Source organism: Pseudomonas sp. H3_E04, from assembly GCF_054668915.1.
Genome location: NZ_CP162797.1, coordinates 1 through 55867, shown reverse-complemented (window position 1 = coordinate 55867; position 55867 = coordinate 1). Strand labels below are relative to the sequence as shown.

The 55867-nt window shown below is 60.2% G+C and carries 56 protein-coding genes (1 of these 56 cut by a window edge); 22 read left to right on the top strand and 34 right to left on the bottom strand.

The window, feature by feature from the left end:
• From AB4N53_RS00280 to AB4N53_RS00265, 4 genes are all read left to right on the top strand, one after another.
• Window positions 1-589, top strand: partial view of a LysR family transcriptional regulator gene (locus tag AB4N53_RS00280; RefSeq protein WP_016771199.1) — the 3' portion only. The gene continues 335 nt to the left of window position 1, outside the view; the window shows 589 of its 924 coding nt (coding positions 336-924); the start codon falls outside the window, past its left edge; its stop codon occupies window positions 587-589.
• Window positions 590-603: 14 nt separating this feature from the next.
• A complete protein-coding gene (locus AB4N53_RS00275; RefSeq protein ID WP_460125058.1) occupies window positions 604-1407 on the top strand; it encodes an alpha/beta fold hydrolase in 804 nt (267 codons plus the stop codon).
• A gap of 3 nt (window positions 1408-1410) precedes the next feature.
• Complete coding sequence (locus tag AB4N53_RS00270; RefSeq protein WP_129998979.1) at window positions 1411-1974, top strand: peptidylprolyl isomerase; 564 nt, start codon at window positions 1411-1413, stop codon at window positions 1972-1974.
• 88 nt (window positions 1975-2062) lie between these two features.
• A complete protein-coding gene (locus AB4N53_RS00265; protein ID WP_460125054.1) occupies window positions 2063-3895 on the top strand; it encodes an ABC transporter ATP-binding protein in 1833 nt (610 codons plus the stop codon).
• Between the two features lie 124 nt (window positions 3896-4019).
• Here the strand turns inward: AB4N53_RS00265 and AB4N53_RS00260 are convergent, their stop codons facing one another.
• Window positions 4020-5144, bottom strand: a complete 1125-nt coding sequence (locus tag AB4N53_RS00260) for a GNAT family N-acetyltransferase (RefSeq protein WP_460125051.1) — start codon at window positions 5142-5144, stop codon at window positions 4020-4022.
• Window positions 5145-5424: 280 nt separating this feature from the next.
• Here AB4N53_RS00260 and AB4N53_RS00255 point away from each other — a divergent pair, with 280 nt between their 5' ends.
• The gene (locus AB4N53_RS00255; protein ID WP_016771204.1) at window positions 5425-6747 is read left to right on the top strand and encodes a putative porin; all 1323 of its coding nucleotides are present in this window, start codon (window positions 5425-5427) and stop codon (window positions 6745-6747) included.
• 178 nt (window positions 6748-6925) lie between these two features.
• Here AB4N53_RS00255 and AB4N53_RS00250 read toward each other — a convergent pair whose 3' ends face one another.
• From AB4N53_RS00250 to aceK, 5 genes are all read right to left on the bottom strand, one after another.
• Window positions 6926-7165 (bottom strand): anti-sigma factor family protein, encoded by a 240-nt coding sequence (locus AB4N53_RS00250; protein ID WP_460125047.1) that lies wholly within the window; start codon window positions 7163-7165, stop codon window positions 6926-6928.
• On the bottom strand, window positions 7159-7770 hold the full coding sequence (locus tag AB4N53_RS00245) for an RNA polymerase sigma factor (protein ID WP_460125042.1): 612 nt from the start codon (window positions 7768-7770) through the stop codon (window positions 7159-7161). Before AB4N53_RS00245 ends, AB4N53_RS00250 begins: the two co-directional genes overlap by 7 nt.
• A 135-nt stretch (window positions 7771-7905) precedes the next feature.
• Window positions 7906-9027, bottom strand: coding sequence for a beta-ketoacyl-ACP synthase III (locus AB4N53_RS00240; RefSeq protein ID WP_460125039.1), 1122 nt, complete (start codon window positions 9025-9027; stop codon window positions 7906-7908).
• 332 nt (window positions 9028-9359) lie between these two features.
• Window positions 9360-13271, bottom strand: a complete 3912-nt coding sequence (gene hrpA / locus AB4N53_RS00235) for an ATP-dependent RNA helicase HrpA (protein WP_460125035.1) — start codon at window positions 13269-13271, stop codon at window positions 9360-9362.
• Between the two features lie 169 nt (window positions 13272-13440).
• A complete protein-coding gene (gene aceK / locus AB4N53_RS00230; protein WP_460125032.1) occupies window positions 13441-15162 on the bottom strand; it encodes a bifunctional isocitrate dehydrogenase kinase/phosphatase in 1722 nt (573 codons plus the stop codon).
• Window positions 15163-15376: 214 nt separating this feature from the next.
• Between aceK and AB4N53_RS00225 the strand changes: the two genes are divergently transcribed.
• Window positions 15377-16285, top strand: a complete 909-nt coding sequence (locus AB4N53_RS00225; RefSeq protein WP_460125029.1) for a DMT family transporter — start codon at window positions 15377-15379, stop codon at window positions 16283-16285.
• Window positions 16286-16398: 113 nt separating this feature from the next.
• Here the strand turns inward: AB4N53_RS00225 and AB4N53_RS00220 are convergent, their stop codons facing one another.
• Complete coding sequence (locus AB4N53_RS00220; RefSeq protein ID WP_460125026.1) at window positions 16399-17262, bottom strand: DMT family transporter; 864 nt, start codon at window positions 17260-17262, stop codon at window positions 16399-16401.
• Window positions 17263-17844: 582 nt separating this feature from the next.
• Here AB4N53_RS00220 and AB4N53_RS00215 point away from each other — a divergent pair.
• Entirely contained in the window at window positions 17845-18006 is a 162-nt protein-coding gene (locus tag AB4N53_RS00215; protein WP_434768083.1) for a hypothetical protein, read from the top strand.
• A gap of 52 nt (window positions 18007-18058) precedes the next feature.
• Here AB4N53_RS00215 and AB4N53_RS00210 read toward each other — a convergent pair whose 3' ends face one another.
• The gene (locus tag AB4N53_RS00210; RefSeq protein ID WP_460125022.1) at window positions 18059-18997 is read right to left on the bottom strand and encodes an aspartyl/asparaginyl beta-hydroxylase domain-containing protein; all 939 of its coding nucleotides are present in this window, start codon (window positions 18995-18997) and stop codon (window positions 18059-18061) included.
• Between the two features lie 184 nt (window positions 18998-19181).
• Window positions 19182-20156: a cysteine synthase A gene (cysK, locus tag AB4N53_RS00205; protein WP_460125019.1), complete on the bottom strand. Its 975-nt coding sequence runs from the start codon at window positions 20154-20156 to the stop codon at window positions 19182-19184.
• A gap of 141 nt (window positions 20157-20297) precedes the next feature.
• Here cysK and AB4N53_RS00200 point away from each other — a divergent pair, with 141 nt between their 5' ends.
• The gene (locus tag AB4N53_RS00200) at window positions 20298-21374 is read left to right on the top strand and encodes a DUF748 domain-containing protein (protein ID WP_460125016.1); all 1077 of its coding nucleotides are present in this window, start codon (window positions 20298-20300) and stop codon (window positions 21372-21374) included.
• On the opposite strand, the gene AB4N53_RS00195 is transcribed toward AB4N53_RS00200, so the two are convergent.
• Window positions 21371-21868, bottom strand: coding sequence for a helix-turn-helix domain-containing protein (locus tag AB4N53_RS00195; RefSeq protein ID WP_460125013.1), 498 nt, complete (start codon window positions 21866-21868; stop codon window positions 21371-21373). The two genes, AB4N53_RS00200 and AB4N53_RS00195, sit on opposite strands and share 4 nt — an antisense overlap.
• A complete protein-coding gene (locus AB4N53_RS00190) occupies window positions 21856-22086 on the bottom strand; it encodes a DUF4160 domain-containing protein (RefSeq protein WP_460125010.1) in 231 nt (76 codons plus the stop codon). Before AB4N53_RS00190 ends, AB4N53_RS00195 begins: the two co-directional genes overlap by 13 nt.
• A 199-nt stretch (window positions 22087-22285) precedes the next feature.
• Between AB4N53_RS00190 and AB4N53_RS00185 the strand changes: the two genes are divergently transcribed.
• Window positions 22286-23131 carry an AAA family ATPase gene (locus AB4N53_RS00185; RefSeq protein ID WP_007911294.1) on the top strand — a complete coding sequence of 282 codons (846 nt, stop codon included), beginning with the start codon at window positions 22286-22288 and terminating at the stop codon, window positions 23129-23131.
• Between the two features lie 12 nt (window positions 23132-23143).
• The gene (locus AB4N53_RS00180) at window positions 23144-24322 is read left to right on the top strand and encodes a vWA domain-containing protein (RefSeq protein WP_016771218.1); all 1179 of its coding nucleotides are present in this window, start codon (window positions 23144-23146) and stop codon (window positions 24320-24322) included.
• Window positions 24323-24408: 86 nt separating this feature from the next.
• On the opposite strand, the gene AB4N53_RS00175 is transcribed toward AB4N53_RS00180, so the two are convergent.
• From AB4N53_RS00175 to AB4N53_RS00160, 4 genes are all read right to left on the bottom strand, one after another.
• Window positions 24409-25326 (bottom strand): 5-oxoprolinase subunit C family protein, encoded by a 918-nt coding sequence (locus AB4N53_RS00175; RefSeq protein WP_460125007.1) that lies wholly within the window; start codon window positions 25324-25326, stop codon window positions 24409-24411.
• Entirely contained in the window at window positions 25323-26027 is a 705-nt protein-coding gene (pxpB, locus tag AB4N53_RS00170; protein WP_460125004.1) for a 5-oxoprolinase subunit PxpB, read from the bottom strand. Before pxpB ends, AB4N53_RS00175 begins: the two co-directional genes overlap by 4 nt.
• Window positions 26024-26776, bottom strand: coding sequence for a 5-oxoprolinase subunit PxpA (locus AB4N53_RS00165; protein ID WP_460125001.1), 753 nt, complete (start codon window positions 26774-26776; stop codon window positions 26024-26026). The genes pxpB and AB4N53_RS00165 overlap by 4 nt, the downstream gene beginning before the upstream one ends.
• Before the next feature lie 62 nt (window positions 26777-26838).
• Window positions 26839-28125: an MFS transporter gene (locus AB4N53_RS00160; RefSeq protein ID WP_460124998.1), complete on the bottom strand. Its 1287-nt coding sequence runs from the start codon at window positions 28123-28125 to the stop codon at window positions 26839-26841.
• A gap of 159 nt (window positions 28126-28284) precedes the next feature.
• On the opposite strand from AB4N53_RS00160, the gene AB4N53_RS00155 reads away from it, so the two are divergent.
• A complete protein-coding gene (locus AB4N53_RS00155) occupies window positions 28285-29199 on the top strand; it encodes a LysR family transcriptional regulator (protein WP_460124994.1) in 915 nt (304 codons plus the stop codon).
• An 83-nt stretch (window positions 29200-29282) separates the two neighbouring features.
• On the opposite strand, the gene AB4N53_RS00150 is transcribed toward AB4N53_RS00155, so the two are convergent.
• The 3 genes from AB4N53_RS00150 to AB4N53_RS00140 are packed head-to-tail and all read right to left on the bottom strand — an operon-like array spanning window position 29283 to window position 31127.
• Window positions 29283-29825, bottom strand: a complete 543-nt coding sequence (locus tag AB4N53_RS00150) for a DUF2937 family protein (protein ID WP_024012023.1) — start codon at window positions 29823-29825, stop codon at window positions 29283-29285.
• Between the two features lie 12 nt (window positions 29826-29837).
• Window positions 29838-30614: a class II glutamine amidotransferase gene (locus AB4N53_RS00145; protein ID WP_024012022.1), complete on the bottom strand. Its 777-nt coding sequence runs from the start codon at window positions 30612-30614 to the stop codon at window positions 29838-29840.
• 15 nt (window positions 30615-30629) lie between these two features.
• Window positions 30630-31127 (bottom strand): MFS transporter, encoded by a 498-nt coding sequence (locus AB4N53_RS00140; protein WP_460124989.1) that lies wholly within the window; start codon window positions 31125-31127, stop codon window positions 30630-30632.
• Window positions 31128-31363: 236 nt separating this feature from the next.
• Between AB4N53_RS00140 and AB4N53_RS00135 the strand changes: the two genes are divergently transcribed.
• Window positions 31364-33418 (top strand): S9 family peptidase, encoded by a 2055-nt coding sequence (locus tag AB4N53_RS00135; RefSeq protein ID WP_460124985.1) that lies wholly within the window; start codon window positions 31364-31366, stop codon window positions 33416-33418.
• 195 nt (window positions 33419-33613) lie between these two features.
• Window positions 33614-34087, top strand: coding sequence for a cyclic nucleotide-binding domain-containing protein (locus tag AB4N53_RS00130; RefSeq protein WP_016771227.1), 474 nt, complete (start codon window positions 33614-33616; stop codon window positions 34085-34087).
• Here the strand turns inward: AB4N53_RS00130 and AB4N53_RS00125 are convergent.
• Window positions 34084-34368 (bottom strand): hypothetical protein, encoded by a 285-nt coding sequence (locus AB4N53_RS00125; protein WP_016771228.1) that lies wholly within the window; start codon window positions 34366-34368, stop codon window positions 34084-34086. The genes AB4N53_RS00130 and AB4N53_RS00125 overlap by 4 nt on opposite strands.
• A gap of 80 nt (window positions 34369-34448) precedes the next feature.
• Between AB4N53_RS00125 and AB4N53_RS00120 the strand changes: the two genes are divergently transcribed.
• From AB4N53_RS00120 to AB4N53_RS00105, 4 genes are all read left to right on the top strand, one after another.
• Window positions 34449-35135, top strand: coding sequence for a spermidine synthase (locus AB4N53_RS00120; protein WP_016771229.1), 687 nt, complete (start codon window positions 34449-34451; stop codon window positions 35133-35135).
• Window positions 35136-35184: 49 nt separating this feature from the next.
• Window positions 35185-35556, top strand: coding sequence for a YajD family HNH nuclease (locus AB4N53_RS00115; RefSeq protein ID WP_166222644.1), 372 nt, complete (start codon window positions 35185-35187; stop codon window positions 35554-35556).
• Between the two features lie 132 nt (window positions 35557-35688).
• Window positions 35689-36159 (top strand): RNA methyltransferase, encoded by a 471-nt coding sequence (locus tag AB4N53_RS00110; protein ID WP_007911337.1) that lies wholly within the window; start codon window positions 35689-35691, stop codon window positions 36157-36159.
• A gap of 81 nt (window positions 36160-36240) precedes the next feature.
• Window positions 36241-36618: a YgaP family membrane protein gene (locus AB4N53_RS00105; protein ID WP_101158542.1), complete on the top strand. Its 378-nt coding sequence runs from the start codon at window positions 36241-36243 to the stop codon at window positions 36616-36618.
• Window positions 36619-36739: 121 nt separating this feature from the next.
• Here AB4N53_RS00105 and AB4N53_RS00100 read toward each other — a convergent pair whose 3' ends face one another.
• A complete protein-coding gene (locus AB4N53_RS00100) occupies window positions 36740-37189 on the bottom strand; it encodes a YcgN family cysteine cluster protein (protein WP_460124979.1) in 450 nt (149 codons plus the stop codon).
• A 165-nt stretch (window positions 37190-37354) separates the two neighbouring features.
• On the opposite strand from AB4N53_RS00100, the gene AB4N53_RS00095 reads away from it, so the two are divergent.
• A complete protein-coding gene (locus AB4N53_RS00095) occupies window positions 37355-37948 on the top strand; it encodes a nitroreductase family protein (protein ID WP_460124976.1) in 594 nt (197 codons plus the stop codon).
• 123 nt (window positions 37949-38071) lie between these two features.
• On the opposite strand, the gene AB4N53_RS00090 is transcribed toward AB4N53_RS00095, so the two are convergent.
• From AB4N53_RS00090 to AB4N53_RS00075, 4 genes are all read right to left on the bottom strand, one after another.
• Entirely contained in the window at window positions 38072-39004 is a 933-nt protein-coding gene (locus AB4N53_RS00090) for a D-2-hydroxyacid dehydrogenase (protein ID WP_460124973.1), read from the bottom strand.
• 105 nt (window positions 39005-39109) lie between these two features.
• Window positions 39110-39403: a YcgL domain-containing protein gene (locus AB4N53_RS00085; RefSeq protein ID WP_016771234.1), complete on the bottom strand. Its 294-nt coding sequence runs from the start codon at window positions 39401-39403 to the stop codon at window positions 39110-39112.
• Window positions 39400-40533: a ribonuclease D gene (gene rnd / locus AB4N53_RS00080; RefSeq protein WP_460124969.1), complete on the bottom strand. Its 1134-nt coding sequence runs from the start codon at window positions 40531-40533 to the stop codon at window positions 39400-39402. Before rnd ends, AB4N53_RS00085 begins: the two co-directional genes overlap by 4 nt.
• Window positions 40534-40696: 163 nt before the next feature.
• Window positions 40697-42346, bottom strand: coding sequence for a phosphoethanolamine transferase (locus tag AB4N53_RS00075; protein WP_460124966.1), 1650 nt, complete (start codon window positions 42344-42346; stop codon window positions 40697-40699).
• Between the two features lie 403 nt (window positions 42347-42749).
• Here AB4N53_RS00075 and AB4N53_RS00070 point away from each other — a divergent pair, with 403 nt between their 5' ends.
• Complete coding sequence (locus AB4N53_RS00070; RefSeq protein ID WP_460124963.1) at window positions 42750-43922, top strand: cyanate transporter; 1173 nt, start codon at window positions 42750-42752, stop codon at window positions 43920-43922.
• A 176-nt stretch (window positions 43923-44098) separates the two neighbouring features.
• Window positions 44099-45034, top strand: a complete 936-nt coding sequence (locus tag AB4N53_RS00065; RefSeq protein WP_024012014.1) for a LysR family transcriptional regulator — start codon at window positions 44099-44101, stop codon at window positions 45032-45034.
• Window positions 45035-45037: 3 nt separating this feature from the next.
• On the opposite strand, the gene AB4N53_RS00060 is transcribed toward AB4N53_RS00065, so the two are convergent.
• The 6 genes from AB4N53_RS00060 to AB4N53_RS00035 form a co-directional block, all read right to left on the bottom strand.
• Entirely contained in the window at window positions 45038-45403 is a 366-nt protein-coding gene (locus tag AB4N53_RS00060) for a 5-carboxymethyl-2-hydroxymuconate Delta-isomerase (protein ID WP_041478855.1), read from the bottom strand.
• Between the two features lie 153 nt (window positions 45404-45556).
• Entirely contained in the window at window positions 45557-46486 is a 930-nt protein-coding gene (locus AB4N53_RS00055) for a LysR substrate-binding domain-containing protein (RefSeq protein ID WP_460124959.1), read from the bottom strand.
• Window positions 46487-46576: 90 nt separating this feature from the next.
• Window positions 46577-48682, bottom strand: a complete 2106-nt coding sequence (locus tag AB4N53_RS00050) for a DUF6311 domain-containing protein (protein WP_460124956.1) — start codon at window positions 48680-48682, stop codon at window positions 46577-46579.
• Window positions 48679-49065 (bottom strand): GtrA family protein, encoded by a 387-nt coding sequence (locus tag AB4N53_RS00045; protein ID WP_460124953.1) that lies wholly within the window; start codon window positions 49063-49065, stop codon window positions 48679-48681. Before AB4N53_RS00045 ends, AB4N53_RS00050 begins: the two co-directional genes overlap by 4 nt.
• Window positions 49062-49772: a class I SAM-dependent methyltransferase gene (locus AB4N53_RS00040; RefSeq protein WP_460124950.1), complete on the bottom strand. Its 711-nt coding sequence runs from the start codon at window positions 49770-49772 to the stop codon at window positions 49062-49064. Before AB4N53_RS00040 ends, AB4N53_RS00045 begins: the two co-directional genes overlap by 4 nt.
• 3 nt (window positions 49773-49775) lie before the next feature.
• Window positions 49776-50741 carry a glycosyltransferase family 2 protein gene (locus AB4N53_RS00035; protein WP_460124947.1) on the bottom strand — a complete coding sequence of 322 codons (966 nt, stop codon included), beginning with the start codon at window positions 50739-50741 and terminating at the stop codon, window positions 49776-49778.
• 274 nt (window positions 50742-51015) lie between these two features.
• Between AB4N53_RS00035 and AB4N53_RS00030 the strand changes: the two genes are divergently transcribed.
• Window positions 51016-51207, top strand: a complete 192-nt coding sequence (locus AB4N53_RS00030) for a YegP family protein (RefSeq protein WP_016771242.1) — start codon at window positions 51016-51018, stop codon at window positions 51205-51207.
• A 115-nt stretch (window positions 51208-51322) separates the two neighbouring features.
• Here AB4N53_RS00030 and AB4N53_RS00025 read toward each other — a convergent pair whose 3' ends face one another.
• The 3 genes from AB4N53_RS00025 to AB4N53_RS00015 all read right to left on the bottom strand — a co-directional run bounded on the left by AB4N53_RS00025 (window position 51323) and on the right by AB4N53_RS00015 (window position 54219).
• Complete coding sequence (locus AB4N53_RS00025; protein ID WP_460124944.1) at window positions 51323-52300, bottom strand: SDR family oxidoreductase; 978 nt, start codon at window positions 52298-52300, stop codon at window positions 51323-51325.
• Window positions 52301-52319: 19 nt separating this feature from the next.
• Window positions 52320-52550, bottom strand: coding sequence for a hypothetical protein (locus AB4N53_RS00020; RefSeq protein ID WP_460124941.1), 231 nt, complete (start codon window positions 52548-52550; stop codon window positions 52320-52322).
• Between the two features lie 91 nt (window positions 52551-52641).
• Window positions 52642-54219 (bottom strand): histidine kinase famiy protein, encoded by a 1578-nt coding sequence (locus tag AB4N53_RS00015; RefSeq protein ID WP_460124938.1) that lies wholly within the window; start codon window positions 54217-54219, stop codon window positions 52642-52644.
• Window positions 54220-54436: 217 nt separating this feature from the next.
• Here AB4N53_RS00015 and AB4N53_RS00010 point away from each other — a divergent pair, with 217 nt between their 5' ends.
• Window positions 54437-55408, top strand: a complete 972-nt coding sequence (locus tag AB4N53_RS00010) for a ribonuclease Z (RefSeq protein WP_460124935.1) — start codon at window positions 54437-54439, stop codon at window positions 55406-55408.
• Here AB4N53_RS00010 and AB4N53_RS00005 read toward each other — a convergent pair.
• The coding region (locus AB4N53_RS00005; RefSeq protein ID WP_460145084.1) for a chromate transporter at window positions 55405-55867 on the bottom strand (463 nt) is incomplete at its 5' end. The genes AB4N53_RS00010 and AB4N53_RS00005 overlap by 4 nt on opposite strands.

Genomic DNA, 55867 nt, shown 5'->3' with positions numbered 1-55867 from the left:
CCGCGCCCTGACCGCATTCATGCCGCAGAGTCGCGGCTGCCGCGTGCGTCTGCGCGAGGAAGTGTTGTCGGGGGTCGAGGAAGTGCTGCTCGAAGGCGTGGCGGACTTGGCAATCACCGGCCTGAGCATTCCCGGCTACCTGGGTGCGGAGTTGAGCGATGTCGAGTTCGTCGCCGTCGCCCATCCTGATCATCCGCTTCATCGGCTCAACCGCGAGCTGAGCTTTCAGGATCTGGAAACCCAGATGCAAGTGGTGATCCGCGACTCCGGCCGCCAGCAGCCACGCGATGTCGGCTGGCTCGGCGCCGAACAGCGCTGGACCGTCGGCAGCCTCGCCACCGCCGCGACTTTTGTCAGCAGCGGCCTGGGTTTTGCCTGGCTGCCGCGGCACATGATCGACCGGGAACTCAAGGATGGTTCGCTCAAGCTGCTACCGTTGGATCGGGGTGGCAGTCGCAATTCGAGCTTCTATCTGTATTCGAACAAGGACAAACCCCTGGGCCCGGCCACACAAATCCTCATCGAGCTGTTGCGCACCTTCGACACCTTGCCGCTGGACGCACCGTTCGCCGCCCCCGAACAAGCCTGACACGGAGTTCACCGATGGCGTATTTCGAGCACGAAGGTTGCAACCTGCACTACGAGGAATATGGCCACGGTGCGCCGTTGCTGCTGGTCCACGGGCTCGGCTCGAGCACACTGGACTGGGAAATGCAGATCCCCGCGCTGGCCGCGCACTACCGGGTGATCGTCCCGGACATTCGCGGCCACGGGCGCTCGGACAAACCCCGCGAGCGCTACAGCATCGCCGCATTCAGCGCCGACCTGCTGGCCTTGATCGAACACCTGAGCCTCGGTCCGGTGCACTACGTCGGGCTGTCGATGGGCGGGATGATCGGCTTTCAGCTGGCCGTCGATCAGCCGCAAGCGCTCAAGAGCCTGACAATCGTCAACAGCGCACCACAGGTCAAATTGCGCACACGTGACGACTACTGGCAGTGGTTCAAACGCTGGAGCCTGATGCGCCTGCTCAGCCTGGAAACCATCGGCAAAGCCCTCGGCAGCAAACTTTTTCCCAAGCCGGAACAGGCCGATCTGCGACGGAAAATGGCCGAACGCTGGGCAAAAAACGACAAACGTGCTTATCTCGCCAGCTTTGATGCGATTGTCGGCTGGGGCGTTCAGGAACGACTTTCCCGGGTGTCCTGTCCAACGCTCGTCATCAGCGCCGACCGTGACTACACCCCGGTGGCGTTAAAGGAAACCTATGTAAAACTGCTACCGGATGCGCGGCTGGTGGTCATCGACGATTCGCGCCATGCCACCCCGCTCGATCAACCCGAACGCTTCAATCAAACGCTGCTGGATTTTCTCGCCACAGCCGACCTTCACTCTCAGGATCACTGACCCATGCTGAAAAAACTCGCCCTCGCCGCCGGCTCCGTACTGTTTGCCGCCAACCTGATGGCTGCCACCCCGGCCAAGGCGCCCCACGTGCTGCTGGACACCACCAACGGCCAGATCGAAATCGAACTGGACCCGGTCAAGGCGCCGATCAGCACGAAGAACTTCCTTGAATACGTCGACAGCGGCTTCTACAACAACACCATTTTCCACCGCGTGATCCCGGGCTTCATGGCTCAGGGCGGCGGCTTCACCCAGCAGATGCAACAAAAAGAAACCAAGGCGCCGATCAAGAACGAAGCCAGCAATGGCCTGCACAACGTTCGTGGCACCCTGTCGATGGCGCGCACTTCCAACCCTGATTCGGCCACCAGTCAGTTCTTCATCAACGTTGCCGACAACGCCTTCCTCGATCCGGGCCGTGACGCCGGTTACGCGGTGTTCGCCAAAGTGGTCAAGGGCATGGATGTCGTCGACATCATCGTCAACTCGCCGACCACCACCAAACAAGGCATGCAAAACGTGCCTGTCGACCCTGTGATCATCAAGTCGGCCAAGCGCATCGACTGAGTTTCGCCGGGCATATCGAGCGGCGTGAGGCTGAGCCTGCGCCGCTCGCACTGATAAAAGGAGAGCCCGGATTCCGGGCGGTTATCTGATGCTCTATCGCCGTTTCGAACAACTGATCGATATCTTCCGCGACGCCCCGACGGCGTCCCCTCCAGACCGCGTCTGGCCCTTCTATATCTATTACCTGAAGCAGGTCTGGCCGAGTTTCGCCGCCCTGCTCGTCATCGGCTTGTTTGCGTCCCTGATCGAAGTGGCGCTGTTCAGTTACCTGAGCCGCATCATCGATCTGGCGCAGGGCACACCCAACCCGAATTTCTTCAGCGACCACGCCCTTGAATTGACCTGGATGCTGGTGGTCGCCCTGGTGCTGCGACCGATCTTCTTCGCCCTGCACGACTTGCTGGTGCACCAGACATTGAGCCCCGGCATGACCAGCATGATCCGCTGGCAGAACCACAGCTACGTGCTCAAGCAGAGCCTGAACTTCTTCCAGAACGACTTCGCCGGGCGCATCGCCCAGCGCATCATGCAGACCGGCAACTCGCTGCGTGACTCTGCCGTGCAAGCAGTCGATGCGCTGTGGCACGTGGTGATCTATGCGATCAGTTCGCTGGTGCTGTTCGCCGAAGCCGACTGGCGCCTGATGATCCCGCTGCTGACCTGGATCGTCGCTTACATCGGCGCGCTGTATTACTTCGTGCCGCGCGTGAAAGAGCGCTCGGTGGAAGCCTCCGACGCGCGCTCGAAACTGATGGGACGCATCGTCGATGGCTACACCAACATCGCCACGCTGAAACTGTTTGCCCACACCAATTTCGAACAGCACTACGCCAAGGAAGCGATCGAAGAACAGACCGTCAAAGCGCAAATGGCCGGTCGCGTGGTGACCAGCATGGACGTGGCGATCACCACCATGAACGGCCTGTTGATCGTCGGTACCACCGCGCTGGCGCTGTGGTTGTGGACGCAGTCGCTGATCACCGTCGGCGCGATTGCCCTGGCCACCGGCCTGGTGATCCGCATCGTCAACATGTCCGGCTGGATCATGTGGGTGGTCACCGGGATCTTCGAAAACATCGGCATGGTTCAGGACGGTCTGCGGACGATTTCGCAACCGGTCAGCGTCACCGATCACGAGCAGGCCAAACCCCTGCAAGTGGCCCGTGGCGAAGTACGTTTCGAGCACGTGGATTTTCACTACGGCAAGAAGCGCGGGATCATCGGCGACCTCAACCTGCACATCAAACCGGGGGAAAAAATCGGTTTGATCGGCCCGTCCGGCGCCGGCAAATCAACCTTGGTCAACCTGTTGCTGCGCCTGTACGACGTCGAGGGCGGGCGCATCCTGATCGATGGACAGAACATCGCCGAAGTCGGCCAGGAAAGCCTGCGCGCGCGGATCGGCATGATCACTCAGGACACCTCGCTGCTGCACCGCTCGATCCGCGACAACTTGCTTTACGGCAAGCCCGACGCCAGCGACGCCGAACTGTGGGAGGCGGTGCACAAGGCTCGCGCCGATGAGTTCATTCCGCTGCTGTCCGACGCTGAAGGCCGCACCGGCTTCGATGCGCATGTCGGTGAGCGCGGGGTGAAACTGTCGGGTGGTCAGCGCCAGCGCATCGCGATCGCGCGGGTGCTGCTCAAGGACGCGCCGATCCTGATCATGGACGAAGCCACCTCGGCGCTGGATTCGGAAGTCGAAGCAGCGATTCAGGAAAGCCTCGAGACCTTGATGCAGGGCAAAACCGTGATCGCCATCGCCCACCGCCTCTCGACCATCGCGCGCATGGACCGCCTGGTAGTACTGGAGAACGGCAAGATCGCCGAAAGCGGCACCCACGCCGAACTGCTCGCCCATCGCGGCCTGTATGCGCGCTTGTGGGCGCACCAGACCGGAGGATTTGTCGGCATCGATTGATGCCTGGCGGTCCAGTGAAAAACCTGTGGGAGCGAGCCTGCTCGCGAATGCGGTGGATCAGCGACAAATTCGTCACTGACCCGACGCTTTCGCGAGCAGGCTCGCTCCCACAGAGGATCTGGAACTAGGTTTGGCGATAGGGCAACGCCGTTCTCGCCTCTTCGGCATACGCCAGAACCCCGGCGCGTTCCTGCTGGAGGAAATCCTTGACCGCCGCTTTCAAACCCGGATGCCGCAGGTAGTGCCAGGAATGGGTGATCACCGGTTCAAACCCGCGAATCAACTTGTGCTCGCCCTGCGCCCCGGCATCGAAACGCTGGATGCCATGGGCGATCGCGTAATCCATACCCTGATAAAAACACGTCTCGAAATGCAGCCGATCAAACTCAGCCAGGCAGCCCCAATAACGTCCATAAAAGCTGTCGCCACCGACCAGACTGAACGCCATTGCCACCGGCCGTGAGCCCTGTTTGGCCAGGACCACGCGAATCATTTCGGGCATGCGTTCAGCCAGCAGACTGAAGAACTCGCGCGTCAGGTACGGCGCCTGACGCCGCACCGCGTAGGTGTTGGCATAGCAGGCGTAAACAAAATCCCACTGTGCTTCGTCCAGCTCACGCCCCTCCAGCCACTCGAACTCAAAACCCTGCCCCGCCACCTGCTCACGTTCCTTGCGCATCTGCTTGCGCTTGCGTGAGCTGAGGGCGTCGAGGAAGTCCTGAAAGTCGCGGTACTCACGGTTCTGCCAGTGATATTGACAGCCGATACGCTGCAGCCAGCCCGGCTGCTCGGCCATCGCCGCATCGGTAAACGGATCAGTGAAATTGATGTGCGCGCTGGACAGCTCTTCGATCTGCAAATAGCCCGGAAGGCTTTTCAGCAACTCGAAACCGTCCTGCACTTTTGCCGCCAGCAAGCGCGGGCCGCTGACCGGACTGAAGGGCACGGCGGTCAACAGTTTGGGGTAGTAATCGATGCCGGCACGCGCGCAGGCATCGGCCCAGCCGTGATCGAAGACGTACTCGCCGTACGAATGCCACTTGCGATAACTGGGCAGCGCGGCGATCAGTCGATCACCTTCGATATGCAGTAAATGTTCGGGCTGCCAGCCTGAATGCGGGCCAACACTGCCACTGTCTTCCAGCGCACTGAGAAAGGCGTGGCGCAGAAACGGCTGGTTGTCCGGCACCAGCGCATCCCAAGTGGCCGGGGCGATTTCTGACAGGTCTTGCAGGCGTTGCAACGGCATTCACTGGCACTCCACAGCTTGGCGACAAAGCCCGGCGAGTATCGCTGATCGCGACCCCGTTGCACACGTTCAATCGGCCGACAGCGCTCTAGGTCGATAGTTCACGCCTGATGCGTATCGTCATCAACCTGCCATCACTGTGCCACCGCTCTGTCATAAACCATCGCGATACTGGCGCCTGTTTTTAGAGCGCCGGGTTCTAACCCGGACACAGTTTTCCGGCCTTCAGCCGGTTGTGCCCAGGATGGTTCAGCCATCCCCTTCATCTTCGGAGATTGCTATGCGTCTTGCTTCCACGAAAACTGCAGCGGCCCTGTGCGGCGGCTTGTTGCTGGCCATGAGCGTTCCGGCCAGTGCTGCAGTCGACGCCAAACTGCTCGACATGCTCAAGGCCAACGGGTCGATTTCCCAGGCGCAGTACATCGAGCTGCAAACAGAACTGGCCAAGGATCAGAAGGCTCAGCAAATCGCCCAACAGGCGCAGCAGGAAACCAACGAACAAGTAGCGGCGGTCGCCAAGAAGACCAACGAACAGAGCCTGTTTGACCAGAAACTGGCGTGGGCGGCCAAGACCCAGTTCAAGGGCGACGTACGTATCCGTCAGGAAACCATCAAGATCGACGGCGAGCCGAACAATGGCGGTCGCGACAAGGACCGCCAGCGCATCCGTGCGCGTCTGGGCGCCTACACCGAGATCAACCCGCAAGTCGACACAGGCATCCGTATCGCCACTGGCGGCGGTGACGACGCGCGCTCGACCAACCAGGATCAGGACAACTACTTCGACAAGAAGCAGATCTGGCTCGACCTCGGCTACATCGACTACCACCCGGATCAGATCAAGAACCTGCACGTGATCGGCGGCAAGATGCTGCAACCGTGGGTGAGCATGGGTGACGTGATCTGGGACAGCGACATCAACCCGGAAGGTCTGGCCGTTACCTACAAATACCCACTGGGCGGCAGCGCCGAGCTGTTCGGCAGCCTGGGTAACTACAACCTCAAGGACAACGTTGACGGCGACGGCGTGCAATTCCGTCACGACCTGCGCCTGACCGCTGGCCAGCTGGGCAGCCGTTTCAACATCACTGACAACCTGAAGATGACCGTCGGCGGCAGCGTCTACGCCTACCAGAACGACGATGACAGCCGCTGCACCGGCACCTCGACGCCGTGCGCGCTGGCAGTCAACGGCAACTCGGCCGACAACGAATTCCGTCTGTATGAAGGGTTCAGCCAGATCGACATCGGCGGCCTGCCAATGCCGCTGTCGTTCTACGGTCAGTACGTGAAGAACAACGATGCCGTGACCGATCAGGACACCGCATGGTTGCTCGGCGCGAAGTCGAAAGTCTTCGGCTTCAACCTCGACTACAACTATCGCGACGTGCAGCGCAATGCCGTGGTCGGCGCGTTCACCGACTCCGACTTCGCCAACGGCACCACCGGTTCGCGCGGGCACAAGTTCAAGGTCGGTTACGACATCGACAAGAACTTCGCCGTCGGCGCCACGTACTTCCTGACCAAGGCCGACTTCGCCAGCCGCAGCCAACGCGATGCAGATGCCAACACCCTGCAGCTGGATGCTGAAGCGAAGTTCTAAGAAAAACAGCTACAAGCTGCAAGCTGCAAGCCAAGAGCTGCGAGTGAATGCCTTTACTTGCAGCTTGAGGCTTGAAGCTTGAAGCTGCACCTGTAGGAGCTGCCGAAGGCTGCGATCTTTTGATCTTGATCCTGAAAACAAGATCAAAAGATCGCAGCCTCGTTTCACTCGACAGCTCCTACGGTGAATTATCTTTTCGTCGTTGGTCGGCCAAGCGTTCAGCCAGCGCATCGACATTCTCGTCCGGTTGTTCCGGCAGCGCCTTGAGTGTCGCCTGCATCACGCGCATCTGTCGCATGAAGCGTCGGCAGTTGGGGCAGAACAACAGGTGATGACGCACCATCAGCGTCTCGCGAAAGCTCAGTTGGCCGTCGAGATAATCGCTGGATCGTGCCACTTGCTCCTTGCAGGTCAACATTCTCCTGTCTCCTCAAAATGTTCCACGGTCGCAAAGACCTTCAAGCGTGCCCTGTGCAGCAGCACGCGGACATTGGAGAGCGAAATCTCCAGAAGATTACAGATCTCTTCCAGCTCCAGGCCCTGGCGTTCGCGCAACAGCAACACACTGCTCTGCAACTCGGAAAGACTCAGCAACGTATGTTCGAGACATTCGCGCAGTTCGTCTTCGGTGAGCAGCGCTTCGGGGGTGTCCTGATGCCAGGCGAATGGCGCGACCAGCCAATGACCATCGCTGGATGAGAATCGATCGTCATCGATGGTGCCGTGGGGCGATGGCAGGTCATCGAGCAAAACTTCCCGACGATTGAGTTTGTAGCGACTTTTGGCCGAGTTGGCGGTAATGGTCAGCAACCAGGTCTTGAGGCTGGAGCGGCCTTCGAAGCTGGCCAGATGGCGGACCACCGACAGCCAGGCATCCTGCACCACTTCTTCGACATGACGCTGGCCGACAATCGCATAAGCCACAGCGCGCATGGCGCTCTGATACGTGGTGACCAATTCCTTGAAAGCCTTTTGCTCCCCCGCCAGCAGGCGCGTGAGCAGTTGGGTGTCGTCAGCCGCCATCCATCAATCCCCTTGTCCGGACTTCGAAAATGAACGCGGCAGGTGTCCACCTGCCGCGACGTCCGAAAAATTACAGCGTTTCACTCGCTTCGAATGTAGGAAAGATCGACGCGATTAAGGGGAAATTAACCTGTTTTAGCGTTTGCGCAGCAACACGCTACCAATCGAGTAACCGGCGCCGAACGAACTGAGCACCGCCAGCGAACCCGAGGCCAGATCATCCTGGTATTTGTGGAAGGCGATGACAGAACCGGCCGAGCTGGTGTTGGCGTAGCTGTCGAGAATCACCGGCGCTTCTTCTTCGGTGGCTTCACGGCCGAGCAGCTTGCGCACGATCAGGTGGTTCATGCTCAGGTTGGCCTGATGCAGCCAGAAGCGCTTCACGTCGCCAACGTTGAGCTGGTTCTCTTCAAGATGCTCGCCAATCAGTTCGGCGACCATCGGGCAGACATCCTTGAACACCTTGCGGCCTTCCTGCACGAACAGCTTGTCGCGGGCGCCGATGCCCTGTTCTGCCGCACGGTTGAGGAAGCCGAAGTTGTTGCGGATGTTGTTGGAGAACTTGGTCAGCAGTTTGGTGCTGACCACGTCGAACTGGTACTCAGAGGTCGCCAGATCCGCGCGTTCGATGATCACCGCAGTCGCGGCATCACCGAATATGAAGTGGCTGTCGCGATCACGGAAGTTCAGGTGCCCGGTGCAGACTTCCGGGTTGACCATCAGGATCGCCCGCGCCTGGCCCAGTTGCACGCTATTGGCGGCGGCCTGAATGCCGAAGGTGGCGGAAGAACACGCCACGTTCATGTCGAAACCGAAACCTTCGATGCCGAGCGCTTCCTGGACTTCGATGGCGATGGCCGGGTAGGCACGTTGCAGATTGGAACAGGCAACGATCACACCGTCGATGTCGGCTGCGGTTTTGCCGGCTCGTTGCAGGGCTTGTTCGGCAGCGCCAACGGCCATCTGGCAGAGCACCGACCATTCATCGTTGGAACGCTCGGGCAGGCGCGGGGCCATGCGTTTCGGATCGAGGATGCCGTCCTTGTCCATGACAAAACGGCTCTTGATGCCCGAGGCTTTTTCGATAAACGCAGCGCTGGATTCGGTCAGGGCCTGGACTTCACCGCTGGCAATGGCCTCGGCGTTATCGGCGTTGAACTGGGCGACGTAGGTATTGAAAGACTGCACCAGCTCTTCGTTGGAGATGCTGTTGGCCGGTGTGTACAGGCCGGTGCCGCTGATGACGACGTTATGCATGGTCGTTTCTCTAATCTGTTCAGGCAGAAAGTGCTGGAACCGTCGTACCAACACGCAAAGGGTCTATTCCCATCCGGGGGACGCAAACCTGGCATCGTTTTATTCCGCAGCGCGACACGGCCGAAGGCTCTGGGTCGCGAAACGGCGGGTTATGGTGGCGAAGTTTGCCATAAACCCAGAATTTTGGCGCCTTTCTCCTGCTCACGCGATCCCTGTAGGAGCTGCCGAAGGCAGCGATCTTTTGATTTTGCTTTTTAAAGATCAAGATCAAGATCAAGATCAAGAGATCGCAGCCTTCGGCAGTTCCTACAGGACCGTTGCAAGGCGCGAAGTCAGGGTTCGACCTGACTCCACTGTTTGCTCAGGCGCTTGTCGGAAATCGGCACTTTGGTGCCCAACTGCTGGGCGAACAGCGACACGCGGTATTCCTCCAGCCACCAGCGGTACAACTCCAACTGCGGATCGCGCTTGCCTTCCTGCGCATGCTTGGCCGCGCGACTCTGGTATTGCGCCCACAGGCCAGCGAGTTCGCCGCTCCAGACCCGATCTTTCTGCACCTGCGCGCCGAGTTTCTCGAAACGCTGCTCGACCGCTTTCAGATAACGCGGCAGCTCCTTGAGCCACTGCATCGGCGTCTCGCGGACGAAGCCCGGATAGACCAGATTGCCGATCTGCTGCTTGATGTCGTTCAACGCCACTGCCTGGGCAAGATCGATCTTGCCCTTGAAGCGTTTTTGCAGACCGTGCCAGATCTTGAGGATTTCCAGCGTCAGCCGCGCAACCCGCTCGGCGTGCTCGGTCCAGTTGCCGCGCTTTCGCTCGGCCAATGCCGCCAATCCGGCGCCATCCCGGGGCAACGGGTCTTCGCCTTCGAGAATGCAGCTGTCGAGGCTGGCCAGCAGAATGTCTTCGACCAGCGCATCGACGCGGCCCAGTTCGCGGTACAGCAGGCCCAGCTCAGTCTGCCCGGGCAACTTGCCACGGAGGAATTTTGCCGGCTCGGCCAGTTGCTGCATGAGCAAACGCTGCAAGGCGCGACGGTGCTGGAACTCGGCCTCGGCCGGAGTCGAGAAGCGCCCCTCCTTGACCGTGCCGCCCTCTTCCACCAGCGCCGGGTACACCGTCATCGACAGCCCGGCGATCTTCTGCTGGGTCTTTTCCGCCACCGGCGCAAAGATTTTCGCCTCGACCGGCTGCTGACTTTTCGCACTCTGCGGCACCGCCAGCGCGGCCTGGCTGGCTTCGGCGAAGCGTGCGGTCAGCTCGGCCAGATCGCGACCTTCGCCGAGGAACTTGCCCTGGCCATCGACGATTTCCAGGTTCATGCGCAGATGGCTTTCAACCTGCTGCGCCGCTTCCGCCCACGCCTCATCACTGACCCGCGCGCCAGTCATGCGCAGCAGCTCGCGACCGAGCGCTTGCGGCAGCGAACCTTCGGCGAAAGTCATGCGCTGCAACGCGGCCTTGATGAAGTCCGGCACCGGCACGAAGTTCTTGCGCAGGGCCTTCGGCAAGTTGCGCACGAGGGCAATGCACTTGGCCTCGATCAGCCCCGGTACCAGCCATTCCAGACGCTCCGGCGGCAACATCGGCAGCAACGGCGCCGGCACGCGCAAGGTCACCCCATCACGCGGGTGATTGGGTTCGAAGTGATAGGTCAGCGCCAGTTCCAGATCGCCGATGTGCAGCGTGTCCGGGTAATCACGGTCGGTGACTTCGCTGGCCTCGCGGGCCAGCACGTCTTCCTCGCGCATGATCAGCAGCTGCGGGTCTTTCTGGCTGTTGACCTTGTACCAACTGTCGAAGGTCGCGGTCTGATGGATCTCCGCCGGCAGGCGCGCATCGTAGAAGGCATAGAGGGTTTCTTCGTCGGCGAGAATGTCGCGCCGGCGCGCCTTGGCCTCGAGTTCGTCGAGCTGCTCGAGCAGTTTCTGATTGGCGCTCAGGCACTTGGCCCGCGACTGAATCTCGCCGCGCACCAGGCCTTCGCGGATAAACAGCTCCCGGGATACCACCGGATCGACCGGGCCGTAATGCACCGGGCGGCGACCGACGACGATCAGGCCGAACAGGGTGATCTGCTCGTAGGCGACGACCTGGCCGCGCTTCTTTTCCCAATGCGGCTCGAAGTGGTTCTTCTTGATCAGGTGCCCGGCCAGCGGCTCGATCCAGTCGGCGTCGATCTTGGCGACCATGCGCGCGTAAAGCTTGGTGGTTTCTACCAGTTCGGCGGTCATCAGCCACTGCGGGCGTTTCTTGCCGATGCCCGACGACGGATGAATCCAGAAGCGCCGTTGCCGCGCGCCGAGGTAATCGCCGTCTTCGGTTTTCTGGCCGATCTGGCTGAGCAATCCGACCAGCACCGCTTTGTGCAGCTTCGGATAATCGGCCGGCTCTTTGTTCAGGCTCAGCTGCATGTCGCGGCAGATCAGACTTAACTGACGATGGGAATCACGCCACTCGCGCAGACGCAAATAGTTGAGGAAATTTTTCCGGCACCAATTGCGCAGCGGATTGGCGGTCAGCGCTTGGCGCTGCTCTTCAAAACCACGCCACAGATTGACCAGCCCGGCGAAGTCGGAGTCCGGATCCTTCCATTGCGCATGGGCCTGATCCGCCGCTTGCTGACGCTCCGGAGGACGCTCGCGCGGGTCCTGAATCGACATGGCGCTGGCGACGATCAGCACTTCCTGCAGACTGCCGAGCTTGGCCGCTTCGAGGAGCATGCGGCCCATGCGCGGGTCGACCGGCAAGCGCGCCAACTGGCGTCCGAGCGGCGTCAGCTGGCTATTGCGATCCACCGCCGAAAGCTCTTGCAGCAGGTTGAAACCGTCGCTGATCGCCTTGCCGTCCGGCGGCTCGATAAACGGGAACGCGGTGATTTCGCCGAGGCGCAGATGCAGCATCTGCAAAATGACGGCGGCGAGGTTGGTACGCAGGATTTCCGGATCGGTAAATTCCGGGCGACCAAGGAAATCCTCTTCGCTGTACAAACGCACGCAGATGCCCGGCTCGACCCGCCCGCAACGACCTTTACGCTGATTGGCGCTGGCCTGGGAAATCGCCTCGATCGGCAAGCGCTGCACCTTGGCGCGGTAGCTGTAACGGCTGATGCGCGCGGTGCCGCTGTCAATCACATAGCGAATGCCCGGCACGGTCAGCGAGGTTTCGGCGACGTTGGTCGCCAGTACCACGCGGCGGCCCGGGTGCGACTGGAAAATCCGCTGCTGTTCAGCCGGCGACAGGCGCGCGTACAGCGGCAGGATTTCAGTGTGCTTGAGCTGGGCCTTGCGCAGCATGTCGGCAGCATCGCGAATCTCGCGCTCGCCGGGCAGGAACACCAGCACATCGCCGGGGCTGCGCCGTTCGCTGCGCTCGTAGGCGGCGATTTCGTCGAGGGTGGCGAGGATCGCCTGATCGACGGTGAGGTCGTCCTCGACCCGGTTGCCCTCTTCGTCCTGCTCCAGCGTCAGCGGCCGATACCAGGTTTCCACCGGGAAGGTACGACCCGACACTTCGACGATCGGCGCGTCATCGAAATGCTTGGAGAAGCGCTCCAGATCGATGGTCGCCGAAGTGATGATGACCTTCAGGTCGGGACGGCGTGGCAGCAGGGTTTTCAGGTAGCCGAGGAGGAAGTCGATGTTGAGGCTGCGTTCGTGGGCTTCGTCGACGATGATCGTGTCGTAGCGTTCCAGATAGCGGTCGTTCTGGGTTTCCGCCAGCAGAATACCGTCGGTCATCAGTTTGATCAGGGTGTTGGAATCGCTTTGATCTTCAAAACGCACCTGATAGCCGACCAGCGCTCCGAGCGGCGTGCCGAGTTCTTCGGCGACACGGCTGGCGACGCTACGCGCGGCAATCCGGCGCGGCTGGGTGTGGCCGATCAGACCGTGCTGACCGCGACCGATTTCCAGGCAGATCTTCGGCAACTGGGTGGTTTTGCCCGAACCGGTTTCGCCGGCGATGATCAGCACCTGATGTTGCTCCAGGGCCTTTTTGATTTCGTCGCGCTTGGCCGCGATCGGCAAACTGTCGTCGTAACGAATCACCGGCAGGCTCGCGCGGCGCGCCAGCACCTGGTCACAGGACGCCTGCATCCGCGCTATCCACTGGGCCAGTTTGGCCTCATCGGGTTTCTTGCGCAGCTCAAGCAACTGCCGCCGCAGCCGGTGACGGTCGGCGAGCATGGCGTGATCGAGGTTTTTCAGCAGTTTGTCGATGGAGGGCGATTCGTCGGTCATCGGGTAGGCAATTCGGTCGTCTATTAATGCAGGGGGCGGATTGTCGCAGATTTGCCTCCGATTGGCCTGCTTCCCCTGTAGGAGCTGCCGAAGGCTGCGATCTCTTGATTTTGCTTTTGAAGATCAAGATCAAAAGATCGCAGCCTTCGGCAGCTCCTACAATGTGTTGTTATTCGTTATCGCGGCCCTTGCGCCGGTATGGGAAGACGTCAATGACCTTCCCCGCCCGAATCGCCTCCTGCAAGCCCTTCCAGTAATCGGCGTTGTACAACTCGCCATGCAACTGATCGAACAACTTGCGCTGTCCGGCATCGGCGAACAGAAACGGCGGAAACTCTTCGGGAAAGACGTCAAGCGGGCCGATCGAGTACCACGGCTCGGAGGCCATTTCGTCCTCGGGCGTGCGTGGGGCCGGGATGCGGCGGAAGTTGGCTTCGGTCAGGAAGCAGATTTCGTCGTAGTCGTAAAACACCACCCGGCCGTGGCGAGTGACGCCGAAGTTCTTCAGCAACATGTCGCCGGGAAAAATATTCGCCGCCGCCAGTTGCTTGATCGCCAGACCGTAATCTTCCAGCGCTTCGCGCACTTGCGCGTCATTGGCGTTTTCCAGGTATAGATTGAGCGGGGTCATCCGGCGTTCGGTCCAGCAGTGGCGGATCAGCACGGTTTCGCCTTCGACCGAAACCGTGGATGGCGCCACCTCAAGCAATTCCTCCAGACACGCCGGATCGAACTTGCTCAGCGGAAAACGAAAATCGGCAAACTCCTGGGTATCGGCCATGCGCCCGACCCGATCGACGCTTTTCACCAGTCGGTACTTTTCGATCACCGTGGCGCGGTCGACGTTCTTCGACGGTGAGAAACGGTCCTTGATGATTTTGAACACGGTGTTGAAACCCGGCAGGGTGAACACGCTCATGACCATGCCGCGCACGCCGGGGGCCATGATGAACTGATCGTCGGTGTTGGCCAGGTGATTGATCAGCGCGCGGTAAAACTCCGACTTGCCGTGCTTGTAGAAGCCGATCGAGGTGTACAGCTCGGCGATGTGCTTGCCCGGCAGGATGCGCCGCAGAAAACCGATGAACTCCGCTGGCACCGGGACATCGACCATGAAATACGAACGGGTAAAAGAGAAGATGATCGACACATCGGCTTCGTCGGTGATCAACGCGTCGATCTGAATACCCTGCCCTTCGCGGTGCAACAGAGGAATCACCAGCGGCCATTGCTCGTCGCGGGTGTAAATGCGCCCGACCAGATACGCGCCCTTGTTGCGGTAGAGCACCGAAGAAAACAACTCGACGCTCAGCTCCGGGTCCTTGCACACCCAGTCCGGCAGGTTCTCGCGCAGCTGCGCTTCGAGTCGCAGCAAGTCGCCGGGCAAATCGGCGTAATCCTCGCTGAAGCGGTAGTCGGAAAAAATACTTGCGAGCATGCCGGACAATTGGCCCTGCGGCTTGTACGTGCGGGTTTGCGCGGCGCGCGCACGGCGCAGGCTCGGGCGCGTGGTGTGGATGAACATGCAACCGTCGCTGATCAGGTCGTGGCTGAACAGCCCGCAGAAAATCGAGTTGTACCAGGTTTCGGACAGCTCATCGTCGAAGCGCAGGTCGATCACACTGATATAGGCGCTTTTCACCAGCGGCCAGCAGCTGACGTTCATCAGGGTCTCTTCGTCGAAATACTCGCGCAGGCGAGCGACGGTTTCGCCAACCTTTTCCTCATACAGACTGATCCGCGCCGCCGACGCGGCCTGCGCCTCCTGCCAGCGCGCCTGTTCGAAGCGCTCCCGCGCGCCATCGGTGATGCGGCGGAAATGCTCGCGGTAATCGTCGAAGCCGGCGAGGATCATCCGGGCGATCTCGGTGGCTGGCCATTGCTGCGACATAAATGAAACCTCGGCGGGAAATCGATTCGTTTGAGCTTAGTCACGGAACCGTCCGCAGGAAAAGCGCAATTTCTGCCAAAACCGATACCGGGACGACCGCTGACAGAGTTTCTGGGGCAGGTAGATCGCCAGGCAGAATTAAAAGCCCGAATAGCGGTTGCCATGATCCGGACGCTCGGCAACACTCTCGTCCCGATCAAGCAAGGAGCCCGCCGTGAGCCCTGTCGATATTTTCCGCATGTTGTCGCTGGCCGCTATCTGGGGCGCGAGTTTTCTGTTCATGCGCATCATTGCCCCGGTGATCGGCACAATCCCGACCGGGTTCTTTCGCGTGTCGATCGCGGCCGCCGGGCTGCTGGTGATTCTTGGGCTGATGCGCATCAGCTGGGATTTCAAGGGCAAGCTGAAAACCGTGATGCTGTTGGGCGTGATCAACTCGGGGATTCCGGCGACGTTGTATTCGGTTGCCGCCCAGGTATTGCCGGCCGGCTATTCGGCGATCTTCAACGCCACCACGCCGCTGATGGGCGTGCTGATTGGCGGCCTGTTTTTCAGCGAAAAACTCACAGCGGCCAAGCTCAGCGGCGTGTTCCTCGGCCTGTTCGGCGTCGGCGTGCTGACACGCGCCGGTCCCGTGGCCTTCGATCTGCAGCTGCTGATGGGCGCGGTCGCCTGCCTGCTGGCGACCACTTGCTACGGCTTTGCCGGTTTCCTCGCGCGGCGCTGGCTGGATCAGGCCGGTGGGCTGGACAGCCGTTTGTCGGCATTGGGCAGCATGCTCGGGGCGACGTTGTTTTTGCTGCCATTGTTCGCCTACAGCACGATCACTGCGCCACCGGTCAGTTGGGGCGGCTGGCAGGTCTGGCTGTCGCTGCTCGGCTTGGGTCTGGGTTGCACGGCGTTTGCCTACATCATCTATTTCCGCCTGCTCAGCTCGATCGGCCCGGTGAAATCGATGACCGTGACCTTCATGATCCCGCCGTTCGGCGTGTTGTGGGGGGCGTTGTTGCTGGATGAGCCGTTGTCGATGGCGCACATTTATGGCGGGGTCCTGATTGCGGCAGCGTTGTGGCTGGTGTTGAAGCCAGCGGTGGTGAAGCCTGCAAACGCGTCAGCCCGTTAGATTTTCTGCCGCAGATATTCGCGAGCAGGCTCGCTCCCACAGAAAAATACATTCCAATGTGGGAGCGAGCCTGCTCGCGAAAGGCGGCGCAACAAGCGCCACCTGCCTATCGGCTATCCGGTTTTACGGAACACAAATACCAATCCAACAATGATCAGCAGCATTCCCAACACGCTCAACGCCGCCAGCCGATTACCGAAAATCAGGTAATCCATCACCGCCGTGACCGCCGGCACCAGATAGAACAGGCTGGTGACATTCACCAGATTGCCCCGCGCGATCAGTCGATACAGCAACAGCGTCGCCAGCACCGACACCACCAGGCCCATCCATAACACCGGGATAATGAAGCCTGCGCTGTGCTCGAAGTGAAACGGCTGAAACGGTACGAAGATCGCACACAGCAACAGGCCGGCCAGATACTGCACTGGCAGCGTGCCAAGCGGGTTGTCGGTGATACGTTTTTGCATGATCGAACCGAGCGTCATGCTCGCCAGTGCCAGGAGTCCAAATACCATTCCAGCCCAGGACATCCCGGCCAGACCGATACCCTGATAGACCACCATGATCAGCCCGGCCAGCCCCAGCGTCAGGCCGAACAGGCGGCTCGCTGAACGCTGGCGCTCCATCAGCACCACGGTGAGGATCGGCTGAACGCCCATGATCGTCGCCATCACCCCCGGTGTGACTTTGCTGTTCAATGCCAGCAGATAAAAGATCTGATAGGCGCCCAACAGCACCACGCCGGTGGCGATTGCGAACAGCATGGGTTTGCCACCCTTGGGCAGCTTCAATCTCAGCAGTGGCGCCAGCAACACCAGCCCGCACAGGGCGATGGCGAAGCGAATCAGCAGAAAAGCAAAGGGCGAAGCATGGGCCAGGCCCCACTTGGAGAAAATCGCCCCGCTGCTCCACAGAAGAACGAACAGGCTCGTGGACGTCGCCGCGAGCGCGGATTGTTTCGAAAGGACAAACATGAATACCACCTGTAGTCAGGCAAGAAGCCAACTCAGCCAAAGCTGAAGTTCAGTAGGTTTTTCCGGCGGGCGCAGGGGTCAGCAGAAACTGCCGATCAGCCCCGAACACCAACGCCCGGCGGCGATACGACTGCGCACACCGGCGTGCTACTGACAGGTGGAGGGTAATGACTGATCTGCACCGGCTGCTGATTCCCGCACGGCACGACGCCAGCGTTGACCGCTGAATCGACTACCGCGTTGATGAGGGATGCAGGCATGGATGCTGATCTTTATTGAGGAAATGAAGGCGTGAGCATGGCGCTCAAGCGGGCTGACTATAACCAGCCCGGGACACAGATTGCAATGACTTGGGCAAAGGGCCGGTAGCGACAGTTTGGGGCGGGATGATTAGGGTGATTGGCGGTGGCAATGGATTGTCAGGAGACATGGAATGCAAGAGATCACATGCCAAGGGAACGGACGTATTTGCGGTATCAGGTTTATCGGTCAGAGGCGAGGAAGCGGGCGGGTATTGCGACTGCGCAGATGCGATCCATTACGGGAGCCGACATGTCAGAAGTCCGCTTTGAGGGAGGGAGTATGCGCAAAGTCGTAAGAAAATCCCCAAGCAAGAAGGAATTGCGCGAGCCGGTGGAAAAGCTTGATCGACTGGAGTTATCCGCGAATCAGCGCCGTTTTCTGCAGGTTCTTGAAAACGGAACCGACGTGAATGAGCCCAACCTGCTCGCCGGCCGTCCTTGAACCATCAATAAAAACCGCTCCCAAAGAGCGGTTTTTTATTTCTGGCCAATCGTTAACCAAACAACCAATACCCCAGCAACGTCAGCACCAGCACCGCCAGCACCGGGCGCATTACGCGGTAAGCCTTGGGATGGCGGCGTTTCCACTGCTTGACCACGCCGCTGAAACGGTCGCTGAAGTTCTTGCTCCAGGCATAAGCCTGGTTGATCCCACCGACGCGCTCATCATCAAGATTCTGCGGCGCGGTGGCGCGACCTAGCCAGCTGCTGATGAAGCGATTGATGCGAGTCATCAGGCGGTTGCTCAGTGGACGTTCGATGTCGCAGAACAGAATCACCCGAGTCTGATCGGTTTCATTCTTGACCCAGTGCACGTAGGTCTCGTCGAACATCACGTCATCGCCGTCGCGCCAGGCGTAAACCTGACCGTCGACAAAGATCCGGCAATCGTCGGAGTTGGGCGTCGAAAGGCCCAAGTGATAACGAAGGGAGCCGGCGAAGGGGTCGCGGTGCGGGTTGAGGTGACTGCCGCCCGGCAGCAGCGCGAACATCGCTCCCTTGACGTTCGGTATGGCGCTGACCAGCGCCACGGTTTTCGGGCACAGGGCTTCGGCCGATGGCAGCGGTTTGTCGTACCACTTCAGATAGAAACGCTTCCAGCCTTTCTTGAAAAACGAACCGAAACCGGCATCGTTATTCTTCTCGGCGGCGCGAATGTAGCCTTCGTCAAACAGGTGCATCGCTTCGTCGCGGATGGTTTCCCAGTTGTCACGCAATACATCCAGTTCGGGAAACTTGCTGCGATCCAGATACGGCCTGGAGGGCACTGCGGAGAACAGGTACATCAAAGCGTTGTACGGAGCGAACAGTGCGGAGTGGTTGACGAACTGGCGCAATACCGGCAAACGCGCCTTGCCGCGCAAATGCACATAGAGCGTGCTGCCCAGAAACAGCAACAGCACAAACGCCTTGGCGGCAAAAGAAACGGTCATCAACGACTCCTTGAATAAAGACAACGCTGCGCAATGCCCTTTTCCCGGCATGGCAGCCGGCCATGATAAACACTACCGGCTCCGGGAAAAACCCGCCTGATGCAAGATTCAATGTTAAGCATTGCGCAACAAAGCCTTTATTAACATGCAGCGCCTGAACCTCGGCTGACCTGAATCAACCGGATTACTGCTGATTCTCCTGCTCGGTGAACAGGTCACTGAACAACATGCTCGACAGATAACGCTCACCCGAATCCGGCAGCACCACGACGATGGTTTTGCCTTGCATCTCCGGCGTCTCCGCCAGACGCACTGCCACAGCCATGGCAGCACCGCAGGAGATGCCACACAAAATCCCCTCTTCCTGCATCAGGCGCAAAGCCATGGCCTTGGATTCTTCATCGGTCACCTGCTCGACGCGATCGACCATCGACAGATCAAGATTCTTCGGTACAAAACCGGCGCCAATGCCCTGGATCTTGTGCGGGCTCGGCTTGATCTCGGCACCGGCCAACGCTTGCGTGATCACCGGCGAAGACGCCGGCTCGACGGCCACCGACAGAATCGGTTTGCCGGCGGTGTTCTTGATATACCGCGACACGCCGGTAATGGTTCCGCCGGTGCCGACGCCAGCCACCAGTACATCCACTGCGCCGTCGGTGTCGTTCCAGATCTCCGGGCCTGTGGTCTTTTCATGGATCGCCGGGTTGGCCGGGTTATCGAATTGCGCCGGCATGAAGTATTTGTCGGCATCGCTGGCGACAATCTCCGCGGCTTTCTCGATGGCGCCCTTCATACCCTTGGCCGGCTCGGTCAATACCAGCTCCGCACCCAAGGCTTTCAGGACCTTGCGGCGCTCGATGCTCATCGACGCCGGCATGGTCAGCATCAGTTTGTAGCCGCGCGCGGCAGCGACGAAGGCCAGGCCAATACCGGTGTTACCCGAAGTCGGCTCGACAATGGTCATGCCCGGCTTGAGTTTGCCGCTGCTTTCGGCGTCCCAGATCATGTTGGCACCGATCCGGCATTTGACCGAATAACCGGGGTTGCGCCCCTCGATCTTGGCCAGGATGGTGACCCCGCGCGGCGCGATGCGGTTGATCTGGACCAGCGGCGTATTACCGATGGAATGGGCGTTGTCAGCGTAGATACGGCTCATGGCTGGGTCCTTATGCAGCGTTGAATTCAGCCTTCCAAGGTAAGCCTGTTGCCGGTCACAGTCCAGTCGGGGCGAACGTCTGCGAACGCACGCAGTCAATCGCTTTGAATCGTCAAGGCACACTCTTGAAGGAACAATGGCATGAAACGTCGTTACAGCTGGCCGCTCTGGACCCTGGCGGGTGTCGTGGTGCTGCTGGTCGCCCTGCATTTCGCCCTGCCCTATCTGGTACGCGACTACCTCAATGACAAGCTCGCGGACATGGGCGATTACCGTGGCCAGATCACCGATGTCGACCTCGCGCTGTGGCGCGGCGCATACAAAATCAACGGCCTGAAGATCGTCAAGGTCGATGGCAAGGTACCGGTGCCGTTCGTCGATGCGCCGTTGATCGATCTGTCGGTGAGCTGGCATTCGTTGTGGTACGACCATGCCGTGGTCGCGCAGGTGCAATTCCTCAATCCCGAAATCAACTTTGTCGACGGTGGCCCCAACAAGCAGAACTCGCAGACCGGTCAGGGCACAGACTGGCGTGAGCAATTGGGCAAGCTGCTGCCGATCACCCTGGATGAAGTACAGATCAACGACGGTCGCATCACGTTCCGCAACTTCAATTCCAAGCCGCCGGTGAACATGAATGCCAGCAACGTCAACGCCAGCATCTATAACCTGACCAACGTAGTGGACAAGGAAGGCAAGCGCGACGCCCGTTTCGAAGGCAAGGCGCTGCTGCTGGGCCACGCTCCGCTGGAAACCACCGCCACCTTCGATCCGCTGAGCAACTTCGAAGACTTCGAATTCCGCCTGCGCGCCCGCGACATCGAACTCAAACGCATGAACGACTTCGCCTCGGCCTATGGCAAGTTCGACTTCAACGCCGGCCACGGCGATGTGGTCATCGAAGCCAAGGCAGAGAAAGCCCGACTCACCGGCTACATCAAACCCCTGCTGCGCGACGTCGATGTATTCAACTGGCAGCAAGACGTCGAAAACAAGAACAAAGGCCTGTTCCGCTCTATCTGGGAAGCACTGGTCGGCGGCACCGAGACCGTGCTGAAGAACCAGAACAAAAACCAGTTCGCCACCCGCGTCGAACTCAGCGGCAATGTTCACCAGCAGAACGTCAACGCCTTCGAAGCGTTTTTGCAGATTTTGCGCAATGGCTTCATCCAGGCATTCAATGCGCGGTACGAACGGCCGAAGCCGGATGAGGGTTAATTTTTGCGGTTGACGACATATCGACCTGTGTCTTCGGCCGCTATCGATGAACGCTGTTGCAGCGAATCCCAGCCCAGACAGGCCAACGCCAAAGAACGTGGCACTGCTTCACGCCCATTGCTGTAACGGCTGATGCTGCGAGCGCTCACACCGAGCGCTTCGGCCGCATCATTGAGAGAAAGTCCGGTACGGGCGCGCCAATCGATAAAAATGCGCGTGTTCTCATCCTGGGCATTTTGCGCTAGCGCATCCATATACAAGGTGTCTGCACCGATCTGTACGTCGGGTTCAATCCATTCAACGATCCAACCCTCGTCCCCGACTGCGGCAGTCGCAAAGACTTCGCGATCAAGCAGCGGCCGCAGACCTGGATAAGTATGAATATCCATCCCCAAATCAACTGTCAGTTCCTGACTATTGATAAATGTCAGTGCCAACCTGAAATCCGACAGAACGTGCGCAGATCGCAGACGCGGCCGTTTCATGGGTAACATCGTTTCCAGTCCTCCAATAGTTGCGCCTGATGTGCACCCACCCAAGCCAACGCTTCTTTGACGATCAGCGGCGGTGCCTTGCCCATCATGACTTCGATCGTTTCCAGGCTGAGCATCACGTCAACGCCGCCACCGGTCAGGTGGACATGAGGCGGTGGGTGATCTTTCTCACGCAGCTGTATGCAGTATTTATCGCGAAATCGGTATTTAGTAGACATGGATCACAAGCTATCGCCAAATCGGCGATACCGAAATACTGGCCATCCGCCGAGACTGAGTCAACATGTGACGCTCCATTCAGAGACTGAATAAGCCGTCTGCGTTCACAGTCGACCGGCGTGCGCGTTATAGTCGGGCATCCGATTATTTCGCCCCGCCCTGCCCGTAAGGTCAGCGTTACCGTTCGAGGATTAGCAGATGAAGTTCGAAGGCACCCAGGCCTACGTCGCCACCGATGACCTGAAGCTGGCGGTCAACGCCGCCATCACCCTGGAACGGCCGCTGCTGGTCAAGGGTGAGCCGGGCACCGGCAAGACCATGCTCGCCGAGCAACTGGCCGAGTCGTTCGGTGCCAAGCTGATCACCTGGCACATCAAATCCACTACCAAGGCCCATCAGGGTCTGTACGAGTACGACGCGGTCAGCCGTTTGCGTGACTCGCAGCTGGGCAATGAAAAAGTCCACGACGTGCGCAATTACCTGAAGAAGGGCAAGCTCTGGGAAGCCTTCGAGTCCGAGGAGCGGGTGATTCTGCTGATCGACGAAATCGACAAGGCCGACATCGAGTTCCCTAACGATCTGTTGCAAGAACTCGACAAGATGGAGTTCTACGTTTACGAGATCGACGAAACCATCAAGGCCAAGAAGCGCCCGATCATCATCATTACCTCCAACAACGAAAAAGAACTGCCGGACGCCTTCCTGCGCCGCTGCTTCTTCCACTACATCGCCTTTCCTGATCGCACCACCCTGCAGAAAATCGTCGACGTGCATTACCCGGACATCAAGAAGGATCTGGTCAGCGAAGCGCTCGACGTGTTCTTCGACGTGCGCAAGGTACCGGGCCTGAAGAAAAAGCCTTCGACGTCCGAGTTGGTCGACTGGCTGAAGCTGCTGATGGCCGACAATATCGGCGAAGCGGTGCTGCGCGAGCGCGATCCGACCAAAGCCATCCCGCCACTGGCTGGCGCGCTGGTGAAAAACGAACAGGACGTGCAACTGCTTGAGCGCCTGGCGTTCATGAGCCGGCGCGGCACCCGCTAAGAGGCTGCTGCCATGTTGCTCAACCTGTTCAACGAAATGCGTGCAGCCAAGGTGCCGGTGTCGGTGCGCGAGCTGCTCGACCTGATCAACGCGCTGAAACAGCGCGTGACCTTCGCCGACATGGACGAGTTCTATTACTTGTCGCGGGCGATTCTGGTGAAGGACGAACGCCATTTCGACAAGTTCGACCGCGCATTCGGCGCCTACTTCAATGGCCTGGAGAAACTCGACGATCACTTGCAGGCGCTGATTCCCGAGGACTGGCTGCGCAAGGAGTTCGAGCGCTCGCTGAGCGACGAAGAACGCGCGCAGATCCAGTCCCTCGGTGGGCTGGACAAGCTCATCGAGGAATTCAAGAAACGTCTGGAAGAACAGAAGGAACGTCACGCCGGCGGCAACAAATGGATCGGCACCGGCGGCACCAGCCCGTTCGGCTCCGGCGGTTTCAACCCTGAAGGCATCCGGGTTGGCGATGCCGGCAAGCGTCAGGGCAAAGCGGTCAAGGTCTGGGATCAGCGCGAGTACAAGAACCTCGACGATTCGGTGGAACTGGGCACGCGCAATATCAAGGTCGCTCTGCGTCGTTTGCGCAAGTTCGCCCGCCAGGGTGCCGCAGAAGAACTCGACATCGACGGCACCATCGACCACACCGCCAAGGACGCCGGCCTGCTGAATATCCAGATGCGCCCGGAACGGCGCAACACGGTGAAGCTGTTGCTGCTGTTCGACATCGGCGGCTCGATGGACGCGCACGTGAAGATCTGCGAAGAACTGTTCTCGGCCTGCAAAACCGAGTTCAAGCACCTGGAGTATTTCTACTTCCACAACTTCATTTATGAATCGGTGTGGAAGAACAACATGCGCCGCACTTCCGAGCGCACCTCGACCCAGGATCTGCTGCATAAGTACGGCGCCGACTACAAAGTGATCTTCATCGGCGACGCCGCCATGGCGCCGTACGAAATCACCCAGGCCGGTGGCAGCGTCGAGCACTGGAACGAAGAGCCGGGTTACGTGTGGATGCAGCGCTTCATGGAGAAATACAAGAAGCTCATCTGGATCAATCCGTATCCGAAAGATACCTGGGGCTATACCTCGTCGACCAACATCGTCCGCGATCTGATCGAGGATCAGATGTATCCGCTGACGTTGCGCGGGCTTGAGGAAGGGATGCGGTTTTTGTCCAAATAAAAGCAAAGATCGCAGCCTGCGGCAGCTCCTACAGTGAAATTCGCGTTTCCTTGTAGGAGCTGCCGAAGGCTGCGATCTTTTGATCTTCAGCCAAATCTCTGCAAATACTCGACATGCGCGCGGTGCGCGACGTCCTGCACCACCGGCCTCAATCTCACTTTCGTTCCCGGCAAACACTGCGCCAATCGTGCCAGTGCCAGCGGCGTCAACGCGCCCAGGCGCGGATAGCCGCCAATGGTCTGGCGATCATTGAGCAATACGATCGGCTGCCCGTCCGGCGGCACCTGCACTGCCCCCAACGGAATCCCCTCGGAAATCATTGGCGCGCCCTGATATCGCAACGCCGCGCCGAGCAGGCGGATGCCCATGCGGTCGGCGCGACTGTCGATGGTCCAGGCGCTGTTGAAGACATCGAACAGGCTCTGCCCGCTGAACTGGCCGATCTGTGCGCCGAGCACCAAGTCCAAAGGCGCGTGCATTTTGAAATCCGGCCGCAGCGCCGAAGGTATTGCCCGCACTGCTAACGCTTCGCCGCTGTAACCGAGCGCCGCCCCTTTGGCAAGTGGAAGACCCATGCCATCAAGTCCGCCCAATTCTTCGCGCACCACCGTGGCACTGCTGCCCAGTACCTTCGGCGCAGTAAAACCACCGGGAGCGGCCAGATATGCCCGGGCCCCGAGCAAGGGTTGGGTAAACCGCAATGTCTGCCCTTTCGCCAATTCGAAACTGCACCACGGCGCCAGCGCCTGGCCGTCAACCTGCGCGCCGAGATCCGCGCCTGCCAATGCGAGCAGGCAATCCTCCTCAGCCACCACTGCAAACCCGCCGAGGGTGATTTCAACCACCGCCGCATCCAGCTCATTGCCCAACAGCCAGTTGGCCCAGCTCATGGAACACCAATCCGCCGCGCCGCCCTGGGTTACGCCCAGATGCCGCACGCCAAACCGCCCGGCGTCCTGCAACAGGCACAGCGGCGTGCTGGACTCGATCGTCAATCGACTCATGCCTGCGCCTCCAGTGGTGTGTCGTCGCCGCCCAGACGAATGAATTCGGCGTGGTCGACCGCTTCGAAGCGCACCGTGTCGCCGGGCTGCATCAGGCTGTAACCGTCGCGATGGCGATCGAAGAGTTTCGCCGGGGTGCGCCCGATCAGGTTCCAGCCACCGGGCGAGACCACCGGATAGGCAGCGGTCTGCCGCTCGGCGATACCGACACTGCCGGCGGCGACTTTCTTGCGCGGTGTATTGAGCCGTGGCGCGGCGAGCATTTCTTCGACCAGGCCCATGAAGGCAAAGCCCGGCGCAAAGCCAAGAGCGAATACCTGATATTCCCGTGCGCTGTGGCGACGAATCACCTCCTCTACCGCGAGGCCGCTGCGTTCGGCCAACAGGCTCAGTTCCGGGCCGACACTCAAGTCGTACCAGACCGGCAAGACGTGACACTGCCCGGCACGGCGCGCATTCGGCGCCAGATCGACCAGCGCTTCGGCGATCAATTCCCGCGCCTGCGCCGGGCTCAACAGCGTCAGATCATAATGCACCATCAGCGTCGTATAGGACGGCACCAGATCGATCAGCTGTGCACCAAACACCTTACGCAAACGCTCGCTGGCGGCGAGCATCCACGGCATGTTGGTTTCGGCGATTTCATCGAACAGACGCAGCATCAGGCAATCCAGCGCCACCACTTCTACCCGTGGATTCATGACGCACTCGACGGCTGCAAGGCCTGGCGAATGCGCTGCACGGCAGCCACCGAACTGGCGTTGTCGCCGTGGACGCACAAGGTGTTGGCGCGCAGGATCAGGGCGCTGCCATCGCTGGCGGTGAGCGCGCCGCCATTGGCGATGGTCAGCGCTTGCTCGACGATTGTCTCGGCATCGTGATGCACCGCACCCGGCAGTTGCCGCGAGACCAGCCGGCCAGCACTGTCGTAGGCGCGATCGGCGAAAGCTTCGAACCACAGCGTCACGCCATATTCAGCGCCGATCTGCTGCGCTGCGGCGTTGTCGCGGGTCGCCATCAACATCAGCGGCAGGCTGCGGTCATAAGCGGCCACGGCCTGCACTACCGCGCGCAATTGCGCCGGGTTGGCCATCATGTCGTTGTACATCGCGCCGTGAGGTTTGACGTAACTCACGCGCCCGCCCTGCGCCTTGCAGATGCCATCGAGGGCGCCGATCTGGTAATGCAGGATGTCTTGCAGTTCCTGCGCGGAATAGGCCATGGAGCGCCGGCCGAATCCGACCAGATCCTGATAGGCCGGGTGCGCGCCAATCTGCACGCTGTGCTCAAGGGCCAGCGCCACGGTTTTGCGCATGATGCTCGGGTCGCCGGCATGGAAACCACAGGCAACGTTGGCGCAATCGATGAAGGGCATGACCTCGGCGTCCAGACCCATGGTCCAGCTGCCGAAGCTCTCGCCAATGTCGCAATTCAATAGCAGGCGGCTCACGGTGAACACTCCTGTAGCTGCTGGTCTTTTTATCTGTAGGACATTGCTGCGCAGGTTATCAGTTACTGCGCGTCGAGTTGCTTGCCACGGGTTTCCGGCAGGCTCAGCGCCGCCAGAATCACCACACCGTAGGACACCGCTGCGAAGGCACCGATGCCCATGCTCAGCGGGACTTTCTGGCTGAGCAGGCCGATCAGCAGCGGGAACAACGCCGCCAGCGCGCGGCCGATGTTGTAGCAGAAACCCTGACCCGAGCCGCGAATCCGCGTGGGAAACAGTTCGGTGAGAAACGCGCCCATGCCGCTGAAAATTCCCGAGGCGAAGAAGCCCAGCGGAAAGCCCAGCCACAGCATCACGCCATTGCTGACCGGCATCTGCGTGTAGAGCAGGACGATGGTGAACGAGCCGACCGCGAACAAAATGAAGTTCCTTTTCCGCCCGAGCAGGTCGGTCAGATAAGCGCTGATCACATAACCGACATAGGAACCGACGATCACCATCGCCAGATAACCACCGGTGCCGAGCACGCTCAAACCGCGTTCGTTCTTGAGGAAGGTTGGCAGCCAGGAAGTAATTGCGTAGTAACCGCCCAGCGCACCGGTGGTCAGCAATGACGCGCGGAACGTGGTGAAGAGCATGCCGGGGGCAAAGATCTCGTAGAACTTCGCCGGGTTCTCCGGGGTTTGCGCGGCTTTGGCCTGGCGATAGATTTCCGGATCTTTCACCAGACGGCGGACAAAAATCACAAATATCGCCGGCACGATGCCGAGAATGAACAGCGCCCGCCAGGCATCTTCCGCTGGCAACACCGAGAACAACAGCGCATATAGAATCGCCGTCAGGCCCCAGCCCAGCGCCCAGCCGGATTGCACCATGCCCACTGCTTTGCCGCGATCCTTGGCGCGGATCACTTCGCCGATCAACACCGCGCCGGCGGTCCATTCACCGCCGAAACCGAAGCCCATCAACGTGCGGGCGATCAGCAATTGTTCGTAATTTTGCGCGAAGCCGCAGAGGAAGGTGAAGAAGGCGAACCACAGCACCGTCAGTTGCAGGGTGCGCACGCGGCCGATGCGGTCGGAGAGAATCCCGGCGACCCAACCGCCGATGGCTGAGGCGATCAAGGTGCTGGTGTGAATCAGCCCCGCTTCGCCCGTGGTGATGCCCCACATCGCGATCAGCGTCGGCACTACGAAGCTGAGCATCTGCGTGTCCATGCCATCCAGGCCGTAGCCGATCTTGCAGCTCCAGAACGTGCGGCGCTCCTGCTGGTTGATGTTGCGATACCAGTCGAAAGGCCCGGGGCGCGCCGCAGGCTTGGATAAAGGAAGGGTGTCGGGAGCACTCATGGCAAATCTCCGCAGGGCTTTTATTGGTCTTGTTCGAAGCTCCGACGACGCCTATCGTGGGAACCGGATGCGCCGATTTTTCGTCGCCCTGCCCTGCGCCGTCCAACGAATAAAAACCCGCCTTAGGCATAAGAAAAATTTGTCAGCCGAGCCTTGCCCATGAATCTGAAGTTTCTCGAGACCTTTGTCTGGGTCGCGCGCCTGAAGAGTTTTCGCCTGACCGCCGACAAGCTGTTCACCACCCAGGCGTCGATTTCCAGCCGCATCGCCGTGCTCGAAGGCGAGCTCGGCGTGAAGCTGTTTCTGCGCGATTCACGCGGCGTCAGCCTGACCCCGGAAGGCTTGAAGGTGCTCGATTACGCTGAACAGATGCTCGACACCATGGCGGCGCTGAAACAGTCGATCGAGACCCGCTCGAGCAAGGTCGGGCGGGTGCGTATCGGCGTGATGGACACGGTGATCCATACCTGGCTGAGCCCGCTGGTGGCGCAGATGACCGATCTGTATCCGCGCGTGGAAATCGAATTGGTCGCCGATACTGCGCTGAACCTCTGCGATCAGTTGCAAAAAGGTTTTCTCGATCTGGTGTTGCAAACCGATCTGATCCGCCACGAAAGCGTACGCAGCCTCGAGCTGGCCAGCCATCCGCTGGGCTGGATCGTCGCCAGCAATTCGATCTACAACCGCGACTACGCCGACCTTGCCGAACTGGCGCAGGAGCGGATCATCACCTACTCGAAAAACTCACGGCCGCATCAGGATATCGTCGCGCTGATGCAGGCCAGCGGCGTCATGGCGCCACGCTTGAATTGCGTGAACTCGGTGTCGGCGATTACCCGTTTGTTGCGCGACGGCTTTGGGATCGGCGCGCTGCCACCGGTTCTGGTGGCCGAGGAACTGGCGCGCGGCGAATTGACTTTGCTCGACATCGAGCAGCGCCCGGCGAATCTGCCGGTGGTGGTGTCGTGGCGGGTCGGGGTTGAGTGGGTCGAGGAGATTGTGACGTTGTGTCAGCAGGTCCTGGCGGGGTATGCAGATAAAGTGGGCGACAGTTACATTGTCTTGAACGCCTGAAAAGCAAAATAGCGCCGCCTTCGGCAGCGCCTACAGTGGGCAGTGCAGGAGCTGCCGAAGGCGGCGATCTTTTGATCTTTGGTTTACAAACCGCGTACGTCGCGATCTTCAATCGGCCGGCTCTGGCGCAGACGCCGGCCGCCGAGCACCACCCAGTCAATCAGGCGGAACAGGCATTCGACGCCGAACGACAGCAGCAACGCGCCGCTCATGCCCCAGATCATCGCCTCTGGCGTCAGCAGGATCTGATAGCTGTAGCCGTTCCAGGTTTCCTTGCGAATATCCGGATCAGCCGCCAGCACCACTTGCAGGAAACGCACATACCACGGCCCTTGCATCGCCTGGAATTGTTTATCCAGCGCCACCTGACGGGTGAGCAAGGTGTTCAGGCTGTCAGCATCGCTGCGGAAAATCGGGTCTTCGCTGGCCCGGTAATGCGCGACCAGCGCCTGCATATCGCCTTTGAAAAACTGATCGGCCGTGCCCTGGAAACCACGCAACCCGGTCTGCGCTTCGATCAGGTGCGCTTCGACCCGCTGGGCGTAATCGTTAATGAACCCCGGCACCTGGACACCGATCAACAGGCCCGCCGCAAACAACACCAGCCGTAGATAACTGAGCAACATGGGTGCAAATCCTTATTCGGTCTTGCCCTGGCTGACGCATTCGCCGCGTCGCCACAGGCTCCATTGGCCCGGTTCGTAGCGGGTCCAGGTTTCGTTTTCGGTCAAAGGCTCAGTGGCGATCACCGTGACCACGTCGTTGGGCGTGGTTTCGGCCTGAAAGTCGACAATCACATCGACATCCTTGAGCCGCGCCGGGCCGAACGGGGCGCGCCGAGTGATCTGCGCCAGTTTGGTCGAGCAGTAACAGAACAGCCAATCGCCGTCGCTGAGCAGGCAATTGAACACGCCCTTACTGCGATATTCGGCGCAGGCCGCGACGAGGTCCGGCAGCAGCACTTCGATATCGACCGGTTCCGGAAAGGCTGCGCGCACCCGGTTGAGCAAATCGCAGAACGCCGCTTCGCTGTCGGTATCGCCGACCGGGCGGTAGAAACTCTTGATCGGGGTGAAGTCGGCGAGCTGACCGTTGTGCGCGAAACACCAGTTGCGCCCCCACAGTTCGCGGACGAACGGATGGGTGTTGGACAGGCAGACCTTGCCGACGTTGGCCTGGCGAATATGGCCAATGACCACTTCGCTCTTGATCGGATAACGCTGCACCAGATTGGCCACTTCCGACTCGCTGCTCGCCGCCGGGTCCTGAAACAGACGCAAGCCGCGCCCTTCATAAAAAGCGATGCCCCAGCCGTCGCGGTGCGGGCCGGTGCGGCCGCCGCGTTGCATCAGGCCGGTGAAGCTGAACACGATGTCGGTCGGCACGTTGGCACTCATGCCCAGTAATTCACACATGTGCGGACTCTCGGGTTACAGACGCGGCTCGACCCGCATGCGCTGCGGATTGTTCGGCACTGGCGGGCGACCGTAACGGTCGTCACCGGCGCCGCCGGACGGTTGATCATCGTCGCGCTCTTCGGCACGGGCCGCAGCCTTGGCGGCCTCGGCGCGTTCACGCCGCGCTGTCGAGGCACGCTCGATCGGCAGGCGGATCAAGACGAAAACCAGATAAACGCCGAAGGCGATCATGCCGTACATGAACAGATCGGAAACCGCACGCCAGGCGTTGTTGCCGACCTTGAACAGCATGTCCAGGGCGGTGATGGCGATGGCCGGTGCAACTTTGGCTTTCACCGGATCGACGATGGTCGGGCTGAACAGTAACACCGCCATCAGTACACGCAGCGGCTCGCGCAGCCAGCGCCACATCCAGGTGGTCAAGCGCATCCATACCAGCAGGCAGCCCACGGCGGCAAAGGCGTAAAGGCCCCAGGCGATCAGATAGTCGTTCTCGGTCATGGTGTCCATGGCAAGGCAGGCAAAGAGGCGCTTATAGTAACGACTTTTCGCCCATGCGGCTTGTCCCAATACCAGACGGCCAGCAGTCGACCCTGTGGGAGCGAGCCTGCTCGCGAATACGGACTGTCATTTGCAACAGCGTTGCCTGACACACCGCTTTCGCCAGCAGGCTCGCTCCCACAAGGGCTGCGGCGCTTTCAAGACCTGCGAAAAACCCAATTCCGAATATTGTCCGAGAGCCTTCCATGCCCGAATCCGCCAATGTCATGACTGCCCCGATTGCCCAGCGGGCGCCCGGCGCCGACCCGTATGCCTGGCTGCAGGAGCGCGACACCGACGCGGTGCTCGACTACCTCAAGGCTGAAAACGCTTATCAGGAAGCGCAAACCGCCGATCAGGCCGAGCTGCGCGAAAACCTGTTCAACGAGATCAAGGGCCGGATCCTCGAAACCGACCTGTCCCTGCCCTCGCCTTGGGGCCCGTATCTGTATTACACGCGCACCACCGCCGGCGACGAATATGCCCGGCACTACCGCTGCCCGCGCCCGGCAGACGACAGCCTGACCCTCGATGAAAGCCGCGAGCAACTGTTGCTCGACCCGAATGCGCTGGCCAATGGCGGCTTCTTCTCGCTCGGTGCTTTCAGCATCAGCCCTGATCACCAGCGCCTGGCCTACAGCGTCGATACCTCGGGCGACGAGGTCTACACGCTGTTCGTCAAGGAGCTGTCCAATGACAAGGTCAGCGAACTGGAATTCGAGGACTGCGACGGCAGCATGACCTGGGCCAACGACAGCCTGACCCTGTTCTTCGGCGTGCTCGACGACACCCATCGCCCGCACAAACTGTTCCGCTATCGCCTTGATGGCACTGCCGCCGAAGAGGTTTTTCACGAGCCGGACGGGCGTTTCTTCCTGCATTGCTACCGCGCCAGCTCCGAACAGCAATTGCTGCTGTCGCTAGGCAGCAAAACCACCAGCGAAGTGTGGGCGCTGGACGCCAATCAACCGCACCTGCCATTCAGCTGCCTGGCGCCACGGGTGGAGGATCACGAATACGACGTCGACCACGGCCTGCTCGATGGCGTCTGGACCTGGTTTATCCGCACCAACCGCGACGGCATCAATTTCGCCCTGTATCAGGCTGCGGACACCGGCGTACCGCCGAGCGAGGCCGACTGGCAGAATCTGATCCCGCACAACGAAGACGTGATGCTCGACGGCGTCAGCCTCAATACCGAGGCGATGACCTTGAGCCTGCGCGAAGGTGGCCTGCCGATCATCGAGGTTCACCCGCAGGGCTTGGCCCCGTATCGCGTGCAATTGCCCGATGCGGCCTACAGCCTCCATGTGCAAAACAGCCTGGAATTCGAGAGCGATCGCATTCGTCTGCGTTACGAAGCGTTGAATCGTCCGGCTCAAGTGCGCCAGTTGATTCTCGCCAGCGGCGAGCAAACGGTGCTCAAGCAAACCCCGGTGCTCGGCCCGTTCGATGCCGACGCCTATGTCAGCCAACGTCTGTGGGCGACCGCCCCGGACGGCACGCAGGTGCCGATCAGTCTGGTGATGAAGCGCGAGATGGTCGGCAAACCAGTGCCGCTGTATCTGTACGGTTATGGCGCTTACGGCTCCAGCCTTGATCCGTGGTTTTCCCACGCGCGCCTGAGCCTGCTCGATCGCGGCATGGCCTTCGCCATCGCTCATGTTCGTGGTGGCGGTGAATTGGGCGAAGCCTGGTATCGCGCCGGCAAACAGGAACACAAGCACAACACCTTCAGCGACTTCATCGCCTGCGCCGAATTCCTGATCCTCAACGGCATCACCACTGCTGAAAAACTGGCAATCAGTGGCGGTAGCGCCGGTGGCCTGTTGATCGGCGCGGTGCTCAACCAGCGCCCGGACCTGTTCGGCGTGGCGATTGCCGAAGTGCCGTTCGTCGACGTGCTCAACACCATGCTCGACCCGGATCTGCCGCTGACCGTCACTGAATACGACGAATGGGGCAACCCGGAAGAACCGGACGTCTATGATCGGATCAAGGCTTACGCGCCGTACGAAAACGTCACCGCGCAGGCGTATCCGCCGCTGCTGGTGATCGCCGGCTACAACGACAGCCGTGTGCAGTATTGGGAGGCGGCCAAGTGGGTGGCGAAATTGCGCGCAACCAAGACCGATGACAACGTGCTGCTGCTCAAGACCGAACTGGGCGCCGGGCATGGCGGCATGAGCGGGCGCTATCAGGGATTACGTGACGTAGCGCTCGAATATGCATTTGTGTTCAAGGTTTTGCAGATTGCCTGAGGAACTCTGAGGGTGGCTTGGGTCTTAACAGCAGACCAAAAGCCTCCACCGATTCCCTGTGTAGGAGCTGCCGAAGGCTGCGATCTTTTGATCCTGGTTTTGAACGACAAGATCAAAAGATCGCAGCCTTCGGCAGCTCCTACATGGGGACCGTGTGCTCCTTGGAAACAGTGATAACAAAAAGACCGCATCGACATGTCCGAACCGACCTTCCTGAACAACGAAATCCGCGACTGGCTGATGGACTGTGGCCTGTTCGATCAATTGCAGCTGGCCGACTTCGCGGCCGCTTCCGGTTACTTCAGCATCAGCACCGTGGCTGAGGGCGAGGCGATTTTTCGCGAGGGTGATGCCGGCAGTTTCATGTGCATCATCCACACCGGCCAGGTCGCCGTGCAGAAAACCGGCGCTGACGGCCAGGTGATCACCATGGCCACCCTGCGCAGCGGCCGCGCCTTCGGTGAAATGGCCGTGCTCGACGGCGAACGCCGCTCGGCCACGTGCATCGCGGCGAGCAATTGTCAGTTGCTCAATCTGGGCAAGGACTCGCTGGAGAAAATGCTCAACGACGCGCCGAAAATCGCCGCGAAGATCATCCGCGCCCTCGCCGTCTCGCTGTCCAAACGCCTGCGCATGGCCGATGGCCAACTCGCCGCGCAACAGGTTTAGCCGCCGGGGGATTTGACCTTGTTGCCGTTCGGCTCGATGCCCGGCACAGGTTGATCCTTGCTCGGCGGGCTGGGCATTTCGATCGGTACCAGCGGCGGGCTGCCGCTGCCGGCGCCCGACTTGGGCAGGGTGATCGGGGTGATCTGCGGATACGGTGTCGGCGTCGCGGTGCCGGGCGAACCGGGCTGCGGCGTCGGGCTGACCGGAACGCTCTGCTGGGCCTGCACTGCAGTAATCGCGAGCGCGGCCAGGGTAATGACCGTTAGAATGGTGCGCTTCATCAAGGGCTCCGTTTGGCCTCTAGTCTGTACTCAGGCTACTCCCAACGCGCCTGCTTGCCTTCCCCCCTTTAGAGATTTCCATGAAACGTTTCGTTCTGCTCGACACCACCCCGATCCCCGAAAACGGCGGTGCCCTGTGCCTGTTCGAGTATGGCGAGGATTTCGTCATCAAGATTCAGGGCGGCGATGGCGGGCAGTTGATGAACACGCGCATGCACGGTTCCGAAGATGCACTGGCCGAGATTCCCTGCCGCAAGGTCGCCGGCCGGCCGAACTCGCGGGTATTGATCGGCGGCCTGGGCATGGGTTTCACCCTCGCCTCGGCACTCAAGCATCTGGGCAAGTCCGCCGAAGTGGTAGTCGCTGAGCTGGTGCCCGGCGTGGTCGAGTGGAATCGCGGCCCGCTCGGGGAAAAGTCCGGTCGGCCATTGCTCGATCCGCGCACGGTGATCCGCATGGAAGACGTGGCCAACGTCCTGCAAAGCGAGCCGAACGGTTTCGATGCGATCATGCTCGACGTCGACAACGGCCCCGAAGGCCTGACTCAAAAGGCCAACAGTTGGTTGTACTCCGCTGCGGGTCTGAATGCCTGCGCCAAAGCCCTGCGCCCCAAAGGCGTGCTGGCCGTGTGGTCGGCCAGCGCCGACCGGCAGTTTTCCGACAAATTGAAGAAGGCCGGTTTCAAGGCCGAAGAAGTCCAGGTTTTCGCCCACGGCAACAAGGGCACCCGTCACACGATCTGGATTGCCGAGAAGCTCAAGGGCTGAGCTAAACTCTGCGCATAACCGTCATCAGTCTTTCTGCAAAGGTGAACCCATGAGTTCGTCCACCCCCACCAACACGTCGAAGCTGGACCGCATTCTCGCCGACAACCAGCGCGACAAGGAAATGGGCTACCGCGACAAGGCCCTGAAGATGTACCCGCATGTCTGCGGCCGCTGCGCCCGCGAGTTTTCCGGCAAGCGCCTGAGCGAACTGACCGTGCACCACCGCGACCACAACCACGACAACAACCCGCAGGACGGCTCCAACTGGGAGCTGTTGTGCCTGTATTGCCACGACAATGAACACTCGCGTTACACCGATCAGCAGTATTTCGGCGACGGCTCGCTGAGCACACCAAAAATCGCCAAAGCCACGCATAACCCATTTGCCGCGCTGGCCGGGTTGATGAAGAAAGACGATTAAAAAGCAAAAGATCGCAGCCTTCGGCAGCTCCTACAGGGTGTACGCCATTCAACTGTAGGAGCTGCCGAAGGCTGCGATCTTTTGATCTTATCCCCGTATAATCGCCCTCTTTTTCCCGAAGGCACCCCGCTCGTGGCAGACAAACGGTACAGCTGCATTGGTTTGTATAACCCCAAATCACCAGAGAACGTCGGTTCGGTGATGCGCGCCGCAGGCTGTTACGGCGTGGCATCGGTGTTCTACACCGGCAAGCGTTATGAACGCGCCGCCGACTTCGTCACCGACACCAAACGCGTGCACTACGACATCCCGCTGATTGGCATTGATGACCTGAAAAAAATCCTCCCGCTCAACTGCGTGCCCGTCGCTGTGGAACTGGTCGAAGGCGCCCGTCCATTGCCGGAATACACCCACCCCGACCGCGCTCTGTACATCTTCGGCCCGGAAGACGGTTCGCTGGATAAAGAGATTCGCGACTGGTGCGAAGACGTCGTGTACATCCCGACCACCGGCTGCATGAACCTCGCCGCCACCGTCAACGTCGTGCTCTACGACCGCATGGCCAAAGGCCTGAACACCCGCTCCGGGCCGAAATTCCGCTGAAGCGTCGCACATTCGATGGAACAAGCTGACCGCCCCGGCAGTCAGCTTATCTATCAATCGCACCCTGCCTGGAGATAGATCATGAGCGAGCTCAAACGCGTAGAACGCATCGAATCCACCCCGTTCCAGTCGCCTGCGCACAAGAACGTGCACGGCTGGGAGCGCGTCGGCTCGTTGACCGGCGGCGTGCTGATGGTCGGCAAGGGCCTGCGCCGTGGCGGCGTGTTCGGCCTGATTCAAGTGGCACTCGGCGGCATGGCCGTGGCCCGTGGCATTACTGGCCACTGCTCGGCGAAAAGCCTGCTGGAAAAAGGCCGTCAGGACATGAACAACGTGCGGGCGAAGATCGAACGCGCCGGGGAAGAACTGAGCAAGCTGAAAACCAATGCTGAAGTGGCCACCGAAACAGCCACCGTCACCGGCAATGATTCGCTGGTCTCGCCGAAAGCCGGCGTCTGAGGCTTTAAAGCAAAAGATCGCAGCCTGCGGCAGCTCCTACACGGAATCACGTTTTCCATTGTAGGAGCTGCCGAAGGCTGCGATCTTTTGATCTTTACGGGTTCAACAACCCACCACCTCATCAACCCGCGCGGAAAATCAGATGATCTTCCCAATCATCCTCCGGCACGTTGCCTTCGGCGAGCATGCGCCCGGACTGGGAAATCCGCTCGTGGTGCACCGCATCACGGTCGCCACACACCAGGTGATGCCATAGCGGCAGATCCTTGCCCTCGCTGACCAGACGATAACCGCAGGTCGGCGGCAGCCATTTGAACTCTTCCGCCTGACCCGGTGTGAGCTGGATGCAGTCAGGAACAAACTTGATCCGGTTCGGATAATCGCTGCACTGACAGGTTTTCAGATCCAGCAGTTTGCAGGCGATGCGCGTGTAATAGACGCTGTTGTCTTCTTCATCCTCGAGCTTTTGCAGGCAGCACAGACCGCAGCCGTCGCACAGCGATTCCCACTCCTCATGATCGAGTTGATCGAGGGTTTTGCGTTTCCAGAACGGTTCGACTATGGCGGCCATGGCTCAAGCATCAACATCAAGGTGGTGAAAAGGCCGCCAGTCTAGTGCCAGCGGACGCAAGGGCCAAGCGCTGGCGACTGTCGGTAAATCCGCTTGTCAGCCCCAGCGCCGCCCAGTAGGGTTTTGCAGCGAACTTCTTCCCCATCCGTTGCAAGGAATCCGTGCATGAGTGCCAACCCTCGCGTTGCCGATTACGCCATTCACCCGCAGTTCACCGAGCGCTGGTCGCCCCGCGCTTTTACGGGCGAAGCGATCCCTGAAGAAACCCTGCTGAGCTTCTTCGAAGCCGCGCGCTGGGCGCCGTCGGCGTACAACTCGCAACCGTGGCGTTTTCTCTATGCACGTCGCGACACGTCGAACTGGGAACGTTATCTGGGCCTGCTCAACGAGTTCAACCGTAGCTGGGCGCAGCATGCTGCGGCGCTGGTGATCGTGATTTCGAAAACCACTTTTGTTGCACCGGGCGCCAGCGAGGAAACGCCGGCGCTGTGGAGCACCTTCGACACCGGTTCGGCATGGGGTCATCTGGCGCTGCAGGCGAGCCTCAGCGGCTGGCACACCCACGGCATGGCCGGCTTCGATCAGGAATTGACCCGCAAGGAACTCAACATCCCCGAAGAATACGCCCTGCATGCGGCGGTCGCAGTGGGCAAACTGGGTGACAAGGCAACCCTGGCCGAGTACCTGCAAGCCCGCGAAACACCGAGCCCGCGTCGCCCGCTGAGCGAGCTGGTGGCTGAGGGCGATTTCACCTTATAAGCCACGATGCAAAGCAAATGTGGGGGCGGGCTTGCTCGCGAAAGCGGTGGTTCAGGCAACATTGATATCGACTGAACCGGCGCCTTCGCGAGCAAGCCCGCTCCCACAGTGGTTGGATGCGAATCAATATCCGCGGGTGAAATCCACTTCCCCACGCAACGCCTCACCCGCCTCGTACGCCTTCAGGTTCTGCACAAACAGATCCACCATCAGCGCTGGCGAGGTCGGTGCCGAACTGTGCCCGGTCAGCAGCAAGCCCCACGCGGTCCAGAATGGGTGGCGTTGCGGCAATGGCTCCTGACGGCAGACGTCGATCACCGCGCCGGCCAAGTGCCCTTCTTTCAAAGCCTCGACCAGATCGGCATCGACCACCGCGACACCCCGTCCGGCGTTGATGAACAAGCCGGTCGGTTTGAATTGCCTGAACAGCGCTGCGTCGTAGATATCGTGGGTGTGCTCGGTGTTCGGCAGCAGATTGACCACGTAGTCCACTTCGCCCACCAACCGTGGCAGATCGGCCAGCGCGCCGACTTCGACAAACGGCGCCTGTTCGCGGGCGGTGCTGGCGACGCCGTACAGCTCGACGCCGAACGGCAGCAGAAATTGCGCGACACTCTGGCCAATGTCACCGGTGCCGACGATCAGGACCTTGCGCCCGACCAGACTCTGGCCGCTGCGGTTGTCCCACTTGCGCTCGACCTGGCTGACCAGCCGCGCCAGCACTTCGCGCTCGTGGCCAAGGATATAGGTCAGCACGTATTCGGCCATGACCTGACCAAAAATCCCCACGGCGCGGGTCAGGCGATAATCGCGGCGCAGGCCGTCCGCGAGCAGCGGCGTGATGCCGGCCCAGGTCGATTGCAGCCATTGCGGTTGATGGCCCTGGCGCAACAGGGTCGCCAGCAGATCCGGCTGGCCCAGCCACACCGGGCAATCGGCGGCCTGCCGCGCCAGTTCGGCAGAGTCGCCGCTGGTCAGGACTTCGAGCTCGGGCAGTGCCTGACGCAGCAGGCGGGCGTATATCGCGTGGTCGTGTTCAGCAATCAGAACGCGCATCTTCAAACCTTTCGCAAACCGTGCAGACGGCCGCCGGGTTGGGGCCGGCCATCGCGGTAAAAACAGTTCCAGGGTTAACCGAGGCCCAGAACAGGGCCTCGCGGGTCAGACCGGGTCGTTGCGTCGCAGCAACTCTTCGGGCAGGTGCTCGATGTACTCGTCCTCGGCCGGCGGCATTTGCAGGTGATAGCCCTGCTTGTCGAGGTTTTCCAGGACCACGGTGATGTCTTCGCTGGCCAGTTTGCGCTCGGGCGACAGCACCAGATCGAAGGAATGCTTTGCTTTGCCGAAAGCCGTCATCAGCGCATCCGGCACGCGCTCGAGCGCATCGCTCTTGAGCACGTAGAGATACATGCCGCTGCGCTTGGAGCTTTGGTAGATGGAGCAAATACGTTTCAAGGCTGTTCTCCGGCGGTGGCCAGGCTGTCGAGCAGCTTCTGGCCGAGCAATTCGCGGCGCCAGCCACGCAGCGAATCGGGCAATTGGTAAGGACCCTCGGGGAAACCGCTTTTGACCAGGGCTTCGAGGGTTTTCTTGCGTAGCATCAGTTCCGGGGCAATACCCAGGCGCTCGGCCTCAGCCTGACCCAGTGCGCGCAATTGTTTGATCAGCGCAGCGGCTTCGATCGGCAACGGCTCGGGCACTGCCGGCGGCCATTGATCAGGGCCCACACTGCCAGAGCGCTTGATCAGATCAAGCAGAAACTGACCGTCCTGACGTACGGTACGCGGGTGCATGTCTTCGATCTTGCCCAGCGCCGCGAGGTTATCCGGCTGCGTGCGGGCCAGGGGCCACAGCGAATGTTCACGGACGATGCGGTTGCGCGGCAGGTCGCGGGCGCGGGCTTCTTTTTCGCGCCAGGCGCACAGCTCACGCAGCACGGCGAGTTGCGCACGAGACAGCTTCCACGCCAGTTTCGCGTCGCGATAGACCTCGTACGGATCGGTCTCGCGGCGCAGGTTGGCAACCAATTCGGCGCCATCCTCCAGCACCCAGGCGAACTTGTCGGCGGACAGCTTGGGCCGCAACTCGACGAACACCTCGGCCAGATGCACGGCGTCTTCGGCGGCATAGCTGATCTGGGTTTCGGACAGCGGACGCTGCAACCAGTCGGAGCGGGTTTCGCCCTTGGGCAGGTCGATGCCGAGCACTTCCTGCACCAGACGCGAGTAGCCCATCGAGAAACCGAGATTCAGATAAGCGGCGGCCAGTTGCGTGTCGAACAACGGCGCCGGCAGGCTGCCGGTCAGGCGCAGCAGCACTTCGAGGTCCTCGCTGCAGGCGTGCAAGACTTTCAGCACTGCCGGGTTCTCGAGCAACGCGGCCAGCGGTTGCCAGGCGTTGATGGTCAGCGGATCGATCAAGTAGGCGCGTTTGCCGTCGCCGATCTGCAACAGGCCGGCAATCGGGTAGAAGGTGTCGACCCGCATGAATTCGGTGTCGAGGGCAACGAACGGCAGCTGCTGCCACTCGGCGCAAAACTGCGCGAGGCTTTCGTTGTCGCGAATCCAGTGAATATCGATAGCCACACGGCTCTCCCTTGAAGAATGGCGCGCAGTATATATCGCTACCGACGATTTACGCGCCTTTGCAGGGCAAGAGCTGTAAGGAAATGTCTTGCCTGTCAGCAAGAATAGTCTGACAGCAGAAACAGAAAGGCCCGTCGCATCGACGCGACGGGCCGCAAACGCTTTACTCCTTGGCCAACACACCGTCGATCACCGCGCCACGACAGCCGGCAAACATGTCCAAGGCAGGTTGATAGACGCTGCTGCGCACTTCCAGCAGGCCGAGCATCGAGTGAAACAGATTGTCCTGGCTCAGCGGTTTGTCACGGCTCATTTGCAGGCAATGGGTGTCGACCGAGTAGGCCTTCTGATAGCTGTCGGAGAACCACGCCAGCATCGCGACATGCTTTTGTTGTTCAGGCGCCAGCATGTACGGCGTGCCGTGCAGAAACAGGTTGTACTCGCCCAGCGATTCACCGTGATCCGACAGATAGAGCATGGCGGTGTCGACTTTGTCCTGATTGCTGCGCAGCACATCGATCAGGCTCGCCAGCACATGGTCGGTGTACACCAGCGTGTTGTCGTAACCGTTGACGATACTTTCGCGGCTGCAATTGTTCAGCGCGTTACTTTCACAGACCGGAGTGAAGTGTTCGTACGCCTTGGGATAACGCTTGAAGTAGTCCGGGCCATGACTGCCCATCTGGTGCAGCACCAGCACGGTGTCCTTGTCCAGATGATCGATAAAACTTTGCAGCCCTTGCAGGAGGATTTCATCGCGACATTCGCTGTTGGCGCACAATGCCGGGTCCTGCAACTTGCTGACATCCTGCACCGTGACGCGGTCGCAAGTGCCTTTGCAGCCGGACTGGTTATCGCGCCATATCACATCGATGCCGGCGCGCTTGAGCACATCAAGCAAACCTTCTTCGTTCCTGGCCTTGCTGGCGTTGTAATCCTTGCGGCCCATGTTGGAGAACATGCACGGCACCGAGACCGCCGTTTCCGTGCCGCAGGAATGCACATCGGTGAAAGCGATCAGCCCGGCCTCTTTGTCAAGTTGCGGTGTGGTGTCGCGGTCATAACCGAGAATGCCGAAGTTCTGCGCCCGCGCACTTTCCCCCACCACCAGCACCGTGAGGGATTTGCGTGGCTGGAGCTGCAAGTCGGGATTGCGCTGGGCGTCCTCGCCGATCTTGACAAACGGCTGCTGCGCCGAGACCACTTGCTCCTGCAGATAACCAATGGATGCGCCGATGTAATTGCTCGGCACCAGCATCAGGCGAATTTCGTGGTGATTGCGAAACAGCGACGACAAGCCTTGATAGTTGGCCAATGCCACAACACCGATCACCGCCGCCGAGGCAACACTGACAATAACTTTACTGAACAACTCACGATGCCAGCGCCGATAATTGACCGGCACTTTCCACAACAACAAACATGGCAAAACACCCAGCAAGAGAATATAAGCGAATAATTTCAACGAGAGCAGATCACGCACTTCCGTCGCATTGGTTTCGGCAAAGTTGCGCAACATGCCGGCATCGATCATCACGCCATATTGGCTCATGAAATAAGCCACGCCGGCGCTGACTAAAAACAAGAGAGTCAACAGTGGTTTAAGCACTGGCCGGAAAGCGAATAATGTAAGAACAATGTTGAACGCGGCAAAGATCATCACGCCGAACGCCACGCGCATGGCGATGCCCTTGCCGTCGGCAGCGGTGATCTCGAACAGATGTTGCCAAAGCACCAGATTGAAACCGAGCAACAAAAAGGCGCTGGCAAACAACGTCACCCATTCCGGGCGCACGGCTTTTAACTTCAACATGATGAGTGACAGTTCCTGAAAGAAGAGCCTCGTCAATTGTGAAAATTTCATTCACCGAGGCATGACAAACTTTAGGCAGCCACGGATCAATTTTTCGTGAAAAAGATGCTAATGATTAGTTGCTTCGGACTACGAAAGTGAAAGTTTGTGAGTATTTGAGAATGGTTCAGGTTTTATTCAGTTTCAGGCATTGCGCAATTTCCTCTGTGGGAGCGAGCCTGCTCGCGAAAGCGGAGTGTCAGCAAATGATTGTTGGTCTGGAGTAACGCATTCGCGAGCAGGCTCGCTCCCACAGGGGAACATGGGTGTTATCGAGTTTTTAGGTCTGACCCCGTGTTTTCTGATTTGCCGATGCGGGGGACGCCACGCCTAATCATCAGCCCCTGGACTCGAAGGCCCGCCGATGAATCACACCCGCCCCGCCGCTTGGCTGATGCTCGCAATCATTCTTGTCGCACTTAATCTGCGCCCCTCAATGGCAGCCATCGGGCCGCTGCTGTCGGCGATCCGTAGCGATATCCCGTTGAGCTTCACCCTTGCCTCTCTGTTGACGATGCTGCCGGTGATGGCCATGGGGCTGGCGATGTTTTTCGGCCTGAGCATCAGCCGGCGCCTGGGCGAACAACGCACGGTGCTGCTGTCGCTGCTGGTCATCGGGCTGGCGAGCCTGTCACGGCTGTTTATCTATTCGGCGAACGAGCTGATCGTCAGCGCGATACTGGCTGGCATTGGCATAGCCCTGATTCAGGCATTAATGCCGGCGCTGATCAAATCGCGCTTTCCTGACAACGTGGCGTGGTGCATGGGCGTCTACGTCACTTCGATCATGGGCGGTGCCGCAATTGCCGCCTCGTTCGCGCCACTGGTGACAGCGCAGGCCGGGAGTTGGCGCGTGGGACTCGCTGTTTGGGCAGGGCTGGCATTGCTCGCATTGCTGGTCTGGTGCTTGCAGCTTGCGCCAGCCATAACAACGGTGACCAAACGAGAGTCTTTCATCACCCGCCCTCGCGCCTGGTTGCTGGCGATTTTCTTTGGCCTCGGTACGGCGTCCTATACCTGCGTCCTCGCTTGGCTCGCTCCGTACTACATGGAAAAGGGCTGGAGCGAACAAAACGCCGGGTTGCTGTTGGGTTTTCTTACAGCAATGGAGGTTATTTCCGGGCTGGCAGTGCCAGCGATCGCTAATCGCAGTCGTGATCGGCGTGGGATATTGGCGGTTCTGCTGTTGCTGATCATCGGCGGTTTCTGCGGGCTGATTCTCGCCCCGCCACACCTTGCGCTGCTTTGGCCGTGTCTGTTGGGGCTGGGGATTGGCGGTCTGTTTCCGATGAGCCTGATTGTCGCGTTGGATCACTGCGACGAGCCGCAGCGCGCCGGTGGCCTGACCGCGTTTGTACAGGGGATCGGTTATCTGATCGCAGGACTGTCGCCGCTGTTGGCAGGGATGATTCGCGATCGCCTGGGCAATTTCGAAGGCGCGTGGTGGACGCTGACAGCGGTGATGGTGATCATGCTGCTGATGGTGATGCGCTTCGACCCTCGCCACTACGCACGCCACTTGCCCGGCCCGGACTAGAGGCCTCTGGCCATCTTTTCCACACGGAATCGGCTACGTCGTGTTGCTAAAAGTTTCTGTCCCACATGTGTCCGTGAAATGCCCTACAAGGGTTTCTCCTGGCACCATCGTTCCGTTAGGATCGTACGCACACGTTTGCGCGAATTCTGCGCAAGGGGCACAGCGAGACGGAACTCATGCTGAACAGTAATTTGCTTCGCAAGCTCGACATGCAGGACTTGATGGTATTTGTTGCCGTGTACGAGCAGAGCAGTGTCACCGATGTCTCGGAAACCCTGTTCGTCAGCCAGTCCACCGTCAGTTATTGCCTGAAGAAACTGCGCACCAGTTTCGAAGACGAATTGTTCATCAACACCCGCACCGGCATGCGCCCGACCTACAAGGCCTGCAGCATGTACGGCCATGTGCAGAAAATCCTCGAAAGCATCAACCTCTGCCACGCCGGTGCCCCGGCCTTCGACCCGAGCCGGCAGGCGGTGACTTTCAACATCTGCGCCCCGGAATATTTCGAGCAGTTGATTCTGCCGCGTCTGTTGAAGCGCTTCGACTTCGACGACTTGCCGGTGATGGTCAACATGCACAAATTCGAAACCGATGTGCCAGCCGAAGAGTTGCGCGACGGCAGCCTCGATCTGGTGATCAGTTTCGGCCCGCACTTTCACCGCCAGCATGCGGATCTGAAATCACGGATGCTGCTTGAAGATGACCTGGTCTGCGTTTTCGACAAACGCGCCACGCCGCTGGAGCCGCGCCTGAGCCTGCAAGCATTCACCGAACGTCGGCATGTGTTCCCGACGCCGTGGACTTCGAGCACCAACATGGTCGACGGCTGGCTGGCACGGCAAGCGCAGAAACGTCAGATAGTGGCGCGCTCGAACAGCTACAGCGCCGCGTTGAAGATGATCACCGGCACCGACTTCATCCTCACCCTGCCCCGACGTATCCAGCGTTTGCTGACCAACGACGCGGTGTTCAATCACTGCGAGGCGCCCAATGGCTTGCCGGGGTTCACCCTCGACATGCAATGGAGCCAGAACGCCGATCAGGACAGCGCCAACGTCTGGCTGCGCGAGCAGGTGATTCAGGTGTGCAGCGAGCTGGAAAACGCCTGAGCATCAGATGCCGATCGCGGCCTTGCTGTAGGACTCGCGATCGATGTCGAGCAGTTCGACACACAGCTGGACCTCGAGCCCGGCCGGCCATTCGCAGAGTTCCTGCAACACTGCCAGCAGACTTTGCGAGAGCTGCTTCTTGATCTCCGCCGAGCGCCCGCTGAGCAAGGCCAGTTTCACATGGACAAAGGCACGCTCGCCCTGCGCCGTGCCGACCTTGAAGTTGTCGATCTTGATCGCGCGGCTCTTGATATCGAACTCCGCGCCGAACTGACCGGAACCGACCAGGGTGTTGTTGAGCCGGATCAGGGCGATGTCAGCGTTCAACTGCGTCAGGTTGGCGGTGTATTCCATGTGCAGGTGTGGCATTGCGGATCTCCAGTCGGCGGATGCGGGGGCGTACATATACCACAGTCGGCTCAACGCATTACCTGTAGGAGCTGTCGAGTGAAACGAGGCTGCGAGCTTTTGATTTTGTCTTTCTTACAATCAATATCAAAAGATCGCAGCCTTCGGCAGCTCCTACAAGGGTTCGTGGTGCTCAGTTGGCCGTTCACTCATGAACGCTTCCAGCCGCGAGCGCAACCAGCGTTCGGCCGGGTCGCTGTCGACGTGGCTGAGCCAGACCATCGACAGGTCCAGCGTCGGCGTCTTGAACGGGAACGGTTCCTGGAACAGCGCCCCGGACGCCGCCATCGCCGCTGCGGTGTAATCCGGCAGGCTGGCAATCAGGTCAGTGCCGGCCAGTAACGCCGGCAGTGCGCTGTATTGCGGCACCGACAACACCACCTGCCGCGTGCGCCCCAGTTCCGCCAGCCACTCATCGGCGTAGCCACTGACATTGGCCGTGTGCGAAACCAGCACATGCGGGCGAGCGCAATATTCGTCGAGGGTCAGCGGCGTAGCAGAGGCATCGGCGCGCAGGATGCTTGGCTGGATATGTCGCAGCAGTTTGCGTTTGGCGTTGGCCGGCAGGCCACGGGTCTGGCTGATGCCGACGGTGATATCGCCGGCAGCGAGCAGGTCGGGAATGCGCCAGTAATCGACATGTTGCACCACGAACACCACGCTCGGCGCTTCCTGGCGCAGCGCACGCAACAGCGGCGGCAGCAGGCCGAATTCGACGTCGTCGGACAGGCCGATGCGAAAGGTCATGGTGCTGGTGGCGGGGTCGAAATCGCGGGTCAGGCTCAGCGCCGCCGACAGTGAATCCAGTGCCGGTTTGAGATGGCGGTAAATGTCTTCGGCACGAGCCGTCGGCTCCATGCGATGGCCGACGCGGATGAACAGCGGGTCGTTGAGCATCGTGCGCAAACGGTTGAGTGCCGAACTGATGGTCGGCTGGCCGAGGAACAGCTTCTCCGCCGCGCGGGTCACGTTGCGTTCGAGCATCAGGGTCTCGAACACCACCATCAGGTTGATGTCGGCCTTGCGTAGTTCATTGCGGTTCATCCTTTGCCCCTGCTCCCCGGAATAGCGGCAGTGTAGAAAGGCCCATGAACCACGTCTATGGGCCCGTGCGCAGACATGCGCCGCGCAGATTCAATGCAGGGTCAGGGCTCGAATACCAATGGCCAGCTTGCGCGGATCGAGTCCCATGCCAAGGGCTCTAGGGCTGATGGCGTCGGCGTACTGAAAACGAATCACCAACACGCCTTCACGCTCGATGCGCTGCTGGACTTCGGCTGGCAGTTCAACGCTGACAACGTTCGCTTCGGGCTTGAGCAAACGGGTGGAGAGCACCGGCACCTCGTTGACGATGACCTCCAGCCCCTGTTCGGTATGCGACGGCGCAATCAAAGCATTGGCTTCCAGCACAAATGACCTCACCGGGGCCTCGGGCCGCAGAATGATCTGCGATTCGCTGCCCTCGGACCACGTGCCCCACGGTTCGCTTTTCGACCATCCGCTGCCGAGGAAAAACGTCGCCAGGCTGGTAACGTTGAAGGTCACGCGCTCGTTCGACTTCAGCGGCGAGATCAGCGTCAGCGGATCAGCAGCGCTGATGGGCGAGCAATCGGCGCAACGCTTCCAGCCCGGTGCCAGCACGTTCAAACCGTCGATTCTGGCGAGCACGTCGGTCTCCCGGTTCAGGGTCAGCGCTGCCGGCAGCACGGTGCGGCTATCGAGTACGTACAGCGTATCGGCGGCGTATTGGCCAGAGCTGACCATCTGGTCGGACACAGCCTGAGCCGCCTCGGTCGCCTTGGTACTGGCGCGGCCGAGGTAGACCGCATTGGTCGGCAGATGATGGCGCCCGGCAAACTCGGCGAGCGTTCGCCACTGCTCCGGATAATTCTCCGGGCGCAGCCAGCGCACTGCCTGATAATGGCGAGCCGCCTGATCCCAGAACGGATCAACCAGCGGCGTCTGCCATTGTGCCGCTGGTGTGACCATGAACAGGTTGCGCGACTCTCCCCAGCCGGACCGCGTATCCGCCACTTGCAGCACCAGAGCAATGCTCAGCAAAATTCGTGCGGTGCGCCGGGGGTGCCCATGAATCACCACGTACAGGACGGCGAAAATCGCCATGTACATGACCGGCCAGATCATCCGCCCCGAACCGCGAAAAATCGTCGCCACCGCCACCACTGCATCCGGCAGCGGGATGTGCAATTCGAATGGGCCGACACCGATGTTGTTGGAAAAGGCGAACAGCGCCAGGCCTGCCAGTGCGAGCAGCAGCCACGGGTAGCGACGCATCTTGCGACGAACATCGGTACCGCGTTGCAGCCAGGCCAGGAAAGCGCAGATGAGCAGAAACACCACACCCAGGCCAAGGAACGCAAAACCGTCGCCATCGCCCAATACGCCCGGCATGTCGCGCAGAGCAAACGACCAGGTGCCCGGGTCGAAAAAGCTCAGCACATTGGCGCGGAACAGACCGTAGCCCATCAGTGCCAGGCCGTCGTCGCCGACGCTGAAGTAGCCCGCCTGCCAGCAACACAGACTCACCAGCAAAAACAGACCGATCAGTTCGGCTACAGCTTTGCGCGGCGCCAAATGTCGCCGCAGGGTGTGCGCTGCGAGATCGGCGAGCCAGATCAGCGCAATCATCGCCAGCAAATAGGCGTGGACCAGCGCGGCCGCCGCCAGCAACGTGCCCCAGGCCAGACAGCGTTTTGGCGTGAATGGCCGCAGCGCCAGGTACAGCGCGGCCAGCAACATGAAATGCCCGCCCAGGGACAGGTGCACGCTCATGCGGACCAACATGGCCGGAACGAACAAAAACAGCCCGGTACCCAGCAACCGCAGTACCGCGTCGCGGCTCACCAGGCCGAGCAGTTTCCAGGCAAACCAGCTCTGCAGAATGAAGCAGGTCAGCAACCACAGTCCGAAGTACTGAAACGGCTCCGGCAACAGCGCCGAAAACGGCTTGAACAGAAAGGCAAACAGCGGATTGGAATCGGAAAAAATCAAGCCGTTGGCCAACTCCAGTCCATAAGACGGATTGAGCCCCAGCGGAAAGCTCCATGGCGAGTGCCGGAAAAACACCCAACCCTGGTAATGGGTGGCCGGGTCGCCGTCGCCCAGCCAGGCAATGTTCATCGGGTTCAACGCCCGTGGGCCGACCACGATAAGAAACGCCAGAATGCCTAGCAGCACAGGCAACAGCGCCGCCGCCCGAGAGTTTGAGCAAAGCTTCATCGATACGTCCAGAAATTATGCAAAACGAAAGTGAACGCCGGCACCGTCAGGGCCACGGCGCCGATTCCGAGCAGATAATGCAACCCAGCCATTTGCGCCGCCCAGGCAACCAGCATCGCCAATAGGAAACCGCCCGCCGAGACCGACACAAAGCGCAGTAACGTGCGCCCGTGCAGGCGAGCTGAAAAGCTCCAGGTGGTATTGATCACATACGACACAACGGTCGCCACGGCAAAGGCGAAACCATTGGCCAGCGGCGGTTCGGGTGCGATGAACCGGATGAACATCACGGCCACCAGCGCATGCAGCGCAGTGACAAACAGCCCGGTCAGGGCAAAACGCAGACCACGGCGGACCAGTGCTGACCGTTCACTGCCGATCACGGTTTCTGCGCCAGCACGAAGACACTCAAACCGGCCAGCCGGTTTTTGCCCATCAGCGGCAACTCCAGTCGGCACAGAGTCTTGAGCACGCTGTTGACCAATGGATGATGACGTTTGAGCTGCGACTGTGGCGGTGCCTCTCTGGAACCCTGCGGCAGCAGGCGCAACGCAGCGGCGATCGGAAACACCGCACCGAAATAATAGGCGCCGCGCTGCACCGTCAAACCGGCATCGCCAGCCAGCGTTTCGAATTGCGCAAGGGTGTAGCGGCGCTTGTGCTCGAGAAAATCATCATGCCCGCTCCAGAGAAACTGGAACGCCGGGACAGTCATCAGAAAGCGACTGCCCGAAGGCACCTTATCAACATAACTTCTGAGCAGGGCGAGATCGTCGTCGACATGCTCGAGCACGTCCATCAGCAACACCAGATCGGCATCGATGCTGTCGATGCCGCGTCGGTAATGCACCGGTTTGCCAGCGGTGGTGGCGCTTGAATCGGCGGGATAACTGATGTCGACGCACCACGCCTCATGCGCGTCGGTGTGGGTCAGCAGATGATGCGAGAAAAACCCCGAGCCGGCACCGACATCGAGGATCCGCCGAATCGGCGCGTCACCCAGCAAACGCCGAGTCGCCGCCGCTTTGCAGCAGTAGTACCAATGCTCATCGATGCTGTCGCCGAGGATGTCGGTTTCCTTGAGATCCATCTGTCAGTCCTTCGGGTCGTAGACGCGACGCACCAGAAAAACCGGCCGGCGTTTGGATTCGATATAGGTGCGGCCGAGGTATTCGCCGAGTACGCCAATGCCGATCAATTGCAGACCGCCAAGGAACGTGACTGCGACCATCAGCGAGGCATAACCGGGCAAGTCGACGCCGTGGATCAGTGTGCGCAGGACGATGAACATGGCGAACGCAAACGACACCAGCGAAACTGTCGCCCCCAGATAAGTCCAGACCCGCAACGGCTCGGTGCTGAAGCTGGTGATGCCTTCGAGGGCGAAATTCCACAGCCGCCAACCATTGAATTTGCTCTGCCCCGCTACGCGCTCGGGGCGTTCGTAGTCGACATGAGTGGTGCGAAAACCGACCCAGGCGAACAGACCTTTCATGAAGCGCCGCGACTCGGGCAGGGTCAGCAAGGCATCGACCACGCAGCGATCCATCAGGCGGAAGTCGCCAACGTTCTCCGGTAACGGCTGTTCGGCGATGCGGTTGTGCAGGCGATAGAACCAGTGGGCCGAGGTCGACTTGGCCCACGTATCACTGCGGCGGCTGATCCGATGGCCGAGCACCACTTCGTAACCATCGCGCCAGCGCTCGATCATCTGCAAGATGACTTCAGGCGGGTCCTGCAGATCGGCGTCGATCGGCACCACGATCTGCCCGCTGGCCATTTGCAGACCGGCCGAGAGTGCCGCTTCCTTGCCGAAGTTGCGACTCAGGTCGACGATCCGCAGCCGCGAATCCTGCTGCTGCCGTGCAAGCAAGCGCTCAAGGGTCGCATCGGTACTGCCGTCGTTGATAAAGACCAGCTCAAGATCGATCAGCGCTTGTGCGTGAAAGACCTCGTCGATGCGCGAAAGAAAGCTGTCGAGGCTGTCGGCCTCGTTGAAAACGGGGATCACCAGCGACAACGTCACCTGCCCGGCCTGTTGCGTTCCGTGCTCAGTCAAAGGAGTGCTCTTTTTATAGTTTGTCGGTCATCGAAAGTTTTTCGAGGCCATGAGCCGTCCCGTATTAAGCAGTAGCCGGCACCGGCACGCAAGCAGGACGCGGCGTCATATCGGCCAATTCGCCGGGCACACGCGGCGCTCTGGCCTGCGTCTTTCAGAAATATCCGCGAACGATTGGAAACAAATCCGCGATAGCCAAAAAACCCTGCTGCGCTAGGCTTGCGTCGATGCGCCACAGAGGCTGGCGCGCCTATCTATCGCAAGGAGCGAACCCATGTATTTCGAAATCTACCGACAAACCCGCGGCACTCCGAGCACTGGCAAGGGCCAATGGCGCTGGCGACTGCGCGCACGCAACCACGAGACGGTGGCCAGTGGTGAGTCATATGTGAACAAGGCTGATTGCCTACACGTGATCAACCTGATCAAAGCGGTACAGGGCGAAACGCCGATCAAGGAGATCTGAACGAAACCACAGTCATCAAAGGTGCATGTGCTGCATTAGTCGCTGCCATGCGCCCGACCGCCCCTAGCAGCGGGCGCGCGGAGATGCGTCGACAGTTGAGCGAACCAGGAAAGCATCAAAGCTGTAACAGAACTACGCCGACCAATATGGCAATCACTGCCGATATCGCCATCACTTGAGTAGACGTCAACGCCAGCGCCGCGTCCCTGGAACGACCGACGAACCGGCCGCGAATCTGATGCAAACCCGGCTGCGCCTCGAACAGGTTGTCCGGGTGCTCGTTGTCCTCAGGCTCGTTGGTTTGCTGGCCAGACCAGGCGGCGCGTGCCATCAGACGGTCGAGCAAACCCGGCATGACCGATTGGCCAATAATCGCTTTGATCGTTGATCCACCGAGCCACAGCTCGCGAGGTGGATGCTTGACCACACTGAAAATCGCCCGCGCTGCCACGTCGGGGTCGTGGATCGGTGGCACGGGTTGCGGGCGCTTGGGCAATTTGTTGCGCGCCCAGTCAAACTGCGGCGTGTTGATCGCCGGCAGTTGCACCATGCACACGCGAATACGGCTGCGCTCATGCAGCAATTCGCAGCGTAATGAGTCGGTGAACCCGCGCACGGCGAATTTTGCCCCGCAGTAAGCGGCCTGCAGCGGGATAGCACGATAGGCCAGCGCCGAGCCGATCTGGATGATCAATCCTTTGTTACGCGGACGCATCAACGACAGTGCCGCCAGGGTACCGTGGACGGTGCCGAGATAGGTCACCTGAGTAACGCGCTCGATCTCGGCGGCGGACAACTGTTCTATCGGCGAGAGTACCGTGACCATCGCTGCGTTGACCCACACTGCCAGCGGCCCGAGGTGGGCTTCCAGTTGCTGCGCGGCCTCCTGCACAGCCAGCGCATCGGCGACATCGACGCTGACCGTTTCCACCTGGACCCCATACGCTTGCAGCTCCTCTTGCGTAGCGGCCAGTCCCGCCGGATCGCGCGCCAGCAGGCCGATGCGGTAACCGCCGGCGGCAAACCGGTGAGCCGCCGCGCGCCCGACGCCGGCACTGGCGCCGCAAATCACCACCACTGGTTGCTCCTGCATGGATCGTCCTCTCTGACGCTCAGTCAATCGGCCCGATATTGATCATCAGGTCTTCGCCCAGCCCTTGCACCTTGGCCAGCACATCCACTGGCGTCTCGCTGGAAAAATGCACGACATAACCCATGCCGCTGCCGTCCTCTTCGATTGCACTGACCCACGACTCCACCTCGTCAGCATCCAGCCCCAGGGCCTGGCCGAATTGGCCGTTGCGGTGATCGGAATCGGTTTCGTCCATCGGATAATCGCTCATTGCCAACATCTCCTCGGGGATCGTGCCCCTCACTGGTTGTTCAATGCGGTCTTTAGGATGGACGCCGAACGTGCGCCGTCAGTTCGTTTTTTCAGCCGAGCATCGAGCGCAGCTTGCGCAGCAGATCCACCGGTGCGTAAGGCTTGGCGATCAATTCGAATTCATTGTCAGCCAGCTCATTGGGCGTCGACTCGTCCGCGCAGTACCCGGTCGTCAGCAGGATCTGCATGGCCGGATAGCGCTGGCTGATTTCCCGCGCCAGTGCCAACCCGTTCATCTCACCGGGCATGACCAGATCAGTGAAGACCAGCTCATAGTCGCTACTCTGCAGTACTGCCAACGCCTCGCGCGCATCTGCAGCGATGTCGGTGCGGTAACCGTGTTCGGACAGAACCAGACGCGCCAGCTGAGCAACCTCCGGACGGTCCTCGACGATCAGAATGCGCTCGGTGCCTTTGAGATTTTCGGCATCGGGCGACGATTCCGACACCGCCGGCAGACTGTCGTCGGCCGCGAAGAACAGACGCACCGTGGTGCCGAGTCCCGGCGTCGATTCGATTTTGACGACCCCGCCGGATTGCTTGACGAAGCCATAGACCATCGACAGCCCGAGGCCCGCCCCGCTGCCTTCTTCTTTGGTGGTGTAGAACGGCTCCATGACCTTGTCGAGATCGTCGGCGGCAATGCCCACGCCGTTATCGGCGATCGCGATGCAGACGTAACGCCCCGCCGCCAGTCCGCCCTGATGTGGATCGGTCGCGTCCGGGACAACGACGTTGCGGGTCTGCACGGTGATGATCGGCTGTTGCTGCTGCCCCAGCGCATCGCGAGCATTGGACAGCAGATGATTGAGCGCCATCTCGGCCTGCGCCGGGTCGAGGCGGCAATTCCACAAGTCCTCGGCGAAGTCGAACTGCGGCTCCAGAGCAGCAGATTCCGGCGACGGCAGCGTTGACCGCTCAAGCAAGGCATTGAGATTGATCACCCGCCCCTCAAGCCGTTGTCGGCGGGAGAATGCCAGCAGATGCTGGGTCAGCAAACGTGCTTTTTCCGCCGCCGCGCGGGCGTGGCCTGCGCCGACGACAATGCGCTGCGGATCGATGCTCGGCCGTTTGGCGGTGTGCTGGATCAGCTCGATGTAGCCGATCATCACTTGCAGCAGGTTGTTGAAATCGTGAGCAATGCCACCGGTCAACTGTCCCAGTGCTTCCATGTTCTCGCTATAACGCAAGCCGTCCTCGGCGTCGCGGCGGCGGCTGACGTCCATTTGCGAGGCGAAGAAATACACCAGTTGCCCGCGCTCGTTGAATAGCGGCGCGATAAACAGCTCGTTCCAGAACGACGAGCCGTCCTTGCGATAGTTGAGCACCTCCACGCAGGTTTCGTGTTGATGTTTCAGCGCTTGCTTGACCTGTTGCAACACCGCGCGATCAGTCTGCTCGCCTTGCAGAAACCTGCAGTTGCGCCCGAGCACTTCTTCCAGCTCGTAGCCGCTGAGTTCAAGAAACGCATTGTTGGCAAAAATGATGGGATCATCGGGCTGTGCAGGGTCGGTGACGATCATGGCCATGCGGCTGACCTGCACCGCCGCGAAGAACACATCTTTGCGCTCTGGCGAAAGGACCGCTGCATCGGCGCGGTCGACGATCGGCCTGGATTTTCTTGGCAAGTTGACCTCCGCTAAGTGACTCCGTTTCGCTGTGACCGTCATCAGCGAGCGAAGTGCCAAGGCCGCACACCGCCAGGGCGGGTGTCCGATGAATTGTCCCGGTACTTCAATGGATCCGAATTACCTCGCTGATTGTCGAAAGCACACCAAGAACTGCACGCAGTTATCGCGTCTGGCAGTCTGCATGTTCAAATTCGATCCGCCAGGGAGAACCACCGTGGACTTGTTGTTTCTGGGCACGTCTGCCGGCGTGCCGACCCGCCAGCGCAACGTCAGCGCGACGGCACTGATCGCGTCTGCCGGCAAGGGCTGGTACCTGATCGATTGCGGTGAAGGCACCCAGCATCAGGTGCTGCGCACGCCGCTGTCGCTGAGCGAGTTGCGGGCGATTTTCATCACCCACGTGCATGCCGATCACTGCCTGGGCTTGCCGGGTCTGTTGGCGAGCACCGGCATGTCCGGACGCACGCGACCGCTGGACATTATTTTGCCGGCGGCGCTGCATCCGTGGCTGAAAATGAGCCTTGAGGTGACGCAATCGCATCTGCCATTTGAGATCAACCTGCACGCTGTGGAAACGCTTACCGAATGGCGCAATGTCAACGTCCAGGTGCAGACCGTCGAGTTGTCGCACCGTGTGCCGTGTCATGGTTATGTATTCACCGAGTCCGACCCGGAACCGCGTCTGGACGTGCGGCGCCTGGATGCCGAGGGCATCGAACGCGGCCCGCTCTGGGGTCAGTTGGCCCATGGGCAGGACGTGGAGGTTGACGGCCGGATGCTGCACGCTCGCGACTATCTGCTGAGCGCGCGACCTGATCGACGCATCGTTGTCTGCGGCGATAACGATCGGCCGGCATTGCTGGCCGAAGTGGCGCAATCGGCGGATGTGCTCGTGCATGAAGCGACATTCGTGCAGGCAGCAATCGACCGCGCTCGTGCCAGTTACGGCCACAGCAGCGCCGCCGCTGTCGCCGGTTTCGCCGAATCAGCCGGGGTGCGCAATCTGGTGTTGACGCATTTCAGCGCGCGCTATCAGGCCAATCCGGCGGTGAGCCCGTCGATCGAAGATGTGCGCAGTGAAGCGGCTGCGCTGTATCACGGCCAACTGATTCTGGCGCGGGATCTGCAGCGTTATCACCTCGACCGTTTGGGGCATTTGCAGCCCGTGGTCTGCAGAGGCTTTTAACGCAGTAAATGCATCACCAACCCAACCAACGCACAGCCCAGCAACACCTGAATCACTCCGCGTTTGAAGCGAAACAGCGCAACGGCTGCCGCAATGGCGATCAATGCCGAGGGCCAATCCAGGCTGCCGCTGAAACCCTGCGGCCAGAGCACGTGGTAGCCGAAGAAACACGCCAGGTTAAGTATCACGCCGACCACCGCAGCGGTGATCGCGGTCAGCGGTGCGGTGAATTTGAGTTCGTCGTGCGTCGACTCCACCAGCGGGCCGCCGGCGAGGATGAACAGGAATGAGGGCAGAAAGGTAAACCACGTCACCAGCGCGGCGGCGACCGCTCCGGCCAGGAACACTTGATCGGCGCCGAACACCTGCGCCACATAAGCACCGACAAAACCGACAAAGGCCACCACCATGATCAGCGGCCCGGGCGTGGTTTCACCCAGCGCCAGCCCGTCGATCATC

Excerpts from the sequence above, each read along its gene's own strand:
- AB4N53_RS00020 (WP_460124941.1), bottom strand. The coding sequence starts at position 52,550 with ATGAGCGATTATCCGATGGACGAAACCGATTCCGATCACCGCAACGGC.
- AB4N53_RS00255 (WP_016771204.1), top strand. The coding sequence starts at position 5,425 with ATGCGTCTTGCTTCCACGAAAACTGCAGCGGCCCTGTGCGGCGGCTTG.
- AB4N53_RS00135 (WP_460124985.1), top strand. The coding sequence starts at position 31,364 with ATGCCCGAATCCGCCAATGTCATGACTGCCCCGATTGCCCAGCGGGCG.
- AB4N53_RS00030 (WP_016771242.1), top strand. The coding sequence starts at position 51,016 with ATGTATTTCGAAATCTACCGACAAACCCGCGGCACTCCGAGCACTGGC.
- AB4N53_RS00065 (WP_024012014.1), top strand. The coding sequence starts at position 44,099 with ATGCTGAACAGTAATTTGCTTCGCAAGCTCGACATGCAGGACTTGATG.
- AB4N53_RS00060 (WP_041478855.1), bottom strand. The coding sequence starts at position 45,403 with ATGCCACACCTGCACATGGAATACACCGCCAACCTGACGCAGTTGAAC.
- AB4N53_RS00200 (WP_460125016.1), top strand. The coding sequence starts at position 20,298 with ATGAAACGTCGTTACAGCTGGCCGCTCTGGACCCTGGCGGGTGTCGTG.
- AB4N53_RS00130 (WP_016771227.1), top strand. The coding sequence starts at position 33,614 with ATGTCCGAACCGACCTTCCTGAACAACGAAATCCGCGACTGGCTGATG.
- AB4N53_RS00095 (WP_460124976.1), top strand. The coding sequence starts at position 37,355 with ATGAGTGCCAACCCTCGCGTTGCCGATTACGCCATTCACCCGCAGTTC.
- AB4N53_RS00100 (WP_460124979.1), bottom strand. The coding sequence starts at position 37,189 with ATGGCCGCCATAGTCGAACCGTTCTGGAAACGCAAAACCCTCGATCAA.
- AB4N53_RS00270 (WP_129998979.1), top strand. The coding sequence starts at position 1,411 with ATGCTGAAAAAACTCGCCCTCGCCGCCGGCTCCGTACTGTTTGCCGCC.
- AB4N53_RS00275 (WP_460125058.1), top strand. The coding sequence starts at position 604 with ATGGCGTATTTCGAGCACGAAGGTTGCAACCTGCACTACGAGGAATAT.
- cysK (WP_460125019.1), bottom strand. The coding sequence starts at position 20,156 with ATGAGCCGTATCTACGCTGACAACGCCCATTCCATCGGTAATACGCCG.
- AB4N53_RS00145 (WP_024012022.1), bottom strand. The coding sequence starts at position 30,614 with ATGTGTGAATTACTGGGCATGAGTGCCAACGTGCCGACCGACATCGTG.
- AB4N53_RS00215 (WP_434768083.1), top strand. The coding sequence starts at position 17,845 with ATGCGCAAAGTCGTAAGAAAATCCCCAAGCAAGAAGGAATTGCGCGAG.
- AB4N53_RS00210 (WP_460125022.1), bottom strand. The coding sequence starts at position 18,997 with ATGACCGTTTCTTTTGCCGCCAAGGCGTTTGTGCTGTTGCTGTTTCTG.
- AB4N53_RS00075 (WP_460124966.1), bottom strand. The coding sequence starts at position 42,346 with ATGTTGAAGTTAAAAGCCGTGCGCCCGGAATGGGTGACGTTGTTTGCC.
- AB4N53_RS00180 (WP_016771218.1), top strand. The coding sequence starts at position 23,144 with ATGTTGCTCAACCTGTTCAACGAAATGCGTGCAGCCAAGGTGCCGGTG.
- AB4N53_RS00250 (WP_460125047.1), bottom strand. The coding sequence starts at position 7,165 with ATGTTGACCTGCAAGGAGCAAGTGGCACGATCCAGCGATTATCTCGAC.
- AB4N53_RS00070 (WP_460124963.1), top strand. The coding sequence starts at position 42,750 with ATGAATCACACCCGCCCCGCCGCTTGGCTGATGCTCGCAATCATTCTT.
- AB4N53_RS00120 (WP_016771229.1), top strand. The coding sequence starts at position 34,449 with ATGAAACGTTTCGTTCTGCTCGACACCACCCCGATCCCCGAAAACGGC.
- AB4N53_RS00125 (WP_016771228.1), bottom strand. The coding sequence starts at position 34,368 with ATGAAGCGCACCATTCTAACGGTCATTACCCTGGCCGCGCTCGCGATT.
- AB4N53_RS00220 (WP_460125026.1), bottom strand. The coding sequence starts at position 17,262 with ATGTTTGTCCTTTCGAAACAATCCGCGCTCGCGGCGACGTCCACGAGC.
- AB4N53_RS00245 (WP_460125042.1), bottom strand. The coding sequence starts at position 7,770 with ATGGCGGCTGACGACACCCAACTGCTCACGCGCCTGCTGGCGGGGGAG.
- aceK (WP_460125032.1), bottom strand. The coding sequence starts at position 15,162 with ATGTCGCAGCAATGGCCAGCCACCGAGATCGCCCGGATGATCCTCGCC.
- hrpA (WP_460125035.1), bottom strand. The coding sequence starts at position 13,271 with ATGACCGACGAATCGCCCTCCATCGACAAACTGCTGAAAAACCTCGAT.
- AB4N53_RS00260 (WP_460125051.1), bottom strand. The coding sequence starts at position 5,144 with ATGCCGTTGCAACGCCTGCAAGACCTGTCAGAAATCGCCCCGGCCACT.
- AB4N53_RS00175 (WP_460125007.1), bottom strand. The coding sequence starts at position 25,326 with ATGAGTCGATTGACGATCGAGTCCAGCACGCCGCTGTGCCTGTTGCAG.
- AB4N53_RS00190 (WP_460125010.1), bottom strand. The coding sequence starts at position 22,086 with ATGTCTACTAAATACCGATTTCGCGATAAATACTGCATACAGCTGCGT.
- AB4N53_RS00105 (WP_101158542.1), top strand. The coding sequence starts at position 36,241 with ATGAGCGAGCTCAAACGCGTAGAACGCATCGAATCCACCCCGTTCCAG.
- AB4N53_RS00040 (WP_460124950.1), bottom strand. The coding sequence starts at position 49,772 with ATGGATCTCAAGGAAACCGACATCCTCGGCGACAGCATCGATGAGCAT.
- AB4N53_RS00025 (WP_460124944.1), bottom strand. The coding sequence starts at position 52,300 with ATGCAGGAGCAACCAGTGGTGGTGATTTGCGGCGCCAGTGCCGGCGTC.
- AB4N53_RS00265 (WP_460125054.1), top strand. The coding sequence starts at position 2,063 with ATGCTCTATCGCCGTTTCGAACAACTGATCGATATCTTCCGCGACGCC.
- AB4N53_RS00140 (WP_460124989.1), bottom strand. The coding sequence starts at position 31,127 with ATGGACACCATGACCGAGAACGACTATCTGATCGCCTGGGGCCTTTAC.
- pxpB (WP_460125004.1), bottom strand. The coding sequence starts at position 26,027 with ATGAATCCACGGGTAGAAGTGGTGGCGCTGGATTGCCTGATGCTGCGT.
- AB4N53_RS00050 (WP_460124956.1), bottom strand. The coding sequence starts at position 48,682 with ATGAAGCTTTGCTCAAACTCTCGGGCGGCGGCGCTGTTGCCTGTGCTG.
- AB4N53_RS00115 (WP_166222644.1), top strand. The coding sequence starts at position 35,185 with ATGAGTTCGTCCACCCCCACCAACACGTCGAAGCTGGACCGCATTCTC.
- AB4N53_RS00160 (WP_460124998.1), bottom strand. The coding sequence starts at position 28,125 with ATGAGTGCTCCCGACACCCTTCCTTTATCCAAGCCTGCGGCGCGCCCC.
- AB4N53_RS00090 (WP_460124973.1), bottom strand. The coding sequence starts at position 39,004 with ATGCGCGTTCTGATTGCTGAACACGACCACGCGATATACGCCCGCCTG.
- AB4N53_RS00155 (WP_460124994.1), top strand. The coding sequence starts at position 28,285 with ATGAATCTGAAGTTTCTCGAGACCTTTGTCTGGGTCGCGCGCCTGAAG.
- AB4N53_RS00185 (WP_007911294.1), top strand. The coding sequence starts at position 22,286 with ATGAAGTTCGAAGGCACCCAGGCCTACGTCGCCACCGATGACCTGAAG.
- AB4N53_RS00240 (WP_460125039.1), bottom strand. The coding sequence starts at position 9,027 with ATGCATAACGTCGTCATCAGCGGCACCGGCCTGTACACACCGGCCAAC.
- AB4N53_RS00195 (WP_460125013.1), bottom strand. The coding sequence starts at position 21,868 with ATGTTACCCATGAAACGGCCGCGTCTGCGATCTGCGCACGTTCTGTCG.
- AB4N53_RS00150 (WP_024012023.1), bottom strand. The coding sequence starts at position 29,825 with ATGTTGCTCAGTTATCTACGGCTGGTGTTGTTTGCGGCGGGCCTGTTG.
- AB4N53_RS00055 (WP_460124959.1), bottom strand. The coding sequence starts at position 46,486 with ATGAACCGCAATGAACTACGCAAGGCCGACATCAACCTGATGGTGGTG.